A 56,397-nucleotide genomic window follows, 5' to 3' on the forward strand; every position below is an offset into this window, starting at 1 on the left:
CTGGCTGATGCTCAACGGCCAGGTCTACGGCGGCGAGCTGAGCCTGGCGTTCAGCTTCAGCGCGCAGATGTTCGCCCCGGCGACCATCGAGCGCCTGGCGCGGGCCTACGAGGCCGAGCTGACGGCGTTGATCGCCCACTGCGACAGGCCGTGCGGGCTGACGCCCTCGGACGTCCCGCTGGCCGGCCTGAGCCAGGCGCAACTGGATGCGCTGCCGCTCGACCCGGCGCAGGTGGAGGATCTGTACCCACTGTCGCCGATGCAGCAGGGCATGCTGTTCCATACCCTGTCCGACGAGGGTGATGCGCTCTACGTCAATCAGCTCAGCCTGCCCGTCGAAGGGCTGGACGAAGCGCGTTTCCGCGCCGCCTGGCAGCAGGTGATCGACCGTCACGAGATCCTGCGCACGTCGTTCCACTGGGAAGGCCGGCAGGGCGCGCCGCTGCAAGTGGTTCATCGCCATGTCGAGGTGGCCATGCATGTGCTCGACTGGCGCGACCGTACGGTGGCTGCTGACGACCTGGACGCCTTGACCAAAGAGATCCGTGAGCAAGGCTTCGCCCTCGACCAGCTACCCCTGCAGCGGCTCACCCTGGTGCGCACGGCCGGCCAGGCCCATCACCTGATCTGGACCAGCCACCACATCCTCATGGATGGCTGGAGCAGTTCGCAGCTGTTCGGCGAGGTGCTGGAGCAGTATGCCCACGGTCGCATCAGCGGCGACAGCGGCCGTTACCGCGACTTCATCGGCTGGCTCCAGGCGCAGGATCCGCAGCGGTTGCAGGCCTACTGGCAGACGCGCCTGCAACCGCTCGACGCGCCGACCCTGCTGAGCCAGGCGGTGCACCCCCGGCAGACCGGTGACCTGCCAGGGCACCAGGCGCTGTATACCCGCTGGGACGCCACGCGCACGGCGGCCCTGCAACAATACTGTCGGCAGCACGGCATCACGGCCAACACCTTGATCCAGGGGGCTTGGCTGCTCGTGTTGCAGCGTTACACGGGCCAGCGCTGCGTGGCGTTCGGCGCCACCGTGGCCGGTCGTCCCGAAAGCCTGCCCCAGGCTCAGCAGATGCTGGGTCTGTTCATCAACACCCTGCCGGTCATCCAGACCGTCGAGCCGACCCAGCCTCTGGATCAGTGGCTGCAGCAATTGCAGAGCGACAATCTGGACCTGCGCGAGCATGCCCACGCGCCGCTGGCCGATATCCAGCGGTGGTCGGGGCAGGGCGGACAGGCGTTGTTCGACAGCATCATCGTGTTCGAGAACTACCCGATCGACCAACGCCTGGAACAGGCCCAGGGCGGTCTGCGCTTCGGCGCGTCGAACAGCCACGATGTCACGAACATGCCCATGGACCTGGCGGTGACCCTCGGCCAGACCCTGGCGATCGAATACCTGTTCCTGCGCAGCCACTTCAGCACGGCGGCGGTGGAAGGCATCCGCGAACTGATGGAAACCGTGCTGCAAGCGATGCTCGACAGCCCGGGCGCACGGCTGGGCAACCTGCAGCGTCTGAGCGCGCCACAACGCCAGGCGTTGGCCCGGTGGAGCGCCCCGGCGCCCGCCCGCCATCAGCCCCTGCACGTGCCGGCGCTGATCGCCCGGCACGCGGTGCAGCGCCCGCAGGCCATCGCCGTCGAATGCGCTGGGCAGACGCTGAGCTACGGTGAACTGGAGGTGCGCGCCAACCGGCTGGCGCACCGCCTGCAGGCCCGTGGCGTCGGCGCCGAGGTGACGGTGGGCGTGGCGCTGGCGCGTTCGGTGGACCTGGTGGTGGCCTTGCTGGCGGTGTTCAAGAGCGGCGCGGCCTACGTGCCGCTGGACCTGGACTACCCGGCCGAACGCCTGGCCTTCATGATCCAGGACTCCGGCATGCGCCAGCTGATCGGTCGCGCCGACCTGGGACAGCGCCTGGCACTGCCGGACGGGCTCGACCTGCTCGACCCGGCCGCTGGTGCCTACCCGGAGGACGTTCAGATCGCCGTGACGCCGGCGCTGCATGACGACAGCCTGGCCTACCTGATCTACACCTCGGGTTCGACCGGTGTGCCCAAGGGCGTCGCGGTGAGTCATGGCCCCTTGAGCATGCACTGCCAAGCCATCGCCGAGCTGTACCAGATGACGGTCGGCACCCGCGAGCTGCACTTCATGTCGTTCGCCTTCGACGGGGCCCATGAGCGCTGGCTGACCACGCTGTCGATGGGCGGCACCCTGGTGGTGCGCGACGACGAGCTGTGGACGCCGCAGCAGACCTGCGAGGCCCTGGAGCGGTCACGCATCGACGTCGCCTGCTTCCCGCCGGCCTACCTCAAGCAGGTGGCCGAGTACGTGCAGCGCAGTGGCGTTCAGGCCCCGGCGGTGCGCATCTACTGCCTGGGCGGCGATGCCGTGTCCGAGCAGACCCTGGCCCAGGTGCGCCAGGCGCTGCGCCCGCAGCACATCGTCAATGGCTATGGCCCGACCGAAACCGTGGTCACGCCCATGCTCTGGAAAGCCGCGCCCGAAGAACCCTGTGGAGCGGCCTACGCACCCATCGGCCGGGTCGTGGGCCAGCGCTCGCTGCACGTGCTGGACGACGACCTCAACCCGCTGCCTGCCGGGTTTGCCGGGCAGCTGTTCATCGGGGGGCAGGGCCTGGCGCGCGGCTATCACCAGCGCCCCGGCCTGACCGCCGAACGGTTCGTGCCCGATCCGTTCGGGGCGCCGGGGGCGCGGCTGTATCGCTCAGGTGACCTGGTGCGGCTGCGCGACAGTGGCGTGCTGGACTACGTCGGGCGCCTGGACCACCAGGTGAAGGTCCGTGGTTTCCGTATCGAGCTGGGCGAGATCGAGGCCTGCCTGCGCCAGCAGCCGGAGGTCGGCGAAGCGCTGGTGGTCGCCCGGGACGGCGTGTCCGGCAAGCAGCTGATCGGCTATGTGGCTGCGCAGGCGGTCAGCGGCGAGCAGCTCAAGGCCCGTCTGGCCGAGACCTTGCCCGCCTACATGGTGCCGACGCAGGTGATCTGCCTGGCGCAGCTGCCGGTGTCGGCCAACGGCAAGCTCGACCGCAAGGCCTTGCCCGAGCCGACCTTCGACCTGGCCCGCCACGTGCCGCCGCGCACGGACGAGGAGCAGTGGATGGCCGAGATCTGGGCCGACGTGCTGCAGCGCGAGCGGGTGGGCATCACCGACAACTTCTTCGAGCTGGGCGGCGACTCGATCCTGAGCCTGCAGGTGGTCTCGCACGTGCGCAACCATCCGCACCTCGCGCGGGAACTGAAGCTGCGCGACCTGATGCGTTGCCAGACCATCGCCACCCTGTTCGACCAGCAGGCGGTCTCGCAGGTCAGCGCCGCGCCGCGTGCCGTGGTCCTGGACGGCGCCTTCCCGCTGATTCCGATCCAGGCCTGGTTCCTCGAGACCCAGACGCACACGCCAGAGCACTTCAACCAGGCCTTGATCCTGCGCGCCCGTGAGCCCCTCGACGCCCAGGCGCTGACCCGGACCCTGACCTGCATGCTCGGCCAGCACGATGCGCTGCGGCTGCGCTTCAGCCAGGAGGAGGGCCAATGGGTGCAGCGTTATCAGGCGCTGTCGACCTGCCTGGACCACCTGGAGCAGGACCCCTTGCTGTGGGTCGGCGAGGTGGCCGACGAGGGCGCGCTGGAAGACCTGGCCAACGACCTGCAACGCAGCCTCGACCTGACCCAGGGGCCGCTGATCCGCGGGTTGCTGGCGACCCTGGGCGATGGCCAGGAGCGCCTGTTGCTGGTGATCCATCACCTGGTGGTCGATGGGGTGTCCTGGCGGGTGCTGCTGCAGGACTTGCCGGTGGCGTACCAGGCCTACCGGGAAGGGCGCGAACCGGTCTTGTCACAGCGCACCAGCAGCTTCGGCGAATGGGCCGCGAGCCTGGCCGCCCATGCGTCGGCCGTGCGCGAGCGCGAACTGGACTACTGGGGGGGCCAGCTCGATCGCCCGGGCACGGCACTGCGCTGCGACAACCCGCGTGGCGCCAACCTGATGTGCCACCGTGAGGAAGTTGCCTTCAGCCTGACGGCCGAGCTGACCGAGCGACTGCTCAAGCAGGCACCGGCTGCCTACCAGACGCAGATCAACGACCTGTTGCTGACCGCCCTGAGCCAGGCCTTGTGCCAGTGGGGCGACACGGACTCGGCCGTGGTGCTGCTCGAAGGCCATGGCCGTGAAGACCTGTTCGATACCCTGCACCTGAGCCGCACCCTGGGCTGGTTCACCAGTATGTACCCGGTGCGCCTGACGCCCCTGGCCGATCCGGGCGCGTCGATCCAGCGCATTCGTCAGCAATTGAGCGAGGTGCCGGACAAAGGCATCGGCTACGGCGTGCTGCGGCACATGGCCGACCCCGCCACCCAGGCACGCCTGGCGGCGCTGCCACAGGCGCCGGTGACCTTCAACTACCTGGGGCAGCTGGACCAGAGCTTCGAGGCCGAGGACGCGCTGTTCCTGCCGGCGCCGGAAAGCGTCGGCGACAGCTTCTCGTCGCAGGCACGCCTGGCCAACACGCTGGAGGTGGTCGGCCAGGTGTTCGGCGGCCAGCTGTCGTTCCGCTGCATCTACAGCCACCGGCGTTTCCGCCGAGGCACCATCGACGCGCTCATGGCGGCGTTCCAGGCACAGTTGACGTGCCTGACCGAACACTGCGTGCAGGTGCAGGCCGAGCGTCTCGCCGTTTCTTCCGAAACCCCATGTGGGGTCGAGTTTGGCCTAGGAGCCGAATCATGCCTTTGAACCCCGAGATCGCCGACTTTCTCGACGTGATCGACAGCACTCCTGAGCAGGCCCGCGCCCAGGCCCTGCATCGTCTGACGCCAGCGGCTGCGCGAGAGGCGTTCGAGCAGGCCTCGCAGCGCATGCAATGGCCCTGGCCGCAGGTGCACAGCGAGGACGTGACGTGCCTGGCACGGGACGGCGCGATCTTGGCCTTGCGCCTTTACCTGCCGCCTGGACAGGCCGACCGGTCGCTGCCGGTGCTGGTCTACCTGCATGGGGGCGGATTCGTGGTCGGCAGCATCGCCTCCCATGACGGGGTCTGTCGCGAGTTCTGCGCCCGCACCCCCTGCGCCGTGCTGACCGTCGACTACCGCCGCGCCCCGGAGCATCGCTTCCCGACGACACTGCACGACGGCGCCGATGCGCTGGCCTGGCTGGCGGCCAACGCGCAGGACTGGGGCCTGGACCTGGAGCGCGTGGCATTCGGCGGGGACAGCGTCGGCGCTACCTTGGCGACCGTCCTGGCGATCGACGCCGCGCGCGGCAACGGCCCGATCCAGCCGCGGCTGCAACTGCTGTGCTACCCGGTGACCGACGCCTCGAGCGCTGCCGAGTCGCGCACCTTGTTCAGCGAGGGCTACCTGCTCGAGAGCCAGACACTGGAGTGGTTCTACGACCACTATGCCCGGCAGGCCGAGGACCGCGCGGACTGGCGCTTCTCACCGTTGCTCGCCGAGCGGCTCGACGGCGTGGCGCCAGCCTACCTGGCGCTGGCGGGCTTCGATCCGTTGCTGGATGAAGGCCAGGCATACGCTGCGCGGTTGGCCGGAGCGGGGGTCGAGGTGCGCTGCGAGACCTTCGACGGGCTGGTGCACGATTTTCTGCGCATGCGGTGGGTGACGGCCGAAATCGACGGGGTCTACGCGACCTTGTCCCAGGTGCTGCGAGAGGCGCTGCGCTGAGCGCCGACGCAGGGCCTACAAAGCCTGCACATGTGCAGCGAGGCTGCCGCCGCCATCGCGGGCAAGCCCCACAGGGGGGGGCGAGCGGATGCATGCCGGCAGGCTTCATGCGGGCTGGGTGGGAGCTGGCTTGCCAGAGACTGGGCCTGTTCAGCCCCTGCAAGGTGAATAGGCCGGCGCTCTGTCTGTTAGCGATGCAGCAAGGCTGCCGACGCCATCGCGGGCAAGCCCGCTCCCACAGGGGGGGGGCGAGCGGATGCATGCCGGCAGGCTTCATGCGGGCTGGGTGGGAGCTGGCTTGCCAGCGATAGGGCCTGTGCAGCCACTGCAAGGTGGATAGGCCGGCGCTCTGTCTGTCGGCGATGCAGCGAGGCTGTCGACGCTATCGTGGGCAAGCCCGCTCCCACACAGGGGGTGTTTGGGCGGATGCATTCTTCACCTGGCCCGACCCCTGAACGCAAACACCCGCGCCCTCGTACGAGGGCGCGGGCGTGTCACGACACGTGCGGTCAGATCAGAACGTGTACTTCACGGTGGTCATGAGGTTGCGCGGGGCGCCATACACGCCCCAGGCATCGACGTAGGAGAAGTACTTGCGGTCGAACACGTTGTTGACGTTCACCGACGCGCTGAGGTGGTCGGTGATGTCGTAGCGGGCCATCAGGTTGGTCAGGGCGTAGCTGCCCTGGGTGTAGGTGCGCAGGTCCTGGCCGGTCTTGCTCTGCCAGTTCACGCCGCCGCCGACGGTCAGCTTGTCGTCCAGGAAGCCGGGTATCCGGTAGGTGGTGAAGGTCTTCGCGCTGTGGCGCGGGGTGTTGGTGACGATGCGGTTGTCGTCCGAGTCGGTGCTGACGCTGTAGGCGTAGCCGGCGAACGCCTGCCAGCCTTCGGCCAGCTCGCCGTTGAGCTCCAGCTCCACGCCCTTGGTGGTGGTGCCCTGCTCGGCACGGTAGATGTCCGGCGAGCGCACGTAGACCGCCAGGTTGTCCTGCTCGATGCGGAACAGCGCCAGGCTGGCGTTGAGCCTGTCGTCGTTGAAGCTGCCCTTTACGCCCAGCTCGTAGCCAGTGCCTTCCTGGGGATCGAGCGGCTTGTAGTTGGCGTCACGCACGCCATAGGGCTGGGGGTTGAAGATCTTGGTGTAACTGCCATACACCGACCAGGTGTCGTCCAGGTCGTAGACCACCCCGGCGTAGGGCAGGAACACGCCGTGACGGTCCTCCACGCTCTTGTTGCTGTTGGCCGAGTCGACCCAGTCCTGGTAGTCGTTGGTGCGTTTCCAGTCGGTCACCCGACTGCCGAGGATGACGGACAGGTCATCGGTGAGGTGGAAGCGCCCGGTGAGGTAGGCGGCGTACTGGTTTTCTTGGATATAAGTCTTGCCGACCGGCGTCGTGTCGGGACGCGCGCCCTGACCGTCCCAGGCGAAGATGTTGTCGACGGTGCCGTCGTAGCCGGTCCAGGAGCCGAACCAGCCGCCGTGGCTCGGCGTGTTCTCGGTGTAGCGCGACAGGGTCACGCCTGCGATCAGCTCATGCTCGCGGCCGAACAGGCTGAAGGGGCCGGTCACGTAGGCGTCGAGGTTGTTCTGGCGGGGGCTGCCCGACCAGCGGTTGGGGTACAGGTAAGCCCCCGAGCCGTCCACCGCGCTGATTTCCCCGTTCATGTAGTTGATCAGCTCGTCGAACTCCATGACGCTGTGGCTGACTTCGACCTTGCCGCTCCAGCCGCTGCCGAACTGATGCTCCAGGGAGGCGAAGACGTTGGTGGTCTTGCGGTCGTTGTACGACCAGGTCGGGGCGCTGTTCTTCGAGCGGCCGAAGTCCGTCTTGCTGCCGTCGGCGAAGCGGACCTGGAAGCCCGTGCGCAGCGGGTCGTCGGCCTGGGCATTGATGTAGCTGAAGCCGGCCGTGAGCATGGTCGCCTCGCTCAGGTCGAACTCGGTGATGCCGTAGACCAGCTGGGTCTCCTGCTTGAGGCGATCGACGTAGGAATGCTGAGTCTTGTAGTCCACCACCAGGCGACCACGGACGTTGCCACTGTCGGTCAGCGGACCGGACACGTCGAAACCGGTGCCGTAGCGGTCCCAGTTGCCCGCTTCGGCGGTCACGCTGCCCTGGAAGGTCGCGGTCGGGCGCTTGCGGATCAGGTTGATGGTGGCCGACGGAGTGCCGGTGCCGCTGATCAGGCCGGTGGCGCCGCGCACGACTTCGACGCGGTCGTACATGGCGGTGTTCTGGGTGGTGTTGTCCAGGCGCGGCGAGGTCGGCACCCCGTCGATCTCGAAGTTGTTGATCTGGAAGCCCCGCGACCAGTACGTGTCGTTCTCGGCGCCGATGCCGGTGCGCAGGACGGTGATGCCGGGGGTGGCCTCGAGCACCTCGGTGAGGTTGGTCAGCTTCTGGTCGTCCAGGCGCTGGCGGGTGACCACGGTGACCGACTGCGGGGTTTCCTTCTGGGTCAGGTTCAGCCGCGTCGAGCTACTGGACATGTAGGTGGTGTACGAGCCACTGCCTTCGGTCACCGAGCCCGGCGCCATCCCTGAGATCGAGGTCATGCCCAGTTCCAGCGCGCCACTGTCGGCCGACGGCGGCGCCATCAGCAGCACGGTGTTGCCTTCCACGCGGTACGACAGGCCACTGCCGCTCAGCAGGCGCTGCAGTGCCTCCTGGGTCGACACCGAACCGGAGACGGCGCGGACGTTGAGCCCCTGGACCAGCTCCGGGCTGTACAGGATCTGCATGTCGGTCTGCTGGCCCAGCTGCTGCAAGGCGCTGGCCAAGGGCTGCGCGGCGATGTCGACCGACACCTGATCGGCGTGCACGGCGCTGCTCCCCAGCAGCGTCAGTGCCAGCAGGGCGCCAGGCAGTACGGATCGGCGCGCGAGCGAGGCGCGCACGGCATGGGTCAGCGGGGTGGGGCGAAGCGTCGGATGGCGCATGGGGCAAGGCTCCTGAATGAAGCGGGCAGTTATTCTTTTAGGGACCGATCGGACTGTCTTGACCCCTCACCAACGAAATGCGCGCGGCAATCTTTAGCCCTGCGCCGAAAAAACCGCTGCGGCGCCGATCACCGGTTGCAAGGCAGGGAGGGCAGGCCTTTCAACGTCTTTACCTAACAGGGTGTGGGCCCCATTACTGATCTGGCAGAGCGGTTCACCCCCTGTGTGGGAGCGGGCTTGCCCGCGATGCAGGCGGTGATGGACCGGACGCCATCGTGGGCAAGCCCGCTCCCACAGGAGGGCTGCGCTTGCCTGTGTCAGACCGTGGCGTAGTCGCTGACGACGCGACCGGCCTCCATGCGCACGCATTGATCGGCGATGTCGAAATAGCGGTCGTCATGGGAGATCACGATGAGGGTCTTGCCCATCCGTTTGAGGTCCGGCAGCAGCTCGGTATAGAAGATGCGGCGGAAGGTCGGGTCCTGGTCCGCCGCCCACTCGTCGAACACCAGCACGGGCCGCTGCTCCAGCCAGGCGTTGACCAGCGCCAGGCGCTTGCGCTGGCCGGTGGACAGGTCGGTGGTGGTGAACTTACCGTCCTGGATGCTGACCTTGTGCGCGATCTCCAACCGCTCCAGATACTGATTGGCCTCGTCGGGGATGACCTGGTCGCCCTGGATGACCTCGTCGAACAGGTAGTAGTCGGCGAAGACGGTGGTGAACAGCTGGCGATAGCGGTCGCGGTCGGCGGCCTCCACCACCTTCCCATCGAGCACCACCTGGCCTTGCTGGGGGGCGTACAGGCCCAGCAACAGCTTGATCAGGGTGGTCTTGCCGCAGCCGTTCTCGCCGACGATGAAGACGATCTCGCCCTGCTCGATGCGCAGGTTGACCGGGCCCAGGCGGAAGGGTGGCGCATCGCCCACCGGTGGGAAGGCGTAGCTCACGTCCTTCAGTTCCAGCGTGCGGATCGACGCCTGTGCCGCCGGGGCATCGGTCAGCAGCAGGTGCGGCTCGGGCGAGGAGAACTGGCGCGACAGCTCGGCGATACGCTGGAAGGCGATGCCGGCGCGGCTGACGATGGGCAGGGTGCCGATCAGGTGCTCGAGCGGGCCTTTCATGTACAGCAGCACCAGCACGAAGCCGCTGATCACCGCCGTGTCCTGGCCCGGCCCAGTGCCGTGCATCCACAACGCGATGCCGATGACCACGAAGAACAGCATGGAGCCGAAGGTCTTGGCGATGACGAAGGTGTTGATCGCACGGATCTGTGTCCTGCAGATGAAGTCGGCGGTCGCCTGGATGCCCTGGGTGAACATCCGGTGGCGCCGCGGGCGGTGGATGCGCAGCTCCTTGGCGCCGCCGGCCACCGCGTGGTACTGGCGCTGCAGCTCGTCCTCGGCGTCGCGCGCGGCCATGAAGCCCTGCACGCCGACCGACTGCGCCACGGACTGGGCGGTGACGCCGACGGCGATGGCCACCAGCATCAGCAGGAACATCGGCCATGACAGCAGGGCCAGGTAGCCCAGGCAGCCCAGGGTGACGGTGAGCGAGATGGCCAGCGGCGCGAAGGCGAAGGCGAAATCGCTGATGGTGTCCACGTCGTGGGTCAGCACCGGGATCAACCGGTGGCTGCGGTAGCGCTCGATCTGCTCGATGGGCGCGGCCAGCACCTTCTCGCCCAGCGTCTTGCGCAGCCGGGCGATGATGTGCTGACCGACGTAGTTGGTGCCGATGTCCGACAGGATGGTGCTGACCAGCGCCAGCACGCAGAGGCCGACGAAGCCCAGCACCAGCCCACGGCTCAGCTCACTGTCGGCGTGCAGGGCCGTGTTGATGGTGGCCAGCAGGACGGTGACGCTCAGGCCGCCGAGCATCCCCAGGACGATGGACACGCCGACGATCAGCCTGAAGGGCTTGAGCAGGCCCATCAGCTCACGCAGGGCGCCTGGAGTAGAGGCGCTCATCGTGCGAGGTCCGGGGTCGGACGTGGATGAACGACGCGGGCAGGGCGCGGCGTGGACACGAGGGTCTGGCTCATGGTGACGGTTCCTGGGGCAGTGAAGGGGCACGCGCAGGAAGGGCCCCTTGTCCTGCGGCGCGTACACCGGAAGGAACGAGCCAGGGGCGGCCTAATTTACCGTCGGCGCCGGGTCAGAGCGGGCGCATGACGCGAAAGCCGATCCAGTCGCCACGGTCGGTGGCATAGGCGTTGTTGCGGTTGCCCGAGCGCGAGAAGATCGGCGCCTCGCCCCAGTCGTTGCCGCGAATGCTGACCAGCTTGCACGCGCCGTCCTTCCAGGCGCTGCCGTCACTGGGCGCGCCACGGTAATGGTCGTGATAGCAGTCGGCGACCCACTCGTAGACGTTGCCGTGCATGTCGTACACACCGTAGGCGTTGGGCGGGAAGCTGCCGACCGGCGAGGTGTAGCTGAAGCCGTCCTTGGGGCCGTAGACGTTGGCGTTCCGGCTGATCTCGTAGTGGGCGTCGGGCTGGAACGGGAAGGCCCCTTCGCTCCCGCCACGGGCGGCGTATTCGCGCTGGGCCTCGCTGACCATGCGGTAGGGCTGACCGGTCTTCTTCGACAGCCAGGCGACGTAGGCCTCGACATCGCCATGGCTCATGCACACGGCCGGCTGGCGCGGACCCTGGGCGTAGCTGGGCTGGCTGTTGGTGCAGCGCCGGCCTGGACGATCGTCGCCATCGGCGATGATCACGCCCGCTTCTTTCTGGTACGCCGCCCACTCACCGGCCGTGATCTGGAAGCGGCTGATGGCGAAGGGCTGGGCGAAGGTCACCGGGTGTTGCGGGCTTTCGTCTTCCTGGCGGCCCATCTCGTTGTCCGGCGTGCCCATGGTGAAGGTGCCAGCGGGCAGCACCACCATCTCCGGGCAGAGCGTGTCGCAGTCGCGAAACACCGTGCCAGGTCGTTGGGCAGGCTCGGCGGCCTGGAGCGGCAGGCTGCAGGCGGCGAGCAGGGCGGCGAGGGTGAAGGTCTGGAGCGGCGGGGTCATGGCGAAGCCTCGTTCAAGGGAGCGGGTGCGCAGCGGCATCGACCGCCGCGGGTCGAGCGTGGGGCCTGGGCGATGAAGCGACCGACCAGCCGCCGCCCAGGGCCTTGTACAGCGAGGCGGCCCCTTGCAGGCGGGCCAGGCGCAGCTGCACCTGTTCGTCCTGGGCCTGGTAGAGCGTGCGCTGGGTGTCGAGCACGGTGAGCAGGGTCTCGGCACCCGCGGCATAGCGCTGCTGGGCCAGGTCGGAGGCGATCTGCGCCTGACGTGCCTGCTCGTCCTGCCACCGACGCTGGCGCTCGACCCCATCGATGGCGTTGAGCGCTTGCTCGACATCGGCGAAACCGGCGAGCAGGCTGACGCCGTAGGCGTGCAGCAGTTCTTCCTGTTCGGCCTTGGCCAGGGTGTGCCCGGCGCGCAGGCGACCACGGTCGAAGACTGGGGCGAGCAGGCCTGCGGTCAGCGTGTAGTAGGGGCTGTCCATCACGTCGGCGAACGTGCGTGCGCCGCTGCCCAGCTCGGCGCCCAGCACCAGCTGCGGCAGCAGGGCTGCCCGGGCGACCTGAACGTTGGCGCTGGCCGCGGCCAGGCGCGCCTCGGCGGCGGCGATGTCCGGACGGCGGGTGAGCAGGTCGCTGGGCAGACCGGCATCGATGCGTGGCCAGTGCAGCGTGGCGAGGGTCTCGTCGAACGGCGGCAGGGCCTGGACCGGCTCGCCCAGCAGCGTGGCCAGGACGATCCGCGCCTCGTGCAGACGCTGGTCGAGCCGCGGCAACTGGCGCGCCTGGGCAGCGACCAGGCTGTGCTGCTGCGCCACCTCCAGCGCGGTGGCCGAGCCGGCCTGCTGGCGCGTCTGCACCCAGGCCAGCACCTCGCGGGCGTTGTCCAGGTTGAGCTGGGCGAGGCGCGCCTGCTCGTTCAGGGCCAGGCACTGCAGGTAGCCGTCGGCCACGGCGGCGAGCAGGGTCAGCTCGACGGTCTGGCGGTCGAACCGGGTGGCCTCCAGGTCACGCACCGCACGGGTCTGGGCCGCGCGCAGGCCGCCCCAGAAATCCACTTCGTAACGGGCGCTCAGGCGTGTGGCGAAGGCCGTGCTGGTGCGCTCGAAGCGGTCCACGTCGAGCTGATCGTAGCCCTCGCCCCGGAGCAGGCGCTGGCGGCTGGCGTCCACGCCCAGTTGCACCTCGGGCAGCAAGGGCGCCCCGGCGATGGTGGCGCGTGCCTGGGCCTGACGCACCCGCGCCACGGCCGCCGCCAGGTCCTGGCTGTTGGCCAGGGCGCGCGTGACCAGCCGCTCCAGTTCAGGGCTGCCGAAGGCGCGCCACCAGGCCGCGTCGGGGCGTTCGGCGCGGGTCTCGACCTGGCCTTGCCAAGCGCGCGGTACGGTGACGTCGGTCTGCAGCGCCGGGGCGGTGGCGCAGGCGGTCAGGCACAGGCTCAGGGTCAAGGGGCCGAGGCGGCTGGGCAGGGTCATGGGTTATTCACTGGTCAGGGCGGTGACCGGGTCAAGGCTGGCCGCCTTGCGCGCCGGCATGAAGCCGAAGAGGACGCCGGTGGCCACCGCGCAGGCGAAGGCGCCGCACAGGGCACCGGCCGAAAAGGCGACGGCGATGTCGAACAGCGTCAGCAACGCGCCGGTCGCCAGGGCCAGCACCAGCCCGGTGACGCCGCCGACCATCGACAGCAGCACCGCCTCGGTCAGGAACTGGCGCAGGATGTCGCGCTGCCGCGCCCCGGTGGCCATGCGGATGCCGATCTCTCGGGTCCGCTCGCGCACGGTCATGAGCATGATGTTCATCACCCCGATGCCGCCGACCAGCAGCGAGATGGCCGCGATGGCGCCGAGCATCAGCGAGAGCGTGTTCTGTGTCCGCGCCTCGGCCTGGATCATGGCCGCCGCGTTGGTCAGCGAATAATCGCGCGTGCCATGGTGCAGGCGCAGCATCAGCCGGTCGATGGCATGCTCGGTTTCCTTCACGCGGGCCGAGTCGGCGGCTGCGATGGCGATGTACTCGGGGTCGCGGCTGCCGAACAGGCGGATGGACGCGGCGGAGTAGGGCACCGCGATGCGCCCGTCGCTGTCGGTGTCGCCGGAGCTGGAGCCTTTCTCCTGGAGTACGCCGATCACCTGGAACGGCACGTTGCCGATCAGGATGTACTGGCCGATCGGGTGGGCGACGCCGGCCATCAGCTTGGTGCGCACCTTGTGCCCGATCACCGCCACCGCCGAGGCGTTGCGCTCGTCGGCCTCGGTGAAGTAGCTGCCTTCGACCACCGGCCAGTTGAAGATGTGGGTGAACGCGGTGTTGTTGCCGCCGACGTAGAACTGCTCGGCGGCATTGCCGTAGCGCACGGTCAGGTCCTTGCCATTGACCGGCATGATGCGCTGCACTTCCGGAAGCTGGGCGATGGCCGCGACATCGTCCAGGCTCACGATGCCGACCTTGGAATGCGGCGTGGCGGCATCGCCGCCCAGGTACAGGATGTTCGAGCCGAACGCCGCCATCTGCGCCACCACCTGGCGTTTGCTGCCTTCGCCCACGGCCAGCATCACCACCACCGAGGCGACGCCGATGACGATGCCGAGCAGGGTGAGGGCGGTGCGGAAGCGGTTGATCCACAGGACCCGCCAGGCCGCCTGCAAGGACTCGACCAGCTCGCCGCGCCAGGCGCCGCGGGCGGTGGCGCCTTCGTCCAGGCGCTGGCGCAGTGTCGTGGCGTCCAGGCTCTGGACGGCGGGGCGCGCGGGTGCATGGGCGTTGGCCGAGTCGCTGACCACCAGGCCGTCGCGAATCTCGATCACCCGCTGGGCGCGCGCCGCGACGTCACGGTCATGGGTGATCAGGATCACCACATGGCCCTGGGCGGCCAGCTCGTCGAGCAGGGCCATCACCTCGGCGCCGCTGTGGCTGTCCAGGGCGCCGGTGGGCTCGTCGGCGAGGATGATGTGGCCGCCGTTCATCAGGGCCCGGGCGATCGACACGCGCTGTTGCTGGCCGCCGGAGAGCTGGTGCGGGCGATTGGCGGTGCGTGTGCCCAGGCCCAGGCGTTCGAGCAGGGCGCGGGCTCGGGCATGGCGCTGCGCCGGTGCGGTGCCGGCGTAGATTGCCGGCATCTCGACGTTCTCCTGGGCCGAGCCGGAGGGGATCAGGTGATAGCCCTGGAACACGAAGCCGAAGGCCTCGCGGCGCAGCCAGGCCAGCGCGTCGCTGTCCAGCTCGGCGACATCGCGCCCGGCGAACAGGTACTGGCCGCTGGTGGGCCGATCCAGGCAGCCGAGGATGTTCATCATCGTCGATTTGCCCGACCCCGAGGCGCCGACGATGGCGACGAACTCGCCAGGATGGATGCGCAGGCTGATGCCACGCACCACCTCGACCGTGGGCGTGTCGACACCGCCGTAGCGCTTGCGGATGTCACGCAGTTCGATCAGCGGAACGCTCATCTCAGCCTCCATCGCTCGAGCCGCCGATCACCAGGCGATCGCCGTCGGCCAGGCCGTCGAGCACCTGCACGCGCAGGCGGTCGCTCAGGCCGATACGCACCGCGCGGCGTTCGACCTTGCCCTTGGCCGTGAGCACCTGGGCGATGCGCCGGTCCTCGGCCGTGTCGTCCTCTTCCAGTGCGGCGACCGGCGCGGTCAGCACGCCGTCCGCCTGGCCGGCGACGAAGAACACCTGCGCGGTCATCTCGGCCATCAGCGCGTCATCGGCGTTGTCGACGTCCAGCAGCACGGTGTACAGCACCACCTTGCCACTGCTGTCGCCCGAGGCATTGGGCGCGCCGCCGCCCTGGCTGGACTGGTCCAGCGGCTTGGGCGGAATCGGCAGGATCTGCCGCACGGTGGTGCTCCAGCGGCGTTTGCCGCCGGCCAGGGTGGTGAAATAGGCCGGCATGCCTGGGCGCACCTTGCCGATGTCGGCTTCCGACACTTCGGCCCACACCGTCATCGGCGACAGCCGCGCGATGCGCAGGATCAGCGGCGTCTGCTGCTGAGCGTTGAGGGTCTGGCCTTCGCGCGCGTCCACGGCGACCACGGTGCCGGACAGCGGCGCATAGATGCGCGTATAGCCCAGTTCGGCCTCGTCGCTGCGCAGGCTGGCCTGGGCCTGGCGGATCTGCGCCTGGTACATGGCGATGCGCGCCTGGGTGGTTTCGAGCTGGGCCAAGGCCGTCTGCACGTCCTCGTCCCGGGTGGCGCCGCCCTTGGCCAGGTGCTGCTGGCGCTGATACTGGGTCTTGGCCAGGCGTTGCTGGGCGCGCTGCTCGTCCAGCTGGGCCTTGAGGTTCTCGATCGAATAGCGGGCAGCGTCCAGGCGGGCGCGCTGGGTGGACGGATCGATCTCCACCAGCAGCTGGCCCTGCTCGACGCGGTCGCCGACCTCGACGTGCAGCGTGCGGATCTGGCCGCTGGCCTGTGCGCCGACGTCCACGTAGCGACGCGGCTGCAGAGTGCCGAGTGCGGTGACGCTGCTCTCGATGTCGCCGCGGCTGACCGCGACGGTGGCGAGCGACGCGTTAGGGTCGGGCAGGAGCTTCCAGGCGGTCAGTGCGCCGATGACCAGCAGGCCAAGGGTGCCGATCAACAGCCGACGTGTGTGCGGGGGACGACTCATGCAGATTCCGGCCGACAGGGAGGGGGCTTGGGGGTGGCCCAAGAAACTTCCAGTTAGACGAGGGGGCGGTCGGTTAATTTAGCGTGGGCTGGAAAACGCAGTGTGCGCTGTGGGAAGGGAAGGCTTGCGCTTTGCCAGCGGGCCCGGCGGACAGGGGTGTCGGCCCTGACCTCATCGCGGGCAAGCCCCCACATTTTGGCTCGCGCTGCTGATCTGCCAGACCGACGCAATCCTCTGTGGGAGCTGGCTTGCCAGCGATAGCGTCCACGTCCTGCGCACCGGTTTGTTATGCTCTGCTCCTTTTTTCAGAGCGGAGCTGTCATGGCTGCTTTCGACCACACGCGCCAGCTCGGTCGCGCCGACCACCGGACCCTGGGCCTGGCGGCATTGGGGGGTGCGCTGGAGATCTACGACTTCATCATCTTCGTGTTCTTCGCGCTGACCCTGAGCCAGTTGTTCTTCCCGCCGCAGATGCCCGAGTGGCTGCGCCTGCTGCAAAGCTTCGGCATCTTCGTCACCGGTTACCTGGCGCGTCCTTTGGGCGGCCTGGTGATGGCGCATTTCGCCGACCACCTGGGTCGCAAGCGGGTGTTCGGCCTGAGCATCCTGATGATGGCCCTGCCGTGCCTGCTGATCGGCGTGATGCCGACCTACGCCGACATCGGCTATGCCGCCCCGTTGATCCTGCTGGCCCTGCGCATCCTGCAAGGCGCGGCGGTCGGCGGCGAGGTGCCGAGCGCCTGGGCCTTCGTCGCCGAACACACGCCACCGGGCCGGCGCGGCTACGCCCTGGGCTTCCTGCAGGCCGGGCTGACCTTCGGCTACCTGCTCGGCGCGCTGACCGCGACCGCCCTGGCCAAGGTCTACAGCCCGCAGGAAATCCTCGATCACGCCTGGCGCTACCCGTTCCTGCTGGGTGGCGTGTTCGGCCTGGTCGGGGTGTGGCTGCGCCGCTGGCTCAGCGAGACGCCGGTGTTCCTGGCCTTGCGCGCGCGGCGTGAGCAACCGGTGGCGTTCCCCCTGCGTCAGGTGCTGTCTACGCACCGCCGGGCGTTGATCCCCGCCGCGCTGCTGACCTGTGTGCTGACCTCGGCGGTGGTGGTACTGGTGGTGATCACGCCGACCGTGATGCAGCAGCGCTTCGCCCTGGATGCCGGACAGACGTTCGCCCTGAGCGCGGTGGGCATCGTGTTCCTGAACATCGGCTGCGTCGTGGCCGGCATGATCGTCGATCGCTTCGGCGCCTGGCGCGCGCTGATCGGCTACAGCCTGCTGCTGCCGCTGGGGACCGGCATGCTGTACGCGAACCTGGTCGGTGCCTGGGGCTGGACGGGGTCGGCCTATGCACTGGCCGGGTTGTGCTGCGGCGTGGTCGGCGTGGTGCCGTCGATCATGGTCGGCCTGTTCCCGGCGCCGGTGCGGGTCTCGGGGATTTCGTTCACTTACAACCTGGCGTATGCGTTGTGGGCCAGCGTCACGCCCCTGGCCCTGATCGCCCTGATGCCGTGGAGCCCCTGGGTCTGCGTGGTGTTCTGTGTGGTCATGGGGCTGGTGGGGGCGGCGACGGGCCTGTACTTCGGGCGCCGCGCGCCGCTCGAGACCCGCTCACCGCATGCTGTCTGGTGCGCCGAGGAATAGGGCGGGTGCGCTGAGCCATGCCCGCATGAAAAAGCCCAAGTCGCAGGACTTGGGCTTTTTCGTCTACGGCGTCGCCGATCACATGTTGGGGTAATTCGGGCCGCCTGCGCCTTCCGGGGTCACCCAGACGATGTTCTGCGCAGGGTCCTTGATGTCGCAGGTCTTGCAGTGCACGCAGTTCTGCGCGTTGATCTGGAAGCGCTTGCTGCCGTCCTCCTGGCTGACCACTTCATAGACGCCGGCAGGGCAGTAGCGCTGGGCCGGCTCGTCGTACAGCGGCAGGTTGCTGGCGATCGGCACGTTCGGGTCGATCAGTTTCAGGTGGCACGGTTGCTCTTCTTCATGGTTGGTGCTGGAGAGGAACACCGAGCTCAGCTTGTCGAAGCTGAGCTTGCCGTCGGGCTTGGGATAGTCGATCTTCTTCGAGTCGGCGGCCAGCTTGAGGCAGGCGTAGTCCGGCTTCTTGTTGCGCAGGGTGAAGGGCAGTTTGCCCTTGAACCAGTTCTGGTCAATGTAGTTGAACGCCGCCCCGAACAGCGGACCGAACTGGTGCATGGCCGGGCCGAAGTTGCGGCTGGCGTGCAGTTCTTCGTAGACCCAGCTGGCCTTGAAGGCCTGGGTGTAGCCGTCCAGCCGGTCACCGCCCTCGCGGCCGGCGGCCAAGGCCTCGACCACGGCGTCGGCAGCGAGCATGCCGGACTTCATGGCGGTGTGGCTGCCCTTGATCTTGGCGAAGTTGAGCGTGCCCAGGTCGCAACCGATCAGCGCGCCGCCGTCGAAGACCATCTTGGGCAACGAGTTCAGGCCGCCCTTGCAGATGGCCCGCGCGCCGTAGCTGATGCGCTTGCCGCCCTCGAGGTACTGGCTGATCACCGGGTGATGCTTGAGGCGCTGGAACTCGTCGAACGGCGATAGGTACGGGTTGCTGTAGGCCAGGTCGACGATCAGGCCGACCACCACCTGGTTGTTCTCCAGGTGGTAGAGGAACGAGCCGCCGGTGTTGTCGGCATTGACCACGTCCAGCGGCCAGCCGGCGGTGTGCACCACCAGGCCTTGCTCATGGCGGGCCGGGTCGACTTCCCAGATTTCCTTCAGGCCGATGCCGTAGTGCTGCGGGTCGGCCTCGCTGTCGAGGTCGAAGCGGCGAATCAGCTGCTTGCCGATGTGGCCACGGCAGCCTTCGGCGAACAGCGTGTACTTGGCACGCAGTTCCATGCCGGGGGTGTAGAGGCCGTCCTTGGGCTGGCCTTCACGGTCCACGCCCAGGTCGCCGGTGACGATGCCGCGCACCACGCCGGCCTCGTCGATCAGCGCTTCCTGGGCGGCGAAGCCGGGGTAGACCTCCACGCCGAGGTTCTCGGCCTGCTGGGCCAGCCAGCGGCACAGGTTGCCCAGGGAAATGATGTAGTTGCCCTGGTTGTGCATGGTGCGGGGCACGAACAGGTCCGGCACCTTGACCGAACCGGCCGCGTCCTTGAGCACATAGATGTCGTCGCGCTTGACCTCGGTGTTCAGCGGCGCGCCCATGGCCTTCCAGTCAGGGAACAGCTCGTCGAGGGCGCGGGATTCGAACACGGCGCCGGAGAGAATGTGGGCACCGACTTCGGAGCCTTTCTCGACCACGCAGACGCTGATCTCGGCGCCCGTCTCGGCGGCTCGCTGCTTCAGGCGGCAGGCAGCCGACAGGCCGGCAGGGCCTGCGCCGACGATGACCACGTCGAATTCCATGTATTCGCGTTCCACAGGTTCTCTCCTACTCAAGGCTCATCAGCGGTTGCTTGTCGGGTGGGCGCAACTCTGGGTGCACGGCGCCTGGGCCGTGGCTTTCTCCAACGCCGCACTGCACCGCTTTGTCGTGGCGAGCATTATATCTACACCAGGAGAAGGGTCCAATACAAACGTTTGTTTGAATGTGCTCGAAGCCAGTAAAATCGCCGGGGCACGGCTGGACGCTGGCCGATTTGCCGTATTGACCCGATGGGGTGATGCGGTCAAGATACGAGCGGTTTTACGCTCGCCGTAGGCTGACCGTTGGGCCAATGAGCACGTTGGAAGACCTGGTGCAGAGCAGGGGATTCCCGCCAGGGCCCGGGCCGTCGTGCAGTCTACACGCCACGACAGGAAATGACCCGCAGGTTTTGCCCTGGTGCGGACCGCGCCGGTCGGTCCAGGGTCGATCCACCCGCCGCCAGACATTTCCAGAGGTGTTCAGACCCACGCGCATCGCCGGGCCAGTCCCAGGCGACTATCTATTCACCGGAGAGTAACGAGGAATCCATGAAGGTTCTTGTAGCTGTCAAACGAGTGGTCGACTACAACGTCAAGGTTCGCGTCAAGGCGGATCACTCCGGCGTCGACCTCGCCAACGTCAAGATGTCCATGAACCCCTTCTGCGAGATCGCCGTGGAAGAAGCCGTACGCCTCAAGGAAAAAGGCGTCGCCACCGAGATCATCGCCGTCAGCGTCGGCCCGACCGCCGCCCAGGAGCAACTGCGCACCGCGCTGGCGCTGGGCGCCGACCGTGCCATCCTGGTCGAGGCCGCCGACGAGCTGGGCTCGCTGGCCGTGGCCAAGCTGCTCAAGGCCGTGGTCGACAAGGAACAGCCGCAACTGGTCATCCTCGGCAAGCAGGCCATCGACAGTGACAACAACCAGACCGGCCAGATGCTCGCCGCGCTGACCGGCTTCGCCCAGGGCACCTTCGCCTCCAAGGTCGAGCTGGCGGGCGACACGCTGAACGTCACCCGCGAGATCGACGGTGGCCTGCAGACCGTCGCGCTGAAGCTGCCGGCCGTCGTCACCACCGACCTGCGCCTGAACGAGCCACGCTACGCGTCGCTGCCGAACATCATGAAGGCCAAGAAGAAGCCGCTGGAAACCGTCACTCCGGATGCGCTCGGCGTGTCCATCGCCTCGACCACCCAGACCCTCAAGGTCGAAGCCCCGGCCGCCCGTGGCGCCGGCATCATGGTCAAGTCGGTGGACGAGCTGGTCGACAAACTGAAGAACGAGGCGAAGGTAATCTGAAATGACAGTCCTGATCATCGCTGAACACGAAAACGGCGTGCTCGCGCCGTCCACGCTCAATACCGTGGCTGCCGCCGCCAAGATCGGGGGCGAGGCACACGTGCTGGTCGCTGGCCAGAACGTCGGCGCCGTCGCCGAAGCCGCTGCCAAGGTCGCCGGTGTCACCAAGGTGCTGGTCGCCGACAACGCCGCCTACGGCCATGCCCTGCCGGAAAACGTCGCGCCGCTGATCAAGGAGCTGGCCGCCGGCTACAGCCATGTGCTCGCGCCTGCCACCACCAATGGCAAGAACATCCTCCCGCGCGTCGCCGCGTTGCTGGACGTCGACCAGATCTCCGAGATCATCTCGGTCGAGTCCGCCGACACCTTCAAGCGCCCGATCTACGCCGGCAACGCCATCGCCACCGTGCAGTCCAGCGCTGCGGTGAAGGTCATCACCGTGCGCGCCACCGGCTTCGATGCCGTGGCCGCCGAGGGCGGTTCGGCCGCCATCGAAGCCGTTGGTGCCGCCCATGACGCCGGTCTGTCGTCCTTCGTCGGCGAAGAGCTGGCCAAGTCCGACCGTCCCGAGCTGACCGCCGCCAAGGTGGTGATCTCCGGTGGCCGTGGCATGGGCAACGGCGACAACTTCAGCCACCTGTACAGCCTGGCGGACAAGCTCGGCGCCGCTGTCGGTGCATCGCGCGCAGCGGTCGATGCCGGGTTCGTGCCCAACGACATGCAGGTCGGCCAGACCGGCAAGATCGTCGCGCCGCAGCTGTACATCGCCGTCGGCATTTCCGGCGCGATCCAGCACCTGGCAGGCATGAAGGACTCCAAGGTGATCGTCGCGATCAACAAGGACGAAGAGGCGCCGATCTTCCAGGTCGCCGACTACGGCCTGGTCGCCGACCTGTTCGAAGCGGTACCGGCGCTGGAAAAGCTGGTCTGATTCGTCCGCGTCACTTATAAAGAGGCCCGGCGTTCTCACGAACGCCGGGCTTTTTTGTGCGTGCGAAGGAGACCAGGCATGGCGGGGTTGGGCCGAATCATGATCGCGACTGCCCTGTGGGGCCTGTCGCTGTCGACCGCGGCAGGGGCGGCGGGGCGCTGCGAACGTCTGGTGGCCACGGGCAGCCCCGACAATCCGCCCTACGTCTGGCAGGATCCGCATCATCCCGAGCGGCTGATCGGCGCCGACGTCGACCTGCTGGCGCAGATCGCCCGCGACCTCGGCGTGACCGTCCAGGTGCTCGCGTCCGGGACGCGCGAGCAGGCCGTGGAAGAGGCGCGCAGCGGGCGCCTGGATCTGTTGCTGGACGTGCCCTTGCAGGCCTCGCACCTGGCCGCGTTCGACTACCTGCACCCGGCCCTGCATGTCGACAGCTATCACGTCTGGACGCGTCACGACGCCGCCATCGCCTATGCGTCGCTCGATCAACTACGATCCTTGCACGGCAGCCTGGTCGACACGGGCACTCTACCGGACGCGGCGCAGCAGCTCGTCGACGCGGGGCTCGACCTGGCGCGCGCCCAGGCGCCGGTGGAAGCGTTCCAGCGTCTGGCGCTAGGGCAGCTGGACTATGTCATCGCCAGACGCTTCGTCGGCATGGCGATCGTGCAGCGACTGGGGCTGAGCGCCGATGTGATCGCCAGTGGCGTGCCGGCACAGCGTGTCGAACGCTACCTGGCGATCTCGCACGACTCGGCCTGCAACGATGCCTGGCTGCGCGCAGAGCTGTCCCGGCGCCTGCTCGACGACGCGTTCGCGCCGGCCCGGCAGCGCGCCCTGCAGCACAATCTGCAACGCTGGCAGGCGCAGCAGGAGACGCCGGATGGAGGGCGCAGCGCGGGCGAGTGAGGCGCAGGCCGCACGTGTTCGCCGATGCGCAAAGCGGGTTACTATGCCCGGCCAGCGCCGCGCCGCACCTGCGGTCGCGTGCCACCTACCGCTTACCTGTCAGGAGCTGAAGCCGTTTTGAACAGATTGGAGTTGACCTTGGCTAGGGCCGTGAGACGGGGCCCGACGCGTGCGCTGGGCCTGGCCTTGGCGCTTGGCGTCATGACCGGTTGCGCCACGGACCCCGCGCCCCATGAGCAGATGCGTTTGGCCGAGCAGGCGCTCGAGCAGGCCAAGTCGGTCGGCGCGACCGACCAGCAGGAAACGCTCGCACTGGCCGAGGAAAAACTGGCCCGTGCCCGTGCGGACCTGGCAGCCGGTCAGAATCGCGAAGCGCGGATGCGTGCCGAGCAGGCCGAGCTGGACGCACGCCTGGCCGAGGCCCAGGTGCTGACGCAAAAGCGCGACGAGCAGGTGCAGGCGCTGCAGGCGCGCATCCAGCGCTTGCGCAAGCAAGTGGAGGCCCGGCCATGACGCGCGTATCGAACCCTTGGGCAGTGGCCGTTCTGCTGGTCTCGATCGGTGGCCTGCACGGCTGTGCCAGTCAGCGTAGCGAAGCGGCGCTCGACCAGGCCTCGGCCGCCTTCCAGCAGGTCAAGGACGATGCCGACGTGCTGCGCAGCGCACCACGCGATGTGATCCGCGCCGGCGAGTCCCTTGGCCGGGCCGAGCGCCTGGCCACCTACGTCGGCAGCGGCAGCGACGTGCGCCAGTACGCCTACCTCAGCCAGCGCTACAGCGAGATCGCGCGCGAGCACACGCGCCTGGCCCTGAGCGAAGAACAATTGGTCAAGCTCGACCTCAAGCGCCAGCGGCTGCAACTGGCCCTGCGCGAGGCCAAGCTGGCCAGCGTTCAGCAGCAGGGCAAGTGGCTGGAGGCGGAAATCGCCGCCCTGGCCTCCGAGGACAGCGACCGCGGCCTGGTCCTGACCCTGGGTGACGTGTTGTTCGACACGGGTCGAGCCGAACTGAAGAACTCGGCCAGCCGCACCGTGCTCAAGCTGGTGCAGTTCCTCCAGCTCAATCCCCGGCGGGTGATCCGCATCGAAGGCTACACCGACAGCACCGGCTCGACCGAGGACAACCTGCAGCTGTCGCGCGATCGCGCGCAGTCGGTGGCCGACATGCTGATCGACCTGGGGGTCGAGGAAAAACGTGTGCAGGTCATGGGCTATGGCGACCAGTACCCGGTGGAAGCCAATGCATCCGAGCGGGGCAGGGCCAAGAACCGCCGCGTGGAAGTGGTGTTCTCGGACGACAAGGGCCGACTGGCACCCCTGCGCTGACGCCAGCGCGCCATGCAAGGCCCTGGGCGCCGCCGGGCCTTGCATGATATCGGCTGACGCGTGCTGTACGGTCGACGAATCGACGATCTGTATCAGTACACTTCACGACTGTTACGGTATTCTGCGTGCTTGAGCTGCATAAGAACAATGAAGCCTGCGCATCGAGACATTGCCATGACCAACCTGTTGCTCTACCAGCGCATCGCCCAGCAACTGGCGGACGACATCCGCCGTGGTGTCTATCGTCCAGGCGAGCGGGTGCCGTCGGTGCGCAAGATGAGCGCGCAGCTCAACGTCAGCCATGCCACGGTGTTGCAGGCGTACGCCAACCTCGAAGACCAGGGCTTGATCCGGGCGCGGCCGCAATCAGGCTACTACGTGCACCAGACGCCTGCGCTGACCGCGCCGACCCCGGACATCGCCCGGGTCGAGCGGCCTGGGCTGGTGACGCGCGCCAGTATCATCCAGCAGGTGCTGGCCGAAGCGCGACGCGACGGTGTCTTCGCCTTCGGTGCCGCCGTGCCCCATGTGGATTACCTGCCCGTGCGCGCGCTGCACCAGCAGTTGGCCAAGGTCACCCGGTTCCACAGCCCCCGTGCATTCAGCTACATGTTCAGCCCCGGCTACGAGCCGCTGCGTCGGCAGATCGCCATTCGCATGCGCGACGCCGGGGTCCTGGTCGACCCGCGGGAGATCGTGGTGACCCATGGCTGCGTCGATGCCCTGCAGATGTCGCTGCGGGTGCTGACCAAGCCGGGCGACCTGATCGCAGCCGAGTCCCCGACCTACTATGGCCTGTTGCAGCTGGCCGACCTGCTGGGCCTGAAGGTCATCGAGATCCCCAGCGACCCGTCCACCGGCATCAGCCTCGAAGCCTTGCAGCTGGCGGCCAACCAATGGTCGATCAAGGCCCTGGTGCTGACCGCGCGGCTGAGCAATCCGCTCGGGGGGACCATCCCCGAAGAGCGGCAGAAGCAGCTGCTGCGCCTGGCCTCGGACTTCGACATTCAGATCGTCGAGGACGATATCTATGGCGAGCTGATGTTCGAGCAAGGGCGCAGCAAGGCGCTCAAGGCCTACGACCGGCTCGACCGGGTCATCTACTGCTCGAGCTTCTCCAAGACGCTGTCGCCCGGCGTGCGCGTGGGCTGGATGGTGCCGGGCCGCTACCAGGACGACATCCAGCGCTTGCAGACCTTCACCACCCATTCGGCGTGCAGCGTGACGCAGATGGGTGTGGCGGCGTATCTGGAGAACGGCGGTTACGACCGGCACCTGCGCTACATCCGTCAGGAGTACCGCAAGAACCTGAGCGCCTACCAGCTCGCCGTCCAGCAGTACTTCCCCGACGGCACGCAGATGACCCGGCCCACCGGCGGGTTCATCCTGTGGGTAAGCCTGCCGGGCCGGGTCAATACCCAAGAGCTGCACGTACGCGCGCTGGAGCAGGGCATCAGCATCGCGCCGGGATTGATCTTCAGTAATACTGAACAATTCAACCACTGCATCCGTCTGAACTGCGGTATTCCCTGGAACCGCGAGGCCGAACGCGCGCTCGTGACATTGGGGATGCTGGCCCGGCAACTGTGTACAGAGTCCATGGCACTGGCGGTTTAGGCTTGCCAGCCGGACGGCAAACGGCCAGCATCCAGATTTAGGCAAAGACGTTGTGGTGCCCATGAAACGTATTCGGTTGTTCGCGCTGGTGGTGGGGCTGATCTGCGGGTTGGGTGCGGTGAGCGTGACGCAGGCCGCGCAGGCCAGTGCTGCCTCGGATGCCGACGGCAAGCAGGGCCAGGCCCAGGCGCGTCCGGCTGCGCAGTCGTCCAAGTCGGCCGCCAAACCAGCGGCCAAGCCGAGCAAGGCGAGCGCGGCGGCGAAGAAGGCGCGGACCAAGAAGGCCAGGCGCAAGGCCGTGCAGAGCAAGGCGGTGGCTACCCCGGTAGCCAAGGCGCCTCTGGACCTGAGCATCCCCAAGGAAATGGTCAAAGAGCTCGAGCCTGCCGTGGGCAACAATACCCCCAAGGGCAAGGCCCTGCTGCCGGCGATGTTCCCGGAAAACCCTTCCCAGGACAGCGCGTTCCAGCTCAACGGGCGCCTGATCAGCAACGAAATGCAGCTACAATTGCGCAACGACAGTCAGCGCGACGTCGAGGGCGCGGCCATCGAATTCCAGTTCCGTCAGTGAGGCAAAACTGACTGCTCGGTCATTCCCCTTTTCCCGGTACGGGCAATGTCAAACGCCCGTTTCGCCGGTTACTATCCCAGGACGTCCCGTCCTGTTCCAGGAGTCGTGTTCCATGATCTGCCGTCAAGGCTGTGGTGCGTGTTGCATCGCACCCTCCATCAGTTCGCCCATTCCCGGTATGCCGCAGGGCAAGCCGGCGGGCGAACGCTGCCTGCACCTGTCGCCCGAGAACCTCTGTGGCCTGTTCGGATTGCCCGAGCGGCCGGCGGTGTGCGGCGGGTTCAAGGCCGAGGCCGAGGTGTGCGGCAGCGACCGCAACGAGGCGATCAGGATCATCAGCTGGCTGGAGCGCATGACGGCGGCGTGAACCCTCAGATCTTCGATAAAAGGAACAACACGATGAGATCTTTCACGCGAGTCGCGCTGGTGGTTGCCCTGGGGCTGTCGATGGTGCCCGTCGCCTGGGCCGCAGACTGGAAAGTGGCCAAGGACGAGGAGGGCATTCAGGTGTCGCTGAGCGAAGTGTCGGGGTCCAAATACAAGGCCTACCGCGGCGTGACCCTGATCAAGGCGCCCTTGGCCAAGGTGCGTGCGCTGCAGGAAGACGTGGTGGGTGCCTGCGCCTGGATCCATGAATGCCAGTCCCAGAAGCTGCTCAAGCACGAAGGCGACCAGAGCTGGACCTACAGCCGCTTCAATACCCCATGGCCCGTCACGCCGCGTGACTCGGTGGTGCATGTGGTCACCACTCAGGGGGCCGACGGTAGCCTGACGCGTACCCTGACGGGCGAACCGACCTATGTGCCGGACGAGAAGGGGTTCGTCCGTGTGGCCGAGGTCAAGGGCTTCTGGAAACTGGTGCCCAAGGGCAATGCGACCGAAGTCACCTACCAGGTGCACACCGAGCCGGGCGGTAGCGTGCCGTCGTGGCTGGCGAACAAGTTCGTGGTCGAGGCGCCTTTCAATACGTTGAAGCACCTCAGGGCGCGCGCCGAGCGCCCCTGAAGGCGTGCAGGCTAAGAAACGTTCGATGCACGGACGGCTGCATCGACAGCCGCCGTGCCTGACCCAGCGCCAGGTCGGGCGGCCTGGCCCTTGGTCTGCAGGTGGTGGCCAAAGTGCTGCACGTACTGTTTTTCCAGGATCTGTACGCTCAAGATGAACAACAGGAGGTTGTTGAGCTTCTCACGCACCCTGCCTGGCACCAGGCCGGTCCTGACGGCCAGCAGCATCATGCGTACCGTACCTGGCGCGAACAGACCGGCCGCTGCCAAGGCATCCTTGCTCAGGTACGTTTCGATTAGGCGTGCCATGGCAGGGCCCGAGCGCTTGCGCACCCATAGTGGCGGCGTGATGTAAGGCCACTTCCGGCGGCTGTACACCTCTTCGGGAATGATGTCTTTCACGGCTTCGCGCAGCAGGTACTTCTCCACGTTACCGCGCAGCTTCCATTCGTTCGGCAGTTTGGCCAGCCACTGGAACAGCCGATGGTCGAGAAACGGCGTACGCCCCTCGATCGAATGCGCCATCTCCTGGCGGTCGCCCAGGTTCGCCAGGATGAACGGGCTGAGCAGGCCGCGGATGCTGAACGTCTGCAACTTGTTCAACAAGGGCAGGCGATCGAGCTCGGCCCGGTCCAGGCGTCGACGCAGCGCATGCAGGGGTGAGGTGAGGTTCAGGTGTCGGCGGTGGCGAGGCGCGAACAGGCGGTTGAGCGTATTCTGGGCGGCCGGGGCGAACAGCTCGGCCATTTCCGGCTGCGGGACGAACCCGAAGGCATCGTCCAATTCGCTGGCGCCGCTGGAACGTTTCGGGCGTGCACGTTCGGCGTGGCGCCCGTAGGCATGGCTGGACAAGCCTTGTCCTTCGGCCTTGAAGTAGCCGTACCCCAGCAGCGCCTCGTCCGCGCCTTCGCCGGTGAGCACGCAGGTGACATGCTGGCGGGCGAGTCTGGAGAGCAGGAACTTGCCCACCCCGTTGTAGTTGACGGCGGGGGTTTCCGAGAACCAGAGGCTGTCTTCCAGGTGGGTCAGCAGGTCCTCGCGCGTGCACTCGATCTTGTGAAAGCGTGCGCCCAGGTGGCGTGCGGTGCGTTCGGCGATCAGCGCCTCGTCGAACTCGGCGTGATCGCTGAAGGAAATGCAAAACGCGTCGATGGGCTGGTCACGCAACTGCGCGGCGAGGGCGGCCACTGCCGTGGAATCCAGGCCGCCGCTCAGGTAGACGCCGACAGGCACGTCGGCCTGCAGCCGTAGCGCCACGGCTTCTTCCAGATGAGTGCGCAGGGTCTGGCGCAGATCGGCTTCGCTACAGGTCGTCGGCAGGGGCTCGGGCAACAGGTCGAGCGGCCAATAGGGGATCGACTCGCACTTCAAGGTCTCGAGGTCCACCACCAGGCAGTGGCCGGGCGCGACGACACTGACATGTTCGAACGGGCTGTCCATGGGCACGAAGCTGAGCATGTCTCGCAGCTTGACCGGATCGATGGACGCTGCGGCCAGCCCGCTGGCGAAAAGCGCCTTGGCCTCGCTGGCGAACAGCAGTCCACCGGGACGCTCAGGCGCCTGATGCACGAACAGTGGCTTGATGCCAAAGCGGTCACGGCAGGCGACCACGCGGCCCAGCCGTCGATCCAGCAGCACGAACGCGAACTCGCCGCGCAGGTGACGGGTGAAATCCAGGCCGTCACGCTCATACAGGTACAGGATGAGCTCCGAATCGGACCCGGTCGCGAACGTGAACCCATCGGCCATGAGTTCGGCGCGCAGGCGGGCGTGGTCATAGATTTCGCCGTTGCAGACCAGCACCTTCTGGCCGTCCTGACTGAACAGGGGTTGCGCGCCGGTGGCCAGGTCGATGATCGAAAGCCGGGTGTGACCCAGTACTACCGCGTGTTCGGGGTCGCGATATCCGGCGCGTCCGTCTGGTCCACGGTGAGTCAATGCCGTCAGCGCGGCCTCAAGGTCGACCTGCTCGAGTGCATGACCGACAGACGCAAAAATTCCGCACATCCTGTGCTCCTCATGGGCTTGTGGCGAAAGAACCGGAGGCGTCAAGCGTCGCCGAGGTAGATCTGCTCGAGCATTCTGCGGTGCACGACCAAGGGCTTGTCATACTTGCCCAGCCGCGCACCGTTCAAAGCATACGGCAGGTGCGCGAGCTGGCTGGAAAACGCACCATCGGCCTCGAATTCCTTCTTGATGAAACGCAGCATGAACGAGCGGAAGTGCTTTTGGAAAAACGCTGATTTGCGGTCGCTGGCCTGGGCATAAACGAAACTGTACAGCGTGGTCCGGTTGGCCGCGTTGGGCACGAAGAAGATCGTGGTCTTGACGTGCCCTCCGATGTCGGTCTGGCGAGTCTTGCACGTCACCCAGGACTCGTAGGTGCTGCGCACCGGGTTGAACAAGGTGTGGAAGCGATTGTGCGAGATGTCCCCTGGCTTGACGCCAGTCAGAAACATGAACGGAAACTTGCGAATGGGCCCCCGGTAGTAGTTCAGGGTGCTGTGCTCATCCTGTTCGAACTCGTATTCGACGTGCTTGGCACCCTCGCGGTCCCAGCCGAAGGTCTGGTGCACGTAGGGAAAGTGCTCGTCTTCGGAGAAGTTGTCCAGGGCCACGTGCAGCGGGCAGTCGAAGACCACCGGGAATTGGCCCATGAAGGTGTAGGCCGGGTCGGCGAAGTCGTCGAGTGGCTCGGCATCGGGGCCGCCGACCCAGATCACGCCGTGGCGGGTGAAGGTCTTAAGGACCTCGATCTTGCACTTGCGCGACTCGGGCATGGCCGGGATATGCCCTTGGCCCTGGGCATCGAAACTCCAGCCATGGTACGGGCACTCGAGATGCCCTTGCTCGTTCACGCGGCCCATCGACAGCGGCGTGAAGCGGTGAGGGCAGCGGTCCGGCATGGCGACGAGGCGACGCGCCTGATCACGGAACAGGACGATCTTGAAGCCACCGACTTCCACACTGATCGGCGTGTCGCGTACAGCCTCTTCGGCGCAGACGGGATGAAAGAAACGCGAAATCTTGTTCCAGCCAAAGTCCATGGCACGTGCATCCTTGAATAACGTTTTTGATAACCCGTTCCATCGGGGCGCTTTTTCGAGCGGGCCAGCCTAGTGGATATGCTCACGCGTTGCAACGCACTTTTCATGGAAGTTCGTCTTGTGTGCGGGCCGTCTTTTTTCGACGTTGGAGGCGCTTGACAGCGCTTTGGAAATCCTGATGAAGTAAAGAAAGATCGTACACAGCACTTCAGGACGAAGCGCTCGCTCCCCGTCGACAGGATGTCGGTTCATGGCAGTCTGACGTGGCACGCCGCTGTTTTCTCGAGTGCTCCAGCCCATTTACCGGGCGGGCCGCACGCACGGTTTCGAATGCCTGGACATTCGATGTGCCGGCACGTCTTGCTTGCAGGAGCCACGCGTCATGGATGAACCTTCAGTGCGCCTGAAACTCAGGGCGCTGTGGAGCGCTCTGTTGCCAGATGAGCCCTTCGACGACACCACGGCATTTCATCAGGCCGGTGGAAATTCTCTGACCCTGATGCGACTGTTCATGCAATGTACGGGCGCATTCGGCGTGCGATTGGACATGGCGCGTTACCCCGATTTGCAGACCATCGAGCAGCAGGCACGCTTCATCGTGATGGCCCGTGCGGAGGCTTCGCATGCCTGAGGTGGCGGTTCCGGCCCTCTCACGGCCCGCGCCGATGCGTGTGCCGCGTGCCTATGCGTCGTTGTTCGAGCAGGCCACGACCGACAGTTTCGTGGTGGGCGACCTGGAAGTGCGTACGCATGTCTGGACGGGCCCGGCCCCGGTCCTGTGCGTGCACGGCGCCAATGGCAGCGCGACGCAGTTCGGCGCGTTGATCGAGTGCCTGCGTGGCGCCGGTCGTGGCGTCATGGCCGTGGATATTCCTTCGCACGACCCGAACGGACGTTTCATTCCGTCGCGCTACATCTGGGAGGCCTTGGTGGGCATGCAGCGTTACGCCACGCCTGCCGCGGTGGTCGCCCATTCCATGGCCTGTGGCTGGGCGATGAAGGCGCTGAATGCAGGCTTGCCCGCGCGGCAACTGGTGTGCCTGTCCCCGGCGGCCACGCAGGATTATGTCTTCAAGCGTTTCCTCGAACTGCAGCAGGCCCAAGGGTTGACCTTCGATGACCTGGCAGAGGAGATCGACCAGGCCTTCGGCAGCACATGGCGTCAGGCGTACTCGCCGATCGAGCTGTGCAAAACCTTGACGCAGTCCGTATTGATTCACCATGACGAAGACGATCCGGTGATCGAACTGGACGCGGGCGGCAAAGTACTGCACGACGCCTGGCCACTGTCGCGTTATCTACAAACGCAAGGGCTTGGTCATGCGGGTGTTTTCCGAAATAGACCACTGCTTGAATGTCTTGTGGCATTTCTCGCCGATTCCATGACTGATAGATCACAGGGAGTAATTCAATGAGCCAGCCTACCGTCCAACACGTACGTGACACCGTTGAGAAGATCATCCTGCAATATTGCGATGTGACCGACTTGGGTATCGAGCGTTTGCAAGATGACACGAGCCTGACCCAGGACCTGGGTATCGACAGCGTCGACTTTCTCGATATCGTGTTCGAAATCGAAGACACCTACAAAATCCAGTTTCCCTTGGAACAATGGTCGGCCAGTGCGCCGAACGGTGAAAAGAACCGACACACCCTGAGCGACTTCGTGACGGCCATCCATCGCATCGTCGTCGGTGCACCTGTCGGCGCATGAACATCGAACAGAACCTGTTGATCGACGAGGTCGTGACGTGGGAGCCCTGGACGTCGCTGCACAGTATCAGCCACGTCCCGGCTGCAGCGCCGGTCTTCGAAGGGCACTTTCCCGGCCATCCCATCCTGCCCGGCGTGCTGATGGTCGAACTCATGGCCCAGGCCAGCGGGTTCTTGTACCTGTTGTCGTCGGACTTTGCGGGCATGGCGTTCCTGATCAGCGTGAAGCAGGCCAAGTTCACCGGCTTCGTCGCGCCGGGCGAACGACTGAGCTGCGAGGTACGCATCGTCCACCGCGCCGAGGGTTACCTGGTCTGCGAGGGCGTGCTCACGCGCGACCAGGTGGTGGCGAAAGCGCAGTGGATGCTGCGGCTCATGCCCTTCCCCAACGACATCCTTCGTCAGTCGCTCCAGCGCACCGTGCTGGCGCGTATCGAGAGGCACGCATGATCAACACCTGTTACGTGAAGGGCATGGGTATCGTCCACAGCGGCGGCGCGATGAGGCTGGGCGACGCGCATTCACTGCCGCCCCAGGCGCCGGTGGTTCGAGGCAAGGTCCCGCTGCCGGCGTTTCCCCTGGAACGCTTCGTGACCAAGGTCCGCGACCTCAATGCCATGGGCAACGGGCAGAAGATGCTGGTCTGCGCCGCTGGGTTGGCCCTGGAAGAGGCCGGACTAAGCGCCGAGGCGCGTCAGGGCTGCGACCTGTACATGGCCGCCAAGATCGGCGAGCGCAACGATGCCGTGGATGCGGCGATCCTCGAAGGTGCCGAGCACGCATCGTTCGACATCAACCAGGAGCTGGCGCGCCTGCGTCCGACGCATTTCCTGGCGGAACTGCCCAACCTGTATGCCGCCAACATCGCCATGCTATTGGCGCTCAAGGGCGAGAGCCTGACGTTCGTCGGCGAGGCGGCTGCTTCCGCGCAGGCCATGATCCATGCGCTGGAGAAACTTGCCACCGAGCGCACGTGCAGCATCCTGGTCGGCGGCGTCTTCAATGGCGACCAGTCGATGCACGATGAATACCTGGCAGGCCCCGATGCACAAGCGCTGGGCGTATTCGGCACGGCCGCCTGCTGCCTGGTGCTCGAGCGCGAGCCAACAGGCGCGATCGCCAGCCTGACCCGAACGGGCCCGGTCACCCGCGACCAGCTCGCCGATCGGCTGGTCAGCTGCGAGGCAAGTCTGCTGGTCAGTCATGGCTTTGCGGCTGGGCGAGGGTGGACGCAGTCGCTGACCGTGGACGTGCCCGTGCTGGACGTCGGGCACCTGATGGGTCAACTGCACGAAGCGACCGTTTCGGTCCAGGCTTACCTGGCCGCGGTGGCGCTGCGCGCCGAGCCGGCAGTGGGGCCGCGCCGTGCGCTGTTGCTCACGCAGATCGGCGCTGAGCGTTACGAGACCTTTGTGCTCGAGGTCTTCTGACGCCATGAACATACCGATCATCCCCTCCGTCGTGCCTGCCGCACGGTCTGTACCGGCAGAGCGATTCCCGTTCAGCGCTTCCCCGCAAGGCTGGTATGCCGTGGCGTGGGTCGATCATCTCGAACCGTCTTCCATCACCCCGGCACGGCTGTGCGATCGCGATATCGTCATCGTTCGCACGGCTTCGGGAAAGCTGGCGGTCTATGACGCGCACTGCCCGCATCTGGGCGCACACCTGGGCTACGGTGGCGTCGTCGAGGGCGAGCACGTGCGCTGTCCATTCCATGGCTGGGAATACGACGGGCGCGGGCGCTGCAGCAAGATTCCGTTCGTGGACGGGCCGATGAAGGTCGGTCTGCGCGAATGGCCTACGGTGGTGAGAGGCGGGATGTTGCAAGCCTGGTTCAATGCCCAGGGCAACCCCCCGGTATGGACGCCGCTGGAGGCCGATCACCAGGGGTGGACGCCGCCGATGCACGGCCCGGACTGCGCCTGGAATTTGCGTGCGCATGTGCAGGACATCGCGGAAAACGGCGTCGACGTCGCCCACTTCACGACGGTGCATGGCGCCCAGGCCATTGGCGAGCTGAACGATGTCCGGTTCGAAGGTGCCCTGGCGCGGTGGACGTCGATCAGCGCCAGCGAGCTGAGCGGCAAGCCTTCGATCGCCGTCGCGCAGGTGGTGCTCGATGCGCTGGGTCTGCACCGCGTGCAGGTGCAGATCGACGACGGCAAGCTGGCGTTTCGCAGCTTCCTGTACGTGACGCCGGTGGCCGACGGGCGGATCGACATTCGCATGACCGTCTCGGTGAAGCAGACCGGGGATGTGCGCAAGGATCGGATGCTCGTCAAGTACCTGGTGCCGCGGCTGACCAGCGAGCTGGCCAAGGATTTCGACATCTGGGAGCACAAGGTCTACATCGAGCGCCCGCCGCTGAGTCGGGTCGATGGTCCGATTCGTCACTTCCGGGCCTGGGCGCGCCAGTTCTACGCGTAGGCCCGGCCTCTCAACCCTCGACCGCCACGGGCGGATCGTCGTTCAAGGATGAAAACGAGCAATGAAAACCCCTAGTGAGTGCCAAGGGCTCGCGGATGTTCGCGTGGGCATCGATACCCTCGATCGGCAGATCATCGAGCGCCTTGGGCTGCGCATGCAGTACGTCAAGGCCGCGTCGCGCTTCAAGCCCGATCTGGAGAGCATTCCGGCGCCGGATCGCGTCGCCCGCATGCTGCCGCAGCGGCGTGAGTGGGCTGCCGACGCCGGGCTGGATCCCGAGTATGTCGAGCAGCTCTTCAGTGGCTTGATCGACTGGTACATCCGTCAGCAGATGGCCTATTGGCAGAGCCAACGGCAGGAGCAGGCCTCATGATGGGGGTCGACGAGAAGGGCTGGGACGCCTGGCGCGGCCTGCTCGAGCAGGCGCGCCAGCGTGCGACCTCGCGAGGGCAACCCGTCCTGGCGAGCCTGGCGCTGGCGACTCCACGCCCCGATGCATACGCCTGTGTCGCCAGGGCCGAAGCCTCGAAGCTGACCTATGCCTTGCTCGACACGCGGGCGCCCGATCGCTTGCTGTTCGGTGTCGGCTGCGCCGCCGAACTGCGCGAGCGGCCGGAGACTGCCTTGGGCGCCATGGGCGGGCAGTGGCGACACTGGTTGGAAGACCGCGTGCAGGAGGGCGACGTCGGCCCCCTGCTGATGGGGGGCGCGCGTTTCGATCCGCTGTCGCAGCGTGCGCCGCACTGGGAAGATTTCCCCGCCGCCGTCATGACCCTGCACGCCGTGCAATGGTCCTGCCAGGCCGAGAACGCCTGGCTGCTGCTGCAGGCCCGGGTCGCCCAGGACAGCGACATCGAAGCGCTGATCGACGAGCGCCGCGGCCTGCTGGCCTGCTTGGGCGAACCCGCCTTCGATCCGCCGTTCAGTGCCCATCTGGCCTTGGAGGCCGACCGTGATTCGATGCCGCGTCGGGCGTGGGAGGCCATGGCTGACCAGGCGGTGCGCCGCATTCGCGCGGGTGATCTGCGCAAGGTGGTGCTGGCGCGTCATGTTCAGCGCACGCATACCGCGCCCATCGACGTGGCCAGCGTGTTGCGCCGCTTGCGGACACGCGACAGCGATGCCCATGTGTTCGCCGTGAGCCGTGGACGCAGTTGCTTTCTCGGTGCGACCCCCGAGCGCCTGGCGCACCTGGAGCGGGGTGTGGTCCACACCCATGCTTTGGCAGGCACGGCCCCGCGCGGTAGCGATGCGCAGACCGATCGGCAGCTCGGGCAAGCCTTGATGGACTCGCCCAAGGAGCGCGAGGAGCACGACCTGGTCGTGCGCACGATCGTCGAGGGCCTGAAGCGACTGGGCGGCCGCGCCATGGCCATCGACCCTCCGCAACTGCGCAGGCTGGCCACGTTGCAGCACCTGACCACCCCATTACAGGCAGGCCTAGACGAGCAGGTCGGCGTGCTGGACGTGGTCGAGCAGTTGCACCCGACGCCTGCGGTGGCCGGCCTGGCGCTGGCGCCCGCATTGTCGTTCATTCGCGAGCACGAGGGGCTGGACCGCGGCTGGTACGCAGGCCCGTTGGGCTGGATGGATGAGCACGCCCAGGGCGATTTCGTCGTCGCTTTGCGCTCGATGCTGGTCCGCGCTCACGCCACCTACCTGTTCGCCGGCTGCGGCGTGGTGGCCGACTCCGTCCCTGAGGCAGAGTTTCAGGAAACCCAACTGAAGCTGTCCGGCATGTTCAAGGCGTTGCAGTCGCAGCCGCAACCCACGCCCAGTGCCACGCCGGCATGATGATTCGCCCGCTGACCGCGTCAAGAGGACACCTTCGATGCACATGGACCCTACGGTGAGCGCCCATCGCCACCACGCCCCCATGGTCGTACGCCGTTACCCCTTCGATCTGAAGGCGGCACTGGTCGGGAACTGGTACGGCGACGATCGTTTCCGCACCATCGTCGCCAATGCGCTGTCGATTCCGTTGCCCAGTGGGGAGCGCCTGTTCATCAAGGCGCTGCGGCACTACCTCGATCAGCTTGCTGATCCGGTGCTGCGTGACGCGGTGAAGGTGTTCTTCAAGCAGGAGTCCTCCCATACGCAGGAGCACGTCAGGTATAACCGGTGGGTCTGCGAGCACCGGGGCTATCAGCTCGAACCGATCGAAGCGACGTACAAGGACCATAACGAATACCTGTGCGAGCACGCCGATCCGCGTTTGCTACTGGCCACGACCGTGTGCATGGAGCACCTCACCGCCATCGTCTCGCACCTGCTGATCAGCGAACCACGCTGGTTGGCGCAGGCCGACCCGGTGGTGCGCGACTTCTGGCTGTGGCACTCGGTCGAGGAGGTCGAGCACAAGGCGGTGGCGTTCGATGTGTACGCGTGCACCTGCGCCGACAAGGCGTTCCTCGACCAGGTCATGCGCAGCACGGTCGTGCAGTTGGCCAAGAACCTGGAATTCACCGCCTGCCAGATGTACCGGATGGAAGGTGGACGGCCCCGCGAGATCCGCCAATGGTTGCGCGAAACCCCGTTCCTGCACGGCGAACATGGGCTTCTCACGGCGCTCATGGTGCATGTCGAAGATTTCTATCGACCCGATTTCCACCCCTGGGATCATGACAACGAAGCCTTGATCGCCCAGGTGTCCAGCCATCTCGAGCAGGCCTTCACCTGACCGCCTACGTGGCAAGGAGCCCGTCATCATGAACACGTTGCAAGCAGGCCGCGACCTGGCTGCCTATCTGCGCCTTCAGGCTCAGCGTACGCCGAAGGCGCCGGCCCTGATCGGGGAAGGGGAGTGCTGGCGCTACGAAACGCTGGATCGGCGCGTCGAGCAGCTGGCTGCGGAGCTGGTCGACCGGCTGGGCGAAGGACCCTGGCGGGTCGGTGTCCAGGTCGGCGAGCGGCGCTGGGGTGTGCTGGCCATGCTGGCCATCTTCCGTGCCGGCATGGTCTACGTCCCATTGGACCCGACGCTACCAGCGGCGCGTCGCGGCTACATGATCGACGATTGTGCGATGGCCTGTGTCCTGGTCGATGCCCAGAGCGAGGCCGACGACGTGTTTCGAGGCGAGCGTTCGTTACCCGTGTGGCGGATCGAAGGTGAGCACTCCACGCAGCGCACCCCGTTGGCGGAGCGGGTGTTCGACGAGGCGGCACCCGCCTATCTGTTGTACACCTCCGGCTCCACGGGGCAACCCAAGGGTGTCGAGATGACGCGGCGCGCCCTGTGCAACTTGATCGACCATCAGCTCGAAAGCGGTGGCGCCTTCACCCAGCCACTGAAGACCCTGCTGTTCGCCTCGCCGGGCTTCGATGTCTCGGTTCAGGAAGTCTTGAGCGCGGTGGCCTGCGGAGGTGTCCTGCATACCGTGCCGCCCGACGTACGGCAAGACCTGTCCCGGCTCTACGCGTTCATCCAGGCCAACGAGGTACAGCGCTGTTTCCTGCCCTACTCGGTGCTGCAGGCGCTGGCCATCGCCCACGAGCGTCGAGTGGGTGCCGAGGCGCGCGTGTGTCAGGTGATCTCGGCGGGCGAGGCGCTTCAATTGACGCCGCAGATCATCGATTGGCTGCAGGGGTGTGGTTGCGAACTGATCAATCATTACGGCCCCACCGAAACCCATGTCGTCACCCAGTACCACAGCACGCGTCCCTTGAATCAGTGGCCGAGCCGTGTACCGATCGGTCAGCCCATCGCGAACGTGCAGGCCTTCGTGCTCGATGCACAGTTGCAGGTGATGCCCGAGGGCGCCGAGGGCGAGCTGTGCCTGGCCGGCGTCTGCCTGGCCAACGGCTACGCCGGGCGTGCGGAAGAAACCGCGCGTCGCTTCCCCACCTGGCGGTCGCCCGAAGGCGAATCCCTGCGGCTCTACCGGACGGGCGATCGGGTGATGCGCGACGCCTCAGGCGACCTGTTGTACCTGGGGCGGATGGACACGCAAGTCAAGATCAACGGGCAGCGTGTCGAGCTGGCGGAAATCGAGGCCAACCTCAAGCGTGACCCTACGGTGCGCGAGGCGGTGGTGCTGGCCGATTCGCTGACGGGGCACGCTGACGGCCAGTTGCTGGTGGCGTTCATGCTGTACGCATCCGCTCACCCTGGCGAACCGGACGCCACGCCCCTGGCGCGCATCGCGCCCTGGGTCGAGGCGCTGCCGGTGTACATGAGGCCGCAGCGGGTCGTGGTGATCGATCGACTGCCCCTGACTACCAACGGCAAGGTCGACCAGCGCGCGCTCCTGGCGCTGTCGCAGGCACCGCGTGCGGTGCAGGCGAGCCTCAGTGCCGAGCAGGCGCGAGTGGCGCAATTGTTCGCCCGGTTGTTGAAAGTGACCGTGACCGATGCCGACATGGATTTCTTCGCCCAGGGCGGCAACTCGTTGCTCGCCATCCGCTTCGTGCAACTGGTCGAGCGCGAGTGTGGCGTACGCCTGGACATGACCGCGTTTCTCAGCCAGCCGACCATCGCCCATGTGGCCACCTATCTCTGACATCGAGGACCTTATGAACACACATCGCGTGGTTGTCACCGGGCTGGGCCTGAGCACGTCGCTCGGGCGCGGCACGCACACCAACTGGCAAGCCCTGATGGCCGGCGCCAGCCATATCCAGTACAGCGCGCGGTTGGCGCCCGGGTCGATTCGTACGCGTTTCGCCGCAGTCGACGAGCGTTTCGAGCACGAACCCAACCCGCGCGTGGTCATCGAGACCTACCTGCGCGAAGTCGTGGCCGAAGCCACCGCCAGCAGTGGGCAAGCGGGCTTCGATCGGATGTATTACAGCCTGCCGAACGGCATGTACTACTGGTCCCAGCGCTTGCGTGACCAGGCGCACCCACGTACCGACAACGCCTTCTTCGCGCTGTCGTCGGAAGAGTCGCTCAGCAGTGAGTTCGCCCGCGCCTATCAGTTGCGCGAATACCCCGCCGTCGTCGCCACAGCCTGCGCGTCTTCCGCTTCGGCGCTGCAACTGGGGTATGAGGCCATCGCCCATGGGCTGGCCGAGCGAGTCATCGTGGCGGCGTCGGACAGCTCGATCTATGACGAGACCGTGACCAAGTTCAACAACCTGTCGGCGCTGTCCACCCGCAACGAGTCGCCCGAAACGGCCTGCCGGCCGTTCAGCGAGGACCGCGATGGCTTCGTGATCGGCGAAGGCGGTGCCTGCCTGATCCTGGAAAGCGAAGCCAGTGCAGCGGCACGCTTGGCGCCGGTCCTGGCGCGGTTCTCGGGGTGCGCCAGCACGACCGACAACGTCCACCGTACCAAGGGCGATCCGACCGGCAGCGGCATGCGCGACTGCATGCGCCTTGCCGTGGAGCGCGCCGGGTTGCAACTGGGTGACATAGACTGCATCAACGCCCATGGCACCAGCACGCCGGAGAACGATCGGATGGAGGCGCTGGTGATCGCCGAGCTGTTCGCGCATCGACCCTGGGTGACGTCGGTCAAGTCCATGGTGGGGCATACGGTGCATGCTGCGGGTGTCGTGGAGGCTGCCGTCTCGGTGCTGAGCCTGATGCATGACGCCGTGACACCGACGCTGCATTACGACGGCAGCCTGGACGCACAGGGCGTGCGTGTCGCCGGTCAGGCGCAGAGCGGGGTCGCGCTGACCCATGTGTTGTCCAACTCCTTCGGTTTCGGCGGGCAGAACGTGTCGTTGGTGTTTTCCAGCGTCGACGCTGGGGTGGGCGCATGACGACGCACGTGTTCGAGGTGCGTGGGCGCTGCCAGCGAGAACCGTGGCGCCTGAGTGGTCTGGACAGGATGGTCGAGTCCTGGGCCGACTACCTGCTCGTGTACCCCTATTGCATCGAAGGTGGCGTCTTCGCCGAACACCTGGCCAAGGCCTTGGACCTCAATCCCTATTTCGCCGGGCGCAAGATGACCCTGGACCAGGGCATGGTCGTCAGCGGGGGGAACGAGGGCGCGCGCCTGGAGCAGGTCCGGGTCTCGGGCATGCTGCCCGACGGTGTGCTGATGGGGCGGTACGATCAGTTCGATCCCTTCTGTGACCGGACGCGCCGTGAACAGCATCGACGCTCGAAGACCAGCTTGAAGCAGCCGTTGCTGCAGATTCGCCTGAGCGTTTTCGACGATGCGACGGTGATCGGTTTCAGCGTATGGCACGGTCTGAGCGATGGCACGACCTTCTTCGAGTTCCTCGAGCGGCTGGCCGAGTGTTGCCAGGGGCGGGGCACGCCGGTGCGTCTACCGGTGTTCGAGCCGTTCCAGGCGGCTCCCGGCGCGGTGCCAGAAGGCGCCCTGGTCGACCGCTGGCAATACCCCGACGCCGTGCAGCAATCGCCCGTCTTCGCCGAGGGCGCCTTTACCTTGCACGAGGCGGATATCGATCGTCTGCTGGAAGGTTGCGTCTGTCCAGGCTTCATGCGCCAGGACTACCTGATCGGTTACCTGTGGCGCCTGATCGTCATGACCGACACGCTCGAAGCAGGCGAGCGTACAGCGCTCTATCCGGTCTATGACGCGCGACAGCTCATGGACATGAGTCCGGCGCAGGTCGGCAATCTGCTGTGCTACCCCACCGTGGCACTGCGCGCAGGCCAGGTGCGTGAAGCCGGTCTGGCCGAACTGGCGAGCCACATCCGCGACGCGGCGACCGCTCGTGTGCTCGACAGCGACACCCTGCAAGAGGAATTGCAGGCCATTTGCGCGCAAGTGGAGTCAGGCGGGCAGGGCCGTTACCTGCTGCAACCCCTCTACGAAAGCCTGTATGGCCATTCGGTGCTGTTCAACAACCTGACGGGCATGCCTTGGCAACGGTTCGACCTGGGGCAGGGCGCGCCTGTGCACGTCGATGTGCCCATGCACGACCCGCTGCGTTTCGTACAGTTCTTCCCTTGCCTGTCCCGCCCAGGCGCCCTGACTGTCAAGGTCAACCTCCCCGAATCCCACCTGCACCGTTTCCGCGACCGTTTCAACCAGGAACTCCAGTCATGAAATCCCATGTCGATCCCGCGACCTTCGCGCATTACCTGGGCCTGGGCGCGCTGCCGGCGACCACCCTGGTCGACTGTCTCGAGCAGTGGAAAACGCGCTATGGCGATCGTCTCGCCCTGAAGGACGAGCACGGCACCCTGACCTATGCCCAGCTTGCGGAGCGTTCCGATGCCCTGGCGATCGACCTGCGTGCACGAGGCCTGCGTGCCGAGGACACCGTCATCGTGCAACTGCCCAATGGCACGGGCTTCTTCGTGACGCTGTTCGCCGTCATAAAGCTGGGTGCGGTAGCGGTCCTGGCGCTGCCGGGACACCGTCAGTACGAACTGATCGGGCTTCAGGACGTCGCACAGGCCAGGATGTACATTGCCCAACGCCAGCTCGGTGATTTCGCCTACTCGGTGCTGGCCGACGCATTGTGCGAAAACGGGCTGCCCGAAACGGGCGTGGTGTACCTGGACGACATTCCCGAGACTGTCTGGCGACAGTCAGGCGAGCGGCTGACGGCTGTTACGCCCGCACCGGACGACGTGGCGTTCCTCCTGTTGTCAGGCGGTACCACGCAGGTGCCCAAGCTGATTCCGCGCACGCATGCCGACTATGCCTACAACATCACGGCCATGGCGCAGGCCTGTGGCTTGAACGCCGATAGCCGGTATCTGTGCGTGGTGCCTGCGGCGCACAATTTCGCGCTCGGCTGCCCTGGCGTACTGGGCGTCCTGACGGCGGGTGGGCAAGTCCACCTGCAGGCACAGCCCGATATCCTGCAACTGTGCGATGTGTTGCACAATGAGCGCATCACGGTGACGTCGTTGGTGCCTTCGCTGGCCGAGTTGCTCATCGAGTACCTGGACATGACGGGGCAGCGCTTCGACGCGCTCACGCTGGTACAGGTCGGTGCGGCACGTTTCTCGAAAACGTCGGCGCAACGCCTGAAAACGCTGCTCGACTGCGAGCTGCAGCACATCTATGGCATGGCTGAAGGCCTGTTGTGTTTCAACCGACCCGAGGATGACGAACGTGCCAAGCGCGACACCCAGGGTCGTCCGTTGTCGCCCTTCGACGAACTGCGAGTCGTGAACGAGCAGGGCGACAGGGTAGCGCCCGGTACCGTGGGCGAGCTTCACGTGCGTGGGCCTTATACCATCCGGGGGTACCATGCGCGGCCTGAAGTGAATGCCGCAGCCTTCGATGAACAGGGCTTTTATCGTACCGGCGACTTGGTCTGCCTGGACGAGGCGGGCAACGTGACGGTGGTGGGGCGGATCAAGGAGCAGATCAACCGAGGTGGGGAAAAGTACTCGCCGTCCGACATGGAAAAGCTGATGGTCGATTGGGCGCGAATCGGCGAATGCGCCGTGGTCGGATTCGAGGATCGACAGCTGGGCGAGCGGGTCGTCTATTTCATTCGCCCACTGGGCGCGCCGCCTACCCGCCGAGAGGTGTGTGATTATCTGCACTCGCTCGGACTTGCCGATTTCAAGTACCCTGATGCCGTCGTGGTGCTGGAACAGATGCCGCTGACGGCTGTCGGCAAGATCGACAAGAAGCGGCTGGCGCTGACCTACGCTTGACCGGGCATGTCCCGTCGACCGCAGACGCAAAGCAAAAGGCCCGCACAGTCATCTGTGCGGGCCTTTTTGGCTGCGACGTGACGCTTAGCCTTTGCGCTGCTCCAGCGGCAGGATGTCACGCTGCGCTTCGCCCGTGTAGAGCTGGCGCGGACGCCCGATCTTGTAGGGGCTCGAGAGCATCTCCTTCCAGTGCGAGATCCAGCCGACGGTACGTGCCAGGGCGAAGATCACCGTGAACATGCTGGTCGGAATGCCGATCGCCTTGAGGATGATGCCGGAGTAGAAGTCGACGTTCGGGTACAGCGAGCGCTCGATGAAGTACGGATCGGTCAGGGCGATCTCTTCCAGGCGCATCGCCAGTTCCAGCTGCGGGTCGTTCTTGATGCCCAGCTCGCCCAGGACTTCGTCGCAAGTCTGCTTCATCACGGTGGCGCGCGGGTCGCGGTTCTTGTAGACCCGGTGGCCGAAGCCCATCAGCTTGAACGGATCGTTCTTGTCCTTGGCCTTGGCGATGAAGGTGTCGATGTTCGAGACATCGCCGATTTCATCGAGCATGGTCAGCACCGCTTCGTTGGCACCGCCGTGCGCCGGGCCCCACAGCGCGGCGATGCCGGCGGCGATACAGGCGAACGGGTTGGCACCGGACGAGCCGGCCAGGCGGACCGTGGAGGTGGAGGCGTTCTGCTCATGGTCGGCGTGGAGGATGAAGATCCGGTCCATCGCCTTGGCCAGCACCGGGCTGATCGGTTTGATCTCGCACGGGGTGTTGAACATCATGTGCAGGAAGTTTTCCGCGTAGGTCAGGTCGTTGCGCGGGTACATCATGGGCTGGCCCATGGAGTACTTGTAGACCATCGCCGCCAGGGTCGGCATCTTGGCGACCAGGCGTACCGCGGAGATCTCGCGATGCTGCGGGTTATTGATGTCCAGCGAGTCGTGGTAGAACGCCGACAGCGCGCCGACCACACCGCACATCACCGCCATGGGGTGGGCGTCGCGCCGGAAGCCGTTGAAGAAGGTCTTCAACTGCTCGTGCACCATGGTGTGGTTCTTCACCGTGCTGACGAACTGGGCCTTCTGCTCGGCGTTGGGCAGTTCGCCGTTGAGCAGCAGGTAGCAGGTCTCGAGATAGTCGGACTTCTCTGCCAGTTGCTCGATCGGGTAGCCACGGTGCAGCAGGATGCCCTTGTCACCGTCGATGTAGGTGATCTTCGATTCGCACGACGCCGTCGCCATGAAGCCCGGGTCGAAGGTGAAGTGACCCGTCGCCCCCAACCCGCGGACGTCGATGACATCGGGACCAACGGTGCCGGTTAAAATGGGCAGTTCGACGGGGGCTGCGCCCTCGATGACCAACTGCGCTTTTTTGTCAGCCATGCGGCCTCCTATTCAATGCTTGAAATCATCAGACAGCCCCCCACGCAGGGCCCGCATCACTATAGAGGGATAAATCCGATTGTCAATTTGCCTAAAGACAGGTTGAAACCCTTGTGCGGCAAGGTTTTTTCACGAAATTGCCGGCCATTTACGCCATTTGCCGAGTAAAGGCAATGCGCTCTTCGGGCTAGGCCGCCACGTTGTCATTAGTAACCTAACTGTCTATACTCGACAGCCGACCGCCAGGGGCTAGCAAGCCCGTTCCGCTGGGGGTCGCCGTTCCCTGGGTGGTGGGTACCTGACCAGTACACTTACCAACAACCTTGCCCTGTTCGCTAGGGGCTCTTCAGTGTGAAAAAAGCCGTGAAAAGCCAACGACCTGTAAACCTAGACCTAAGGACCATCACAGTCCCGATCACTGCTGTAACCTCATTTCTTCACCGCGTATCCGGCATCATCGTCTTCCTGGGCCTCGGCTTCATGCTCTTCGCGTTGAGCACGTCGCTGCAGTCCGAAGAAGGCTTTGCCGAGGTGAAGGGTTACCTGAGCAGCCCTCTGGCCAAGTTCATCGCCTGGGGTCTGCTGTCCGCCTTGCTGTATCACCTGGTGGCCGGCATTCGCCACCTGATCATGGACATGGGCGTGGGTGAAACGCTCGAAGGTGGTCGACTGGGCTCCAAGCTCATCGTCGCCATTTCCCTGGTATTGTGCGTATTGGCGGGAGTCTGGATATGGTAACCAACGTCACCAACCTGTCGCGTTCGGGCCTCTACGACTGGATGGCGCAACGTGTTTCGGCGGTCGTTCTCGCGGCGTACTTCATTTTTCTGTTCGGCTACCTGGTCACGCACCCTGGGCTCGACTACGCCCAATGGCATGCGCTGTTCTCGGGCAACCTGATGCGCATCTTCAGTCTGCTTGCCTTCGTGGCCCTGGGCGCGCACGCCTGGGTCGGCATGTGGACCGTCACTACCGACTACCTGACGCCGCTGGCGATCGGCAAGTCGGCGACGGCGGTGCGTTTCCTGGCCCAGGCCATCTGTGGTATCGCGATGTTCGCGTACTTCGTCTGGGGCGTACAGATTCTCTGGGGTATCTGATTCATGGCTAGTCTTCCAACCATTTCCTTCGACGCCATCATCATCGGTGGCGGCGGCGCCGGCATGCGCGCGGCGCTGCAACTGGCCCAGGGCGGCCACAAGACCGCCGTGGTCACCAAGGTCTTCCCGACCCGTTCGCACACCGTGTCCGCCCAGGGCGGCATCACCTGCGCGATCGCCTCGGCCGACCCGAACGACGACTGGCGCTGGCACATGTACGACACCGTCAAGGGCTCCGACTACATCGGTGACCAAGACGCCATCGAATACATGTGTCAGGAAGGCCCGGCCGCGGTCTTCGAGCTGGACCACATGGGCCTGCCGTTCTCGCGCACCGAGACCGGCCGCATCTACCAGCGTCCGTTCGGTGGCCAGTCCAAGGACTTCGGCAAGGGCGGCCAGGCCGCACGGACCTGCGCAGCCTCCGACCGTACCGGTCACGCGCTGCTGCACACCCTGTACCAGGGCAACCTGAAGGCCGGCACTACCTTCCTGAACGAGTACTACGCGGTCGATCTGGTGAAGAACCAGGACGGCGCGTTCGTCGGTGTGATCGCGATCTGCATCGAAACCGGCGAAACCATGTACATCAAGGCCAAGGCCACGGTACTGGCTACCGGCGGTGCGGGTCGTATCTACGCCTCGACCACCAACGCCCTGATCAACACCGGCGACGGTGTCGGCATGGCGCTGCGCGCCGGCGTGCCGGTGCAGGACATCGAGATGTGGCAGTTCCACCCGACCGGCATCGCCGGCGCCGGTGTGCTGGTCACCGAAGGCTGCCGTGGTGAAGGCGGTTACCTGATCAACAAGCACGGCGAGCGCTTCATGGAGCGTTACGCGCCGAACGCCAAGGACCTCGCCGGTCGCGACGTCGTGGCCCGCTCGATGGTCAAGGAAATCATTGCCGGCAACGGTTGTGGTCCGGATGGCGACCACGTCATGCTCAAGCTCGACCACCTGGGCGAGGAAGTGCTGCACAGTCGCCTGCCTGGCATCTGCGAGCTGTCCAAGACCTTCGCCCACGTCGACCCTGTCGTCGCACCGGTCCCGGTCGTTCCGACCTGCCACTACATGATGGGTGGCGTGGCCACCAACATCCATGGCCAGGCGATCACCATGGACGCCAACGGCGTCGACCAGATCATCCCGGGCCTGTTCGCCGTCGGCGAAGTGGCGTGCGTATCGGTCCACGGCGCCAACCGCCTGGGCGGCAACTCGCTGCTCGACCTGGTGGTCTTCGGCCGTGCCGCGGGTCTGCACCTGGAAAAAGCCCTGAGCGAGGGCGTGCAGTACCGTGACGCCAGCGACACCGACGTCGACGTGGCGCTGAACCGTCTGGCCAAGCTGAACGAGCGCACCACCGGCGAAGACGTCGCCAGTCTCAAGCGCGAGCTGCAGAGCTGCATGCAGAACTACTTCGGTGTGTTCCGCACCGGCGAGTACATGCAGAAGGGCATCGCCCAGCTGCAAGGCCTGCGCGAGCGCATCTCGAACGTCAAGATCAACGACAAGTCGCAGGCGTTCAACACCGCCCGCATCGAAGCGTTGGAACTGCAGAACCTTCTGGAAGTCGCAGAAGCTACCGCCATCGCGGCCGAAACCCGTAAGGAGTCCCGCGGCGCCCATGCCCGTGAAGACTTCGAAGACCGTGACGACGAAAACTGGCTGTGCCATACCCTGTACTTCCCCGGGGAGAAGCGGGTTGCCAAGCGTGCAGTCAACTTTGCGCCGAAGACCGTTCCGGCCTTCGAACCTAAAGTCCGGACTTACTAAGGGTGGCTACCATGTTGAAAGTCGAAGTTTATCGTTACAACCCGGATACCGACACCGCGCCCAAGACGCAGGTGTTCGACGTCGACACTGGCGGCAAGGACCTGATGGTGTTGGACGTACTGGCGCTGATCAAGGAGCAGGACGAAGGGTTCTCCTACCGTCGCTCCTGCCGTGAAGGCGTCTGTGGCTCCGACGGCATGAACATCAACGGCAAGAACGGCCTGGCCTGCATCACGCCGCTGTCGGCCGTGGTCAAGGGCAACAAGCTCGTGCTGCGTCCGCTGCCGGGCCTGCCGGTGATCCGCGACCTGGTCGTGGACATGAGCATCTTCTACAAGCAGTACGAGAAGGTGAAGCCGTTCCTGCAGAACGACACGCCAGCCCCGGCCATCGAGCGTCTCCAGTCGCCCGAAGAGCGCGAGAAGCTGGACGGTCTGTACGAGTGCATCCTGTGCGCCTGCTGCTCGACCTCGTGCCCGTCGTTCTGGTGGAACCCCGACAAGTTCCTCGGCCCTGCCGCGCTGCTGCAAGCCTACCGCTTCCTGGCCGACAGCCGTGACACCAAGACCCAGGAGCGTCTGGCGTCGCTCGACGACCCCTTCAGCGTGTTCCGTTGCCGCGGCATCATGAACTGCGTGAACGTCTGCCCCAAGGGTCTGAACCCGACCAAGGCGATCGGCCACGTGCGTAACATGCTGCTGCAAAGCGGTACCTGATCGATCCGCAGTACCTGCAAGACACCGACGCGCGGGGGATGAACCCGCGCCGAGGTGAAACCCGGGCATGGGCCCATAAGGCCCCGCTCATTACCCATGAAGCTATGAGACCAGCAGGGGCTTCCGGGCTGGTACCCGGAAATCTGCAGGATCCTCGGTGGCGTGATTGAGCCGCTGTACTCGGGCTTTTTCAGGCGTTCCCTGGCTCTTGTCGATCGTCCCCTAACCGAGGGTGACCAAGCATGCAAGAAAGCGTGATGCAGCGCATGTGGGAAAGCGCCCACCTTTCAGGTGGTAACGCTGCATATGTGGAAGAGCTCTATGAGCTTTACCTGCACGACCCTAACGCCGTGCCAGAAGAGTGGCGCACTTACTTCCAGAAGTTGCCCGCCGAAGGCAGCACCGCTACCGATGTTCCGCACTCCGCGATCCGTGACCATTTCGTGCTGCTGGCGAAGAACCAGCGCCGCGCCCAGCCGGTGTCTGCCGGGAGCGTGAGCAGTGAGCACGAGAAGAAGCAGGTCGAGGTGCTGCGACTGATCCAGGCCTTCCGCATGCGCGGCCATCAGGCTGCAAAACTCGACCCGCTGGGGTTGTGGCAGCGTCCTGCGCCTGTTGACCTGTCGATCAATCACTACGGCTTGACCAATGCCGACCTTGATACGACCTTCCGTGCCGGCGACCTGTACATCGGCAAAGAGGAAGCGAGCCTACGCGAAATCATCGAGGCTCTCGAGAAGACATATTGTCGCACCATCGGCGCCGAGTTCGCTCACATCGTCGATTCCGAGCAGCGCAGCTGGTTCCAGCAGCGCCTGGAAAGCGTGCGTGGCCGTCCTGACTACTCCGCCGAGGTGCAGAGCCACCTGCTCGAGCGCGTGACCGCCGCCGAGGGCCTGGAAAAGTACCTGGGCACCAAGTATCCGGGCACCAAGCGTTTCGGCCTCGAGGGCGGCGAAAGCCTGATCCCGATGCTCGACGAGATGATCCAGCGCTCCGGGTCCTACGGCACCAAGGAAGTGGTCATCGGCATGGCCCACCGTGGCCGTCTCAACGTGCTGGTCAACACCTTCGGCAAGAGCCCTCGCGAGCTGTTCGACGAGTTCGAAGGCAAGAAGATGAACGAGCTGGGCTCCGGTGACGTGAAATACCACCAGGGCTTCTCCTCCAACGTGATGACCACCGGTGGCGAAGTCCACCTGGCCATGGCCTTCAACCCTTCGCACCTGGAGATCGTCTCGCCAGTGGTCGAAGGGTCGGTCCGTGCCCGCCAGGATCGCCGCAACGACCGCGTCGGCGACAAGGTCCTGCCGATCACCATCCACGGCGACGCCGCGGTGGCGGGGCAGGGTGTGGTCATGGAAACCTTCCAGATGTCGCAGACCCGCGGTTTCAAGACCGGCGGCACCGTGCGCATCGTGATCAACAACCAGGTCGGTTTCACCATCAGCAACCCGCAGGACTCGCGTTCCACCGAATACTGCACCGACGTCGCCAAGATGATCCAGGCGCCGATCCTGCACGTGAACGGCGATGATCCGGAAGCGGTGCTGTTCGTCACCCAGCTGGCCATCGACTACCGCATGCAGTTCAAGCGCGACGTGGTCATCGACCTGGTCTGCTACCGCCGCCGCGGCCACAACGAGGCCGACGAGCCGAACGGTACGCAGCCCTTGATGTACCAGCAGATCGGCAAGCAGCGCACCACGCGCGAGCTGTACGCCGAGGCGCTGATCACTGCAGGTCGCATCGAGGCCGAGCGTGCCCAGGCCAAGATCGACGACTACCGCAATGCGCTGGACAACGGCCTGCACGTGGTCAAGAGCCTGGTCAAGGAACCGAACCGCGAGCTGTTCGTCGACTGGCGCCCGTACCTGGGTCACACCTGGACCGCTCGCCACGACACCCGCTTCGACCTCAAGACCCTGCAGGACCTGTCCGGCAAGCTGCTGACGCTGCCCGACGGCTTCGTCGTCCAGCGCCAGGTCTCGAAGATCTACGAAGACCGCCAGAAGATGCAGGCCGGTGGCCTGTCGATCAACTGGGGCTACGCCGAGACCATGGCCTACGCGACCTTGCTGTTCGAAGGTCACCAAGTGCGCATCACCGGCCAGGACGTCGGCCGCGGCACCTTCTCGCACCGCCACGCCGCGCTGCACAACCAGAAGGACGCCAGCACCTACCTGCCACTGCAGAACCTCTTCCCGGGCCAACCGAGCTTCGAGCTGTACGACTCGTTCCTGTCCGAAGAAGCGGTGCTGGCCTTCGAGTACGGCTATTCGACCACCACGCCGAACGCGTTGGTGATCTGGGAAGCGCAGTTCGGCGACTTCGCCAACGGCGCCCAGGTGGTGATCGACCAGTTCATCACCAGCGGCGAGCACAAGTGGGGTCGTCTGTGCGGCCTGACCATGCTGCTGCCACACGGCTACGAAGGGCAGGGGCCGGAGCACTCCTCCGCGCGCCTGGAGCGCTACCTGCAGCTGTGCGCCGAGCACAACATCCAGGTCTGCGTCCCGACCACGCCCGCGCAGATCTATCACCTGCTGCGTCGTCAGGTCATCCGTCCGCTGCGCAAGCCGCTGGTGGTGCTCACGCCCAAGTCGCTGCTGCGTCACAAGCTGGCGGTCTCGACCCTCGAAGACCTGGCCGAAGGTTCGTTCCAGACCGTGATCCCGGAAGTCGACACCCTCGACCCGGCCAAGGTCGAGCGCCTGGTGCTGTGCAGCGGCAAGGTCTACTACGACCTGCTGGAAAAACGTCGTGCCGAAGGTCGTGAAGACACGGTCATCCTGCGCATCGAACAGCTGTACCCGTTCCCCGAGGACGACCTGGTCGAGATCCTCGCGCCCTACACGCAGCTCAAGCATGCGGTGTGGTGCCAGGAAGAGCCGATGAACCAGGGCGCCTGGTACAGCAGCCAGCACCACATGCGCCGCATCCTGAACCGCCTCGATCCGTCGCTGGTTCTGGAATATGCCGGCCGCGACGCCTCCGCCGCGCCTGCCTGTGGTTACGCTTCGATGCACGCCGAGCAGCAGGAACGCCTGCTGCAAGCCGCCTTCACTGTCTGATGCTTCGCACAAGAAACCGTATTTAAGGAAACCTGAGAATGGCTATCGAGATCAAAGCCCCAACCTTCCCGGAATCGGTCGCCGACGGCACCGTTGCCACCTGGCACAAGCAGCCGGGCGAAGCGGTCAAGCGCGACGAACTGATCGTCGACATCGAGACCGACAAGGTGGTGCTGGAAGTCCTGGCGACCGCCGATGGCGTGCTGGGTGACATCGTCAAGGGCGAGGGCGACACCGTCCTGTCCGACGAAGTCCTGGGCTCGATCGTGGAAGGCGGCGCTACCGCCGCCCCTTCGGCTGCACCGGCCGCCGCGCCTGCCGCTGCGCCGAGCGCCGCTGCCGAAGCGGGCGAAGACGACCCGATCGCGGCACCGGCCGCGCGCAAGCTGGCCGAAGAGAACGGCATCGACCTGGCGACCGTGAGCGGTACCGGCAAGGGCGGTCGCGTGACCAAGGAAGACATGGTCGCGGCCATCGCCAACAAGAAGTCGGCGCCGGCACCGGCTGCCAAGCCTGCCGCACCTGCCTCGGCACCGGTGGTCACCAGCGGTGGCGACCGGACCGAGAAGCGCGTGCCGATGACCCGTCTGCGCGCCAAGATCGCCGAGCGCCTGGTCGAGGCCCAGTCGAACATGGCCATGCTGACCACCTTCAACGAAGTCGACATGACCGAAGTCATGGCGCTGCGTTCGAAGTACAAGGACCTGTTCGAGAAGACCCACAATGGCGTACGCCTGGGCTTCATGTCGTTCTTCGTCAAGGCGGCCACCGAGGCGCTCAAGCGCTTCCCGGCGGTCAATGCCTCGATCGATGGCAACGACATCGTCTACCACGGTTATGCCGACGTCGGTGTGGCCGTGTCCAGCGACCGTGGCCTGGTGGTACCGGTGCTGCGCAATGCCGAGCAGATGAGCCTGGCCGAGATCGAGAACGGCATCGCCACCTTCGGCAAGAAGGCCCGTGACGGCAAGCTGGCCATCGAAGAAATGACCGGTGGTACCTTCACCATCACCAACGGTGGTACATTCGGCTCGATGATGTCCACGCCGATCGTCAACCCACCTCAGGCGGCGATCCTGGGCATGCACAACATCATCCAGCGTCCGATGGCGGTCAATGGCCAGGTGGTCATCCGTCCGATGATGTACCTGGCGCTGTCCTACGACCACCGCCTGATCGACGGCAAAGAGGCCGTGACCTTCCTGGTGACCATCAAGAACCTGCTGGAAGATCCGTCCCGCCTGCTGCTGGACATTTAATCTCAGAGCGGCAAGCTTCGAGCGGCAAGCTGCAAGTGGTGCCCTGTGCCGTTACCGCGCATGGCAAGCCACTCGGTTTGCAGCTTGCCGCTTGCGGCTCATAGCTTGAAGCTGAAAAGGAATCCCTTATGACCCAGAAATTCGACGTGGTAGTGATTGGTGCAGGTCCTGGCGGCTACGTGGCTGCCATCAAGGCCGCCCAACTCGGCCTGACCACTGCCTGCATCGAGAAGTACACCGACGCCGACGGCAAGCAAGCGCTGGGCGGTACGTGCCTGAACGTGGGTTGCATTCCTTCCAAGGCCCTGCTGGACAGCTCCTGGAAGTACAAGGAAGCCAAAGAGAGCTTCAACGTGCACGGCATCTCCACCGGTGAAGTGAAGATGGACGTGCCGGCGATGGTCGGCCGCAAGGCCAACATCGTCAAGAACCTCACCGGCGGCGTCGCCACGCTGTTCAAGGCCAATGGCGTCACCTCGATCCAGGGCCACGGCAAGCTGCTGGCCGGCAAGAAGGTCGAAGTCACCAAGCCTGACGGTTCCACCGAGATCATCGAAGCCGAAAACGTGATCCTGGCCTCCGGCTCGCGTCCGATCGACATTCCACCGGCGCCGGTCGACCAGAAGGTCATCGTCGATTCCACCGGTGCCCTGGAATTCCAGCAGGTGCCACAGCGCCTGGGCGTCATCGGTGCCGGCGTGATCGGCCTGGAGCTGGGTTCGGTCTGGTCGCGCCTGGGCGCACAGGTCACCGTGCTCGAAGCCCTGGACACCTTCCTGATGGCCGCTGACGCTGCCGTCTCCAAGGAAGCCCAGAAGATCCTCACCAAGCAGGGCCTGGACATCAAGCTCGGCGCCCGCGTGACCGGTTCCCAGGTCAACGGCGACGAAGTCGAAGTGACCTACACCGATGCCAACGGCGAGCAGAAGATCACCTTCGACCGCCTGATCGTGGCCGTCGGCCGTCGTCCGGTGACCACCGACCTCTTGGCCAGCGACAGCGGCGTGGACATCGACGAGCGTGGCTACATCTACGTCGACGACCAGTGCGCGACCAGCGTCCCGGGCGTCTACGCCATCGGTGACGTGGTGCGTGGCCTGATGCTGGCGCACAAGGCCTCGGAAGAGGGCATCATGGTCGTCGAGCGCATCAAGGGCCACAAGGCTCAGATGAACTATGACCTGATCCCGTCCGTGATCTACACCCACCCGGAAATTGCGTGGGTCGGCAAGACCGAGCAGACCTTGAAGGCCGAAGGCGTTGAGGTTAACGTGGGTACCTTCCCGTTCGCGGCCAGCGGCCGTGCGATGGCGGCCAACGACACCGGTGGTTTCGTCAAGGTCATCGCCGATGCCAAGACCGACCGCGTACTGGGCGTTCACGTGATCGGCCCATCGGCTGCAGAGCTGGTGCAGCAGGGCGCGATCGCCATGGAATTCGGCACCAGTGCCGAGGACCTGGGCATGATGGTCTTCTCCCATCCGACCCTGTCCGAAGCGCTGCATGAAGCCGCGCTGGCGGTGAATGGCGGTGCCATTCACGTTGCCAACCGTAAGAAGCGTTAATCATAAGAAACCACGGCGGTCTGCCCGTCGTGAGTCTTGCGTGCATGACTCACCGCGGAATGTCCGCCGGATCGGGCCCGAGGCACTGGCCGAGGGTTAACGGTCACAGGTGGTGCGGCCCCAGCGATGGGGCAGCGCCGAAGCGCAGTACTAACGAAGACGGTAAAAAGCATGAATCTTCACGAGTATCAGGGTAAGCAGCTGTTCGCTGAATACGGCCTGCCAGTTTCCAAGGGTTTCGCGGTCGACACCCCTGAAGAAGCCGCAGAAGCCTGCGACAAGATCGGTGGCAGCGAGTGGGTCGTCAAGGCTCAGGTCCACGCCGGTGGTCGCGGCAAGGCGGGCGGCGTCAAGCTGGTCCGTAGCAAGGAAGACGCCAAGGCGTTCGCTGCACAGTGGCTGGGCAAGAATCTGGTGACTTACCAGACCGACGCCAACGGCCAGCCGGTATCCAAGATTCTGGTCGAATCCTGCACCGACATCGCCAAGGAACTGTACCTGGGCGCGGTCGTCGACCGTTCGAGCCGTCGCATCGTGTTCATGGCCTCCACCGAAGGTGGCGTGGACATCGAGAAAGTCGCCCACGACACCCCCGAGAAGATCCTCAAGGCCACCATCGATCCACTGGTCGGCGCTCAGCCGTTCCAGGGCCGTGAGCTGGCGTTCCAGCTGGGTCTGGAAGGCAAGCAAGTCACCCAGTTCGCCAAGATCTTCGTCGGTCTGGCCAAGCTGTTCAAGGATCACGACCTGGCCCTGCTGGAAGTGAACCCGCTGGTGATCAAGGCCGATGGCGACCTGCACTGCCTCGATGCCAAGATCAACATCGACGCCAACGCCATGTACCGTCAGCCCAAGCTGAAGACCTTCCACGACCCGTCGCAGGACGACGCCCGCGAAGCCCACGCCGCCAAGTTCGAACTGAACTACGTCGCCCTCGAAGGCAACATCGGCTGCATGGTCAACGGCGCTGGCCTGGCCATGGGGACCATGGACATCGTCAACCTGCACGGCGGCAAGCCGGCCAACTTCCTGGACGTCGGCGGTGGCGCCACCAAGGAACGCGTGACCGAGGCCTTCAAGATCATCCTGTCCGACAGCAATGTCGCGGCCGTGCTGGTCAACATCTTCGGCGGCATCGTTCGCTGCGACATGATTGCCGAAGGCATCATCGGCGCCGTGAAAGAAGTCGGCGTCAAGGTACCGGTTGTCGTCCGTCTGGAAGGCAACAACGCCGAACTGGGCGCTAAAGTACTGGCAGAAAGCGGTTTGAACATCATTGCTGCAACCAGCCTGACCGACGCTGCTCAACAAGTTGTCAAAGCTGCGGAGGGCAAGTAATGAGCGTCCTGATCAATAAAGACACCAAGGTCATCTGCCAGGGCTTCACCGGCTCGCAGGGCACCTTCCACTCCGAACAGGCCATCGCCTATGGCACCCAGATGGTCGGCGGCGTGACCCCGGGCAAGGGCGGCACCACTCACCTGGGCCTGCCGGTGTTCAACACCGTGAAAGAAGCCGTCGAAGCCACGGGCGCCGACGCTTCGGTCATCTACGTACCGGCTCCGTTCTGCAAGGACTCGATCCTGGAAGCGGCCCTGGGCGGCATCAAACTGATCGTCTGCATCACCGAAGGCATCCCGACCCTGGACATGCTGGACGCCAAGGTCAAGTGCGACGAACTGGGCGTGACCCTGATCGGTCCGAACTGCCCAGGCGTCATCACCCCGGGCGAGTGCAAGATCGGCATCATGCCAGGTCACATCCACCTGCCGGGCAAGGTCGGTATCGTGTCGCGCTCCGGCACCCTGACCTACGAAGCCGTCAAGCAGACCACCGACGCCGGCTTCGGCCAGTCGACCTGCGTCGGCATCGGCGGTGACCCGATTCCAGGCTCGAACTTCATCGACATCCTGAAGCTGTTCCAGGAAGACCCGAAGACCGAAGCGATCGTCATGATCGGTGAGATCGGCGGTTCGGCCGAAGAAGAAGCGGCGGCCTACATCAAGGCCCACGTGACCAAGCCCGTCGTGTCCTACATTGCCGGTGTGACTGCACCTGCCGGCAAGCGCATGGGCCACGCCGGCGCGATCATCTCCGGCGGCAAAGGTACGGCCGACGAGAAGTTCGCCGCCCTGCAGGACGCCGGTGTGAAAACCGTCCGTTCGCTGGCCGACATCGGCAAGGCCCTGGCCGAGCTGACTGGCTGGCAAGCCAAGCACTAAGCAGCACCCCCACGCAGTCGAGAGGCCACCTTCGGGTGGCCTTTTGCGTTTGGGCGTGAGCCACAAGGTATGAGCTGCAAGTTATTAGCTACAAGCTGCAAGCGGACGGTAGTGCGGTTCGTTAGGTGTTGACAGGATGTTGATGCGGCGCTGACGCTCTGGCTTGCAGCTTGCAGCTTGCAGCTTGCAGCTTGCAGCTTGCAGCTTGCAGCTTGCAGCTTGCAGCTTGCAGCTTGCAGCTTGCAGCTTGCAGCTTGCAGCTTGCAGCTTGCAGCTTGCAGCTTGCAG

At 65.5% G+C, this 56,397-nt stretch carries 45 protein-coding genes; 34 read left to right on the plus strand and 11 right to left on the minus strand.

Features of this window, described 5'->3' with window-relative positions; all coding sequences use genetic code 11:
- Together G7007_RS15770 and G7007_RS15775 are read left to right on the plus strand one after the other, a co-directional pair.
- A partial coding sequence (locus G7007_RS15770; protein WP_181103117.1) for a non-ribosomal peptide synthetase occupies nt 1–4,753 on the plus strand: 4,753 nt, incomplete at its 5' end.
- On the plus strand, nt 4,744–5,697 hold the full coding sequence (locus G7007_RS15775; RefSeq protein ID WP_181103119.1) for an alpha/beta hydrolase: 954 nt from the start codon (nt 4,744–4,746) through the stop codon (nt 5,695–5,697). The genes G7007_RS15770 and G7007_RS15775, both read left to right, overlap by 10 nt.
- 514 nt (nt 5,698–6,211) lie before the next feature.
- Here the strand turns inward: G7007_RS15775 and G7007_RS15780 are convergent.
- From G7007_RS15780 to G7007_RS15805, 6 genes are all read right to left on the minus strand, one after another.
- Nucleotides 6,212–8,638: a TonB-dependent siderophore receptor gene (locus G7007_RS15780; RefSeq protein WP_181103121.1), complete on the minus strand. Its 2,427-nt coding sequence runs from the start codon at nt 8,636–8,638 to the stop codon at nt 6,212–6,214.
- A gap of 317 nt (nt 8,639–8,955) precedes the next feature.
- The gene (locus tag G7007_RS15785) at nt 8,956–10,605 is read right to left on the minus strand and encodes a cyclic peptide export ABC transporter (protein ID WP_181103123.1); all 1,650 of its coding nucleotides are present in this window, start codon (nt 10,603–10,605) and stop codon (nt 8,956–8,958) included.
- A 187-nt stretch (nt 10,606–10,792) separates the two neighbouring features.
- Nucleotides 10,793–11,653: a formylglycine-generating enzyme family protein gene (locus G7007_RS15790; RefSeq protein WP_181103125.1), complete on the minus strand. Its 861-nt coding sequence runs from the start codon at nt 11,651–11,653 to the stop codon at nt 10,793–10,795.
- A 13-nt stretch (nt 11,654–11,666) separates the two neighbouring features.
- Nucleotides 11,667–13,124 carry an efflux transporter outer membrane subunit gene (locus tag G7007_RS15795; protein ID WP_181103126.1) on the minus strand — a complete coding sequence of 486 codons (1,458 nt, stop codon included), beginning with the start codon at nt 13,122–13,124 and terminating at the stop codon, nt 11,667–11,669.
- Between the two features lie 3 nt (nt 13,125–13,127).
- Nucleotides 13,128–15,095 carry a MacB family efflux pump subunit gene (locus G7007_RS15800; RefSeq protein ID WP_181103128.1) on the minus strand — a complete coding sequence of 656 codons (1,968 nt, stop codon included), beginning with the start codon at nt 15,093–15,095 and terminating at the stop codon, nt 13,128–13,130.
- Between the two features lies 1 nt (nt 15,096).
- The gene (locus G7007_RS15805) at nt 15,097–16,266 is read right to left on the minus strand and encodes an efflux RND transporter periplasmic adaptor subunit (RefSeq protein WP_181103130.1); all 1,170 of its coding nucleotides are present in this window, start codon (nt 16,264–16,266) and stop codon (nt 15,097–15,099) included.
- A gap of 321 nt (nt 16,267–16,587) precedes the next feature.
- Between G7007_RS15805 and G7007_RS15810 the strand changes: the two genes are divergently transcribed.
- Complete coding sequence (locus tag G7007_RS15810) at nt 16,588–17,904, plus strand: MFS transporter (protein WP_181103132.1); 1,317 nt, start codon at nt 16,588–16,590, stop codon at nt 17,902–17,904.
- Between the two features lie 78 nt (nt 17,905–17,982).
- Here the strand turns inward: G7007_RS15810 and G7007_RS15815 are convergent, their stop codons facing one another.
- Nucleotides 17,983–19,647, minus strand: a complete 1,665-nt coding sequence (locus G7007_RS15815; RefSeq protein WP_181103134.1) for an electron transfer flavoprotein-ubiquinone oxidoreductase — start codon at nt 19,645–19,647, stop codon at nt 17,983–17,985.
- A gap of 534 nt (nt 19,648–20,181) precedes the next feature.
- On the opposite strand from G7007_RS15815, the gene G7007_RS15820 reads away from it, so the two are divergent.
- The 9 genes from G7007_RS15820 (at nt 20,182) to G7007_RS15860 (ending at nt 27,289) form a co-directional block, all read left to right on the plus strand.
- A complete protein-coding gene (locus G7007_RS15820) occupies nt 20,182–20,931 on the plus strand; it encodes an electron transfer flavoprotein subunit beta/FixA family protein (protein WP_181103136.1) in 750 nt (249 codons plus the stop codon).
- A 1-nt stretch (nt 20,932) separates the two neighbouring features.
- On the plus strand, nt 20,933–21,862 hold the full coding sequence (locus G7007_RS15825) for an electron transfer flavoprotein subunit alpha/FixB family protein (protein ID WP_181103138.1): 930 nt from the start codon (nt 20,933–20,935) through the stop codon (nt 21,860–21,862).
- A 99-nt stretch (nt 21,863–21,961) separates the two neighbouring features.
- Complete coding sequence (locus G7007_RS15830) at nt 21,962–22,771, plus strand: transporter substrate-binding domain-containing protein (RefSeq protein WP_181103140.1); 810 nt, start codon at nt 21,962–21,964, stop codon at nt 22,769–22,771.
- 201 nt (nt 22,772–22,972) lie between these two features.
- Entirely contained in the window at nt 22,973–23,284 is a 312-nt protein-coding gene (locus tag G7007_RS15835) for a DUF4398 domain-containing protein (protein WP_181103189.1), read from the plus strand.
- Nucleotides 23,281–24,096 carry an OmpA family protein gene (locus G7007_RS15840; RefSeq protein WP_181103142.1) on the plus strand — a complete coding sequence of 272 codons (816 nt, stop codon included), beginning with the start codon at nt 23,281–23,283 and terminating at the stop codon, nt 24,094–24,096. Before G7007_RS15835 ends, G7007_RS15840 begins: the two co-directional genes overlap by 4 nt.
- A 174-nt stretch (nt 24,097–24,270) precedes the next feature.
- Nucleotides 24,271–25,713, plus strand: a complete 1,443-nt coding sequence (locus G7007_RS15845) for an aminotransferase-like domain-containing protein (protein ID WP_181103144.1) — start codon at nt 24,271–24,273, stop codon at nt 25,711–25,713.
- Nucleotides 25,714–25,774: 61 nt separating this feature from the next.
- Entirely contained in the window at nt 25,775–26,284 is a 510-nt protein-coding gene (locus G7007_RS15850; RefSeq protein WP_181103146.1) for a hypothetical protein, read from the plus strand.
- 112 nt (nt 26,285–26,396) lie between these two features.
- On the plus strand, nt 26,397–26,651 hold the full coding sequence (locus tag G7007_RS15855) for a YkgJ family cysteine cluster protein (RefSeq protein WP_181103148.1): 255 nt from the start codon (nt 26,397–26,399) through the stop codon (nt 26,649–26,651).
- Nucleotides 26,652–26,683: 32 nt separating this feature from the next.
- Nucleotides 26,684–27,289 carry an START domain-containing protein gene (locus G7007_RS15860; RefSeq protein WP_181103150.1) on the plus strand — a complete coding sequence of 202 codons (606 nt, stop codon included), beginning with the start codon at nt 26,684–26,686 and terminating at the stop codon, nt 27,287–27,289.
- An 11-nt stretch (nt 27,290–27,300) separates the two neighbouring features.
- Here G7007_RS15860 and asnB read toward each other — a convergent pair whose 3' ends face one another.
- Nucleotides 27,301–29,295, minus strand: coding sequence for an asparagine synthase (glutamine-hydrolyzing) (asnB, locus tag G7007_RS15865; protein ID WP_181103152.1), 1,995 nt, complete (start codon nt 29,293–29,295; stop codon nt 27,301–27,303).
- A 41-nt stretch (nt 29,296–29,336) separates the two neighbouring features.
- On the minus strand, nt 29,337–30,335 hold the full coding sequence (locus G7007_RS15870; protein ID WP_181103154.1) for an aromatic ring-hydroxylating oxygenase subunit alpha: 999 nt from the start codon (nt 30,333–30,335) through the stop codon (nt 29,337–29,339).
- Between the two features lie 382 nt (nt 30,336–30,717).
- Here G7007_RS15870 and G7007_RS15875 point away from each other — a divergent pair, with 382 nt between their 5' ends.
- From G7007_RS15875 to G7007_RS15935, 13 genes are all read left to right on the plus strand, one after another.
- Entirely contained in the window at nt 30,718–30,966 is a 249-nt protein-coding gene (locus G7007_RS15875; protein WP_181103156.1) for an acyl carrier protein, read from the plus strand.
- Nucleotides 30,959–31,750, plus strand: coding sequence for an alpha/beta hydrolase (locus G7007_RS15880; protein ID WP_181103158.1), 792 nt, complete (start codon nt 30,959–30,961; stop codon nt 31,748–31,750). Before G7007_RS15875 ends, G7007_RS15880 begins: the two co-directional genes overlap by 8 nt.
- Entirely contained in the window at nt 31,747–32,049 is a 303-nt protein-coding gene (locus G7007_RS15885; RefSeq protein WP_181103160.1) for a phosphopantetheine-binding protein, read from the plus strand. The genes G7007_RS15880 and G7007_RS15885 overlap by 4 nt, the downstream gene beginning before the upstream one ends.
- Nucleotides 32,046–32,498 carry a 3-hydroxyacyl-ACP dehydratase FabZ family protein gene (locus G7007_RS15890; protein WP_181103161.1) on the plus strand — a complete coding sequence of 151 codons (453 nt, stop codon included), beginning with the start codon at nt 32,046–32,048 and terminating at the stop codon, nt 32,496–32,498. The genes G7007_RS15885 and G7007_RS15890 overlap by 4 nt, the downstream gene beginning before the upstream one ends.
- Nucleotides 32,495–33,478 carry a beta-ketoacyl synthase N-terminal-like domain-containing protein gene (locus tag G7007_RS15895; RefSeq protein WP_181103163.1) on the plus strand — a complete coding sequence of 328 codons (984 nt, stop codon included), beginning with the start codon at nt 32,495–32,497 and terminating at the stop codon, nt 33,476–33,478. The genes G7007_RS15890 and G7007_RS15895 overlap by 4 nt, the downstream gene beginning before the upstream one ends.
- 4 nt (nt 33,479–33,482) lie before the next feature.
- Nucleotides 33,483–34,475 carry a Rieske 2Fe-2S domain-containing protein gene (locus G7007_RS15900; RefSeq protein WP_181103165.1) on the plus strand — a complete coding sequence of 331 codons (993 nt, stop codon included), beginning with the start codon at nt 33,483–33,485 and terminating at the stop codon, nt 34,473–34,475.
- A 61-nt stretch (nt 34,476–34,536) separates the two neighbouring features.
- Nucleotides 34,537–34,848: an isochorismate lyase gene (locus G7007_RS15905; RefSeq protein ID WP_181103167.1), complete on the plus strand. Its 312-nt coding sequence runs from the start codon at nt 34,537–34,539 to the stop codon at nt 34,846–34,848.
- Nucleotides 34,845–36,269 (plus strand): isochorismate synthase, encoded by a 1,425-nt coding sequence (locus G7007_RS15910; RefSeq protein ID WP_181103169.1) that lies wholly within the window; start codon nt 34,845–34,847, stop codon nt 36,267–36,269. Before G7007_RS15905 ends, G7007_RS15910 begins: the two co-directional genes overlap by 4 nt.
- A gap of 37 nt (nt 36,270–36,306) precedes the next feature.
- Nucleotides 36,307–37,155, plus strand: a complete 849-nt coding sequence (locus tag G7007_RS15915; RefSeq protein ID WP_181103171.1) for a metal-dependent hydrolase — start codon at nt 36,307–36,309, stop codon at nt 37,153–37,155.
- A 28-nt stretch (nt 37,156–37,183) separates the two neighbouring features.
- A complete protein-coding gene (locus G7007_RS15920; protein ID WP_181103173.1) occupies nt 37,184–38,974 on the plus strand; it encodes a non-ribosomal peptide synthetase in 1,791 nt (596 codons plus the stop codon).
- A 13-nt stretch (nt 38,975–38,987) separates the two neighbouring features.
- Nucleotides 38,988–40,184: a beta-ketoacyl-[acyl-carrier-protein] synthase family protein gene (locus tag G7007_RS15925; protein ID WP_181103175.1), complete on the plus strand. Its 1,197-nt coding sequence runs from the start codon at nt 38,988–38,990 to the stop codon at nt 40,182–40,184.
- Complete coding sequence (locus G7007_RS15930; protein WP_181103177.1) at nt 40,181–41,446, plus strand: acyltransferase; 1,266 nt, start codon at nt 40,181–40,183, stop codon at nt 41,444–41,446. The genes G7007_RS15925 and G7007_RS15930 overlap by 4 nt, the downstream gene beginning before the upstream one ends.
- Entirely contained in the window at nt 41,443–43,020 is a 1,578-nt protein-coding gene (locus tag G7007_RS15935) for a (2,3-dihydroxybenzoyl)adenylate synthase (RefSeq protein ID WP_181103179.1), read from the plus strand. Before G7007_RS15930 ends, G7007_RS15935 begins: the two co-directional genes overlap by 4 nt.
- Nucleotides 43,021–43,104: 84 nt before the next feature.
- On the opposite strand, the gene gltA is transcribed toward G7007_RS15935, so the two are convergent.
- Complete coding sequence (gene gltA, locus G7007_RS15940; protein ID WP_181093634.1) at nt 43,105–44,397, minus strand: citrate synthase; 1,293 nt, start codon at nt 44,395–44,397, stop codon at nt 43,105–43,107.
- A gap of 363 nt (nt 44,398–44,760) precedes the next feature.
- Between gltA and sdhC the strand changes: the two genes are divergently transcribed.
- The 9 genes from sdhC to sucD all read left to right on the plus strand — a co-directional run bounded on the left by sdhC (nt 44,761) and on the right by sucD (nt 56,109).
- Nucleotides 44,761–45,135: a succinate dehydrogenase, cytochrome b556 subunit gene (sdhC, locus tag G7007_RS15945; RefSeq protein ID WP_085987431.1), complete on the plus strand. Its 375-nt coding sequence runs from the start codon at nt 44,761–44,763 to the stop codon at nt 45,133–45,135.
- Nucleotides 45,129–45,497 carry a succinate dehydrogenase, hydrophobic membrane anchor protein gene (gene sdhD / locus G7007_RS15950; RefSeq protein ID WP_181103181.1) on the plus strand — a complete coding sequence of 123 codons (369 nt, stop codon included), beginning with the start codon at nt 45,129–45,131 and terminating at the stop codon, nt 45,495–45,497. The genes sdhC and sdhD overlap by 7 nt, the downstream gene beginning before the upstream one ends.
- 3 nt (nt 45,498–45,500) lie before the next feature.
- Complete coding sequence (gene sdhA / locus G7007_RS15955; RefSeq protein ID WP_060394216.1) at nt 45,501–47,273, plus strand: succinate dehydrogenase flavoprotein subunit; 1,773 nt, start codon at nt 45,501–45,503, stop codon at nt 47,271–47,273.
- A gap of 11 nt (nt 47,274–47,284) precedes the next feature.
- Nucleotides 47,285–47,989 (plus strand): succinate dehydrogenase iron-sulfur subunit, encoded by a 705-nt coding sequence (locus G7007_RS15960; RefSeq protein WP_060394215.1) that lies wholly within the window; start codon nt 47,285–47,287, stop codon nt 47,987–47,989.
- A gap of 242 nt (nt 47,990–48,231) precedes the next feature.
- Nucleotides 48,232–51,063 (plus strand): 2-oxoglutarate dehydrogenase E1 component, encoded by a 2,832-nt coding sequence (locus G7007_RS15965; RefSeq protein WP_181103183.1) that lies wholly within the window; start codon nt 48,232–48,234, stop codon nt 51,061–51,063.
- Nucleotides 51,064–51,101: 38 nt separating this feature from the next.
- A complete protein-coding gene (gene odhB / locus G7007_RS15970) occupies nt 51,102–52,322 on the plus strand; it encodes a 2-oxoglutarate dehydrogenase complex dihydrolipoyllysine-residue succinyltransferase (protein WP_181103185.1) in 1,221 nt (406 codons plus the stop codon).
- 128 nt (nt 52,323–52,450) lie between these two features.
- On the plus strand, nt 52,451–53,887 hold the full coding sequence (lpdA, locus tag G7007_RS15975; protein ID WP_181103187.1) for a dihydrolipoyl dehydrogenase: 1,437 nt from the start codon (nt 52,451–52,453) through the stop codon (nt 53,885–53,887).
- Between the two features lie 171 nt (nt 53,888–54,058).
- Nucleotides 54,059–55,225 (plus strand): ADP-forming succinate--CoA ligase subunit beta, encoded by a 1,167-nt coding sequence (sucC, locus tag G7007_RS15980; protein ID WP_181093640.1) that lies wholly within the window; start codon nt 54,059–54,061, stop codon nt 55,223–55,225.
- Nucleotides 55,225–56,109, plus strand: a complete 885-nt coding sequence (gene sucD, locus G7007_RS15985; RefSeq protein WP_181093641.1) for a succinate--CoA ligase subunit alpha — start codon at nt 55,225–55,227, stop codon at nt 56,107–56,109. Before sucC ends, sucD begins: the two co-directional genes overlap by 1 nt.
- Nucleotides 56,110–56,193: 84 nt before the next feature.
- Here sucD and G7007_RS22020 read toward each other — a convergent pair.
- Nucleotides 56,194–56,397: hypothetical protein (locus G7007_RS22020; RefSeq protein WP_219859125.1), on the minus strand; the 204-nt coding region annotated here is incomplete at its 5' end.

Origin of the sequence: Pseudomonas entomophila (genome assembly GCF_013523125.1) — a bacterium.
GTDB classification, from domain to species: Bacteria; Pseudomonadota; Gammaproteobacteria; order Pseudomonadales; family Pseudomonadaceae; genus Aquipseudomonas; species Aquipseudomonas entomophila_B.

Bases quoted from the DNA above. Each gene is read 5' to 3' on its own strand.
- G7007_RS15775 (WP_181103119.1), top strand. From the start codon at position 4,744: ATGCCTTTGAACCCCGAGATCGCCGACTTTCTCGACGTGATCGACAGC.
- G7007_RS15780 (WP_181103121.1), bottom strand. From the start codon at position 8,638: ATGCGCCATCCGACGCTTCGCCCCACCCCGCTGACCCATGCCGTGCGC.
- G7007_RS15785 (WP_181103123.1), bottom strand. From the start codon at position 10,605: ATGAGCGCCTCTACTCCAGGCGCCCTGCGTGAGCTGATGGGCCTGCTC.
- G7007_RS15790 (WP_181103125.1), bottom strand. From the start codon at position 11,653: ATGACCCCGCCGCTCCAGACCTTCACCCTCGCCGCCCTGCTCGCCGCC.
- G7007_RS15795 (WP_181103126.1), bottom strand. From the start codon at position 13,124: ATGACCCTGCCCAGCCGCCTCGGCCCCTTGACCCTGAGCCTGTGCCTG.
- G7007_RS15800 (WP_181103128.1), bottom strand. From the start codon at position 15,095: ATGAGCGTTCCGCTGATCGAACTGCGTGACATCCGCAAGCGCTACGGC.
- G7007_RS15805 (WP_181103130.1), bottom strand. From the start codon at position 16,266: ATGAGTCGTCCCCCGCACACACGTCGGCTGTTGATCGGCACCCTTGGC.
- G7007_RS15810 (WP_181103132.1), top strand. From the start codon at position 16,588: ATGGCTGCTTTCGACCACACGCGCCAGCTCGGTCGCGCCGACCACCGG.
- G7007_RS15820 (WP_181103136.1), top strand. From the start codon at position 20,182: ATGAAGGTTCTTGTAGCTGTCAAACGAGTGGTCGACTACAACGTCAAG.
- G7007_RS15825 (WP_181103138.1), top strand. From the start codon at position 20,933: ATGACAGTCCTGATCATCGCTGAACACGAAAACGGCGTGCTCGCGCCG.
- G7007_RS15830 (WP_181103140.1), top strand. From the start codon at position 21,962: ATGATCGCGACTGCCCTGTGGGGCCTGTCGCTGTCGACCGCGGCAGGG.
- G7007_RS15835 (WP_181103189.1), top strand. From the start codon at position 22,973: ATGACCGGTTGCGCCACGGACCCCGCGCCCCATGAGCAGATGCGTTTG.
- G7007_RS15840 (WP_181103142.1), top strand. From the start codon at position 23,281: ATGACGCGCGTATCGAACCCTTGGGCAGTGGCCGTTCTGCTGGTCTCG.
- G7007_RS15845 (WP_181103144.1), top strand. From the start codon at position 24,271: ATGACCAACCTGTTGCTCTACCAGCGCATCGCCCAGCAACTGGCGGAC.
- G7007_RS15850 (WP_181103146.1), top strand. From the start codon at position 25,775: ATGAAACGTATTCGGTTGTTCGCGCTGGTGGTGGGGCTGATCTGCGGG.
- G7007_RS15855 (WP_181103148.1), top strand. From the start codon at position 26,397: ATGATCTGCCGTCAAGGCTGTGGTGCGTGTTGCATCGCACCCTCCATC.
- G7007_RS15860 (WP_181103150.1), top strand. From the start codon at position 26,684: ATGAGATCTTTCACGCGAGTCGCGCTGGTGGTTGCCCTGGGGCTGTCG.
- asnB (WP_181103152.1), bottom strand. From the start codon at position 29,295: ATGTGCGGAATTTTTGCGTCTGTCGGTCATGCACTCGAGCAGGTCGAC.
- G7007_RS15870 (WP_181103154.1), bottom strand. From the start codon at position 30,335: ATGGACTTTGGCTGGAACAAGATTTCGCGTTTCTTTCATCCCGTCTGC.
- G7007_RS15875 (WP_181103156.1), top strand. From the start codon at position 30,718: ATGGATGAACCTTCAGTGCGCCTGAAACTCAGGGCGCTGTGGAGCGCT.
- G7007_RS15880 (WP_181103158.1), top strand. From the start codon at position 30,959: ATGCCTGAGGTGGCGGTTCCGGCCCTCTCACGGCCCGCGCCGATGCGT.
- G7007_RS15885 (WP_181103160.1), top strand. From the start codon at position 31,747: ATGAGCCAGCCTACCGTCCAACACGTACGTGACACCGTTGAGAAGATC.
- G7007_RS15890 (WP_181103161.1), top strand. From the start codon at position 32,046: ATGAACATCGAACAGAACCTGTTGATCGACGAGGTCGTGACGTGGGAG.
- G7007_RS15895 (WP_181103163.1), top strand. From the start codon at position 32,495: ATGATCAACACCTGTTACGTGAAGGGCATGGGTATCGTCCACAGCGGC.
- G7007_RS15900 (WP_181103165.1), top strand. From the start codon at position 33,483: ATGAACATACCGATCATCCCCTCCGTCGTGCCTGCCGCACGGTCTGTA.
- G7007_RS15905 (WP_181103167.1), top strand. From the start codon at position 34,537: ATGAAAACCCCTAGTGAGTGCCAAGGGCTCGCGGATGTTCGCGTGGGC.
- G7007_RS15910 (WP_181103169.1), top strand. From the start codon at position 34,845: ATGATGGGGGTCGACGAGAAGGGCTGGGACGCCTGGCGCGGCCTGCTC.
- G7007_RS15915 (WP_181103171.1), top strand. From the start codon at position 36,307: ATGCACATGGACCCTACGGTGAGCGCCCATCGCCACCACGCCCCCATG.
- G7007_RS15920 (WP_181103173.1), top strand. From the start codon at position 37,184: ATGAACACGTTGCAAGCAGGCCGCGACCTGGCTGCCTATCTGCGCCTT.
- G7007_RS15925 (WP_181103175.1), top strand. From the start codon at position 38,988: ATGAACACACATCGCGTGGTTGTCACCGGGCTGGGCCTGAGCACGTCG.
- G7007_RS15930 (WP_181103177.1), top strand. From the start codon at position 40,181: ATGACGACGCACGTGTTCGAGGTGCGTGGGCGCTGCCAGCGAGAACCG.
- G7007_RS15935 (WP_181103179.1), top strand. From the start codon at position 41,443: ATGAAATCCCATGTCGATCCCGCGACCTTCGCGCATTACCTGGGCCTG.
- gltA (WP_181093634.1), bottom strand. From the start codon at position 44,397: ATGGCTGACAAAAAAGCGCAGTTGGTCATCGAGGGCGCAGCCCCCGTC.
- sdhD (WP_181103181.1), top strand. From the start codon at position 45,129: ATGGTAACCAACGTCACCAACCTGTCGCGTTCGGGCCTCTACGACTGG.
- sdhA (WP_060394216.1), top strand. From the start codon at position 45,501: ATGGCTAGTCTTCCAACCATTTCCTTCGACGCCATCATCATCGGTGGC.
- G7007_RS15960 (WP_060394215.1), top strand. From the start codon at position 47,285: ATGTTGAAAGTCGAAGTTTATCGTTACAACCCGGATACCGACACCGCG.
- G7007_RS15965 (WP_181103183.1), top strand. From the start codon at position 48,232: ATGCAAGAAAGCGTGATGCAGCGCATGTGGGAAAGCGCCCACCTTTCA.
- odhB (WP_181103185.1), top strand. From the start codon at position 51,102: ATGGCTATCGAGATCAAAGCCCCAACCTTCCCGGAATCGGTCGCCGAC.
- lpdA (WP_181103187.1), top strand. From the start codon at position 52,451: ATGACCCAGAAATTCGACGTGGTAGTGATTGGTGCAGGTCCTGGCGGC.
- sucC (WP_181093640.1), top strand. From the start codon at position 54,059: ATGAATCTTCACGAGTATCAGGGTAAGCAGCTGTTCGCTGAATACGGC.
- sucD (WP_181093641.1), top strand. From the start codon at position 55,225: ATGAGCGTCCTGATCAATAAAGACACCAAGGTCATCTGCCAGGGCTTC.